At 71.1% G+C, this 57237-nt stretch carries 52 protein-coding genes and 1 pseudogene (1 of these 53 only partly in view); 24 read left to right on the forward strand and 29 right to left on the reverse strand.

Going from position 1 to position 57237, the window contains the following annotated elements:
* Positions 1–257: 257 nt before the first annotated feature.
* The 3 genes from ABZ848_RS00670 to ABZ848_RS00680 are packed head-to-tail and all read right to left on the reverse strand — an operon-like array spanning position 258 to position 3554.
* A complete protein-coding gene (locus ABZ848_RS00670; RefSeq protein WP_360822987.1) occupies positions 258–1277 on the reverse strand; it encodes a MoxR family ATPase in 1020 nt (339 codons plus the stop codon).
* 55 nt (positions 1278–1332) lie between these two features.
* Positions 1333–3219, reverse strand: a complete 1887-nt coding sequence (locus tag ABZ848_RS00675; protein ID WP_360824290.1) for a trypsin-like peptidase domain-containing protein — start codon at positions 3217–3219, stop codon at positions 1333–1335.
* A 2-nt stretch (positions 3220–3221) separates the two neighbouring features.
* Entirely contained in the window at positions 3222–3554 is a 333-nt protein-coding gene (locus ABZ848_RS00680; protein ID WP_360822990.1) for a CU044_2847 family protein, read from the reverse strand.
* Positions 3555–3808: 254 nt separating this feature from the next.
* On the opposite strand from ABZ848_RS00680, the gene ABZ848_RS00685 reads away from it, so the two are divergent.
* Positions 3809–7432 (forward strand): S8 family serine peptidase, encoded by a 3624-nt coding sequence (locus ABZ848_RS00685; RefSeq protein ID WP_360822993.1) that lies wholly within the window; start codon positions 3809–3811, stop codon positions 7430–7432.
* An 81-nt stretch (positions 7433–7513) separates the two neighbouring features.
* On the opposite strand, the gene ABZ848_RS00690 is transcribed toward ABZ848_RS00685, so the two are convergent.
* From ABZ848_RS00690 to ABZ848_RS00705, 4 genes are all read right to left on the reverse strand, one after another.
* Positions 7514–8845 carry a carboxyl transferase domain-containing protein gene (locus ABZ848_RS00690; protein ID WP_360822996.1) on the reverse strand — a complete coding sequence of 444 codons (1332 nt, stop codon included), beginning with the start codon at positions 8843–8845 and terminating at the stop codon, positions 7514–7516.
* Positions 8838–10292: an acyl-CoA synthetase gene (locus tag ABZ848_RS00695; protein ID WP_360822999.1), complete on the reverse strand. Its 1455-nt coding sequence runs from the start codon at positions 10290–10292 to the stop codon at positions 8838–8840. Before ABZ848_RS00695 ends, ABZ848_RS00690 begins: the two co-directional genes overlap by 8 nt.
* Positions 10293–10377: 85 nt before the next feature.
* Positions 10378–10641: a hypothetical protein gene (locus ABZ848_RS00700; protein ID WP_360823001.1), complete on the reverse strand. Its 264-nt coding sequence runs from the start codon at positions 10639–10641 to the stop codon at positions 10378–10380.
* 134 nt (positions 10642–10775) lie between these two features.
* Positions 10776–11903, reverse strand: coding sequence for a MerR family transcriptional regulator (locus ABZ848_RS00705; RefSeq protein ID WP_360823004.1), 1128 nt, complete (start codon positions 11901–11903; stop codon positions 10776–10778).
* Between the two features lie 133 nt (positions 11904–12036).
* Between ABZ848_RS00705 and ABZ848_RS00710 the strand changes: the two genes are divergently transcribed.
* On the forward strand, positions 12037–12930 hold the full coding sequence (locus ABZ848_RS00710; protein ID WP_360823007.1) for a hypothetical protein: 894 nt from the start codon (positions 12037–12039) through the stop codon (positions 12928–12930).
* 50 nt (positions 12931–12980) lie between these two features.
* Here the strand turns inward: ABZ848_RS00710 and ABZ848_RS00715 are convergent, their stop codons facing one another.
* The 10 genes and pseudogenes from ABZ848_RS00715 to ABZ848_RS00760 all read right to left on the reverse strand — a co-directional run bounded on the left by ABZ848_RS00715 (position 12981) and on the right by ABZ848_RS00760 (position 25318).
* Positions 12981–13583, reverse strand: coding sequence for a hypothetical protein (locus ABZ848_RS00715; protein WP_360823010.1), 603 nt, complete (start codon positions 13581–13583; stop codon positions 12981–12983).
* The gene (locus ABZ848_RS00720; protein WP_360823013.1) at positions 13546–14385 is read right to left on the reverse strand and encodes an FkbM family methyltransferase; all 840 of its coding nucleotides are present in this window, start codon (positions 14383–14385) and stop codon (positions 13546–13548) included. The genes ABZ848_RS00715 and ABZ848_RS00720 overlap by 38 nt, the downstream gene beginning before the upstream one ends.
* A 173-nt stretch (positions 14386–14558) precedes the next feature.
* A pseudogene (locus tag ABZ848_RS00725) lies at positions 14559–14777 on the reverse strand (Trm112 family protein); the annotation flags it as partial.
* Positions 14774–15691, reverse strand: a complete 918-nt coding sequence (locus ABZ848_RS00730; protein ID WP_360824293.1) for a hypothetical protein — start codon at positions 15689–15691, stop codon at positions 14774–14776. The pseudogene ABZ848_RS00725 and the gene ABZ848_RS00730, both read right to left, overlap by 4 nt.
* Before the next feature lie 23 nt (positions 15692–15714).
* A complete protein-coding gene (locus ABZ848_RS00735) occupies positions 15715–16467 on the reverse strand; it encodes a class I SAM-dependent methyltransferase (protein ID WP_360823015.1) in 753 nt (250 codons plus the stop codon).
* A complete protein-coding gene (locus ABZ848_RS00740) occupies positions 16464–17852 on the reverse strand; it encodes a condensation protein (protein WP_360823018.1) in 1389 nt (462 codons plus the stop codon). The genes ABZ848_RS00735 and ABZ848_RS00740 overlap by 4 nt, the downstream gene beginning before the upstream one ends.
* Entirely contained in the window at positions 17849–22189 is a 4341-nt protein-coding gene (locus ABZ848_RS00745) for an alpha-(1->3)-arabinofuranosyltransferase family protein (protein ID WP_360823021.1), read from the reverse strand. Before ABZ848_RS00745 ends, ABZ848_RS00740 begins: the two co-directional genes overlap by 4 nt.
* Positions 22186–22926, reverse strand: a complete 741-nt coding sequence (locus ABZ848_RS00750) for a class I SAM-dependent methyltransferase (protein ID WP_360823024.1) — start codon at positions 22924–22926, stop codon at positions 22186–22188. Before ABZ848_RS00750 ends, ABZ848_RS00745 begins: the two co-directional genes overlap by 4 nt.
* Before the next feature lie 59 nt (positions 22927–22985).
* On the reverse strand, positions 22986–24137 hold the full coding sequence (locus ABZ848_RS00755; protein ID WP_360823027.1) for a glycosyltransferase family 4 protein: 1152 nt from the start codon (positions 24135–24137) through the stop codon (positions 22986–22988).
* A 194-nt stretch (positions 24138–24331) separates the two neighbouring features.
* Positions 24332–25318, reverse strand: a complete 987-nt coding sequence (locus ABZ848_RS00760) for a DUF3068 domain-containing protein (RefSeq protein ID WP_360823029.1) — start codon at positions 25316–25318, stop codon at positions 24332–24334.
* A 164-nt stretch (positions 25319–25482) separates the two neighbouring features.
* On the opposite strand from ABZ848_RS00760, the gene ABZ848_RS00765 reads away from it, so the two are divergent.
* Both ABZ848_RS00765 and ABZ848_RS00770 read left to right on the forward strand, forming a co-directional pair.
* The gene (locus tag ABZ848_RS00765; RefSeq protein WP_242760187.1) at positions 25483–25635 is read left to right on the forward strand and encodes a hypothetical protein; all 153 of its coding nucleotides are present in this window, start codon (positions 25483–25485) and stop codon (positions 25633–25635) included.
* 3 nt (positions 25636–25638) lie between these two features.
* Positions 25639–26889, forward strand: coding sequence for a helix-turn-helix domain-containing protein (locus tag ABZ848_RS00770; RefSeq protein WP_360823032.1), 1251 nt, complete (start codon positions 25639–25641; stop codon positions 26887–26889).
* A gap of 4 nt (positions 26890–26893) precedes the next feature.
* On the opposite strand, the gene ABZ848_RS00775 is transcribed toward ABZ848_RS00770, so the two are convergent.
* A complete protein-coding gene (locus tag ABZ848_RS00775; protein WP_360823035.1) occupies positions 26894–27931 on the reverse strand; it encodes an NAD-dependent epimerase/dehydratase family protein in 1038 nt (345 codons plus the stop codon).
* Complete coding sequence (locus tag ABZ848_RS00780) at positions 27928–29940, reverse strand: TerD family protein (RefSeq protein WP_360823038.1); 2013 nt, start codon at positions 29938–29940, stop codon at positions 27928–27930. The genes ABZ848_RS00775 and ABZ848_RS00780 overlap by 4 nt, the downstream gene beginning before the upstream one ends.
* Before the next feature lie 232 nt (positions 29941–30172).
* Here ABZ848_RS00780 and ABZ848_RS00785 point away from each other — a divergent pair, with 232 nt between their 5' ends.
* A complete protein-coding gene (locus ABZ848_RS00785; RefSeq protein WP_360823041.1) occupies positions 30173–30946 on the forward strand; it encodes an IclR family transcriptional regulator in 774 nt (257 codons plus the stop codon).
* Positions 30943–31788: an SMP-30/gluconolactonase/LRE family protein gene (locus tag ABZ848_RS00790; RefSeq protein ID WP_360823044.1), complete on the forward strand. Its 846-nt coding sequence runs from the start codon at positions 30943–30945 to the stop codon at positions 31786–31788. The genes ABZ848_RS00785 and ABZ848_RS00790 overlap by 4 nt, the downstream gene beginning before the upstream one ends.
* Before the next feature lie 96 nt (positions 31789–31884).
* On the opposite strand, the gene ABZ848_RS00795 is transcribed toward ABZ848_RS00790, so the two are convergent.
* Together ABZ848_RS00795 and ABZ848_RS00800 are read right to left on the reverse strand one after the other, a co-directional pair.
* On the reverse strand, positions 31885–33105 hold the full coding sequence (locus ABZ848_RS00795) for a DUF6545 domain-containing protein (RefSeq protein WP_360824296.1): 1221 nt from the start codon (positions 33103–33105) through the stop codon (positions 31885–31887).
* A gap of 2 nt (positions 33106–33107) precedes the next feature.
* Complete coding sequence (locus ABZ848_RS00800; protein WP_360823046.1) at positions 33108–33701, reverse strand: toxin-antitoxin system, toxin component family protein; 594 nt, start codon at positions 33699–33701, stop codon at positions 33108–33110.
* 177 nt (positions 33702–33878) lie between these two features.
* Here ABZ848_RS00800 and ABZ848_RS00805 point away from each other — a divergent pair, with 177 nt between their 5' ends.
* The 5 genes from ABZ848_RS00805 (at position 33879) to ABZ848_RS00825 (ending at position 39566) form a co-directional block, all read left to right on the forward strand.
* Positions 33879–35228, forward strand: a complete 1350-nt coding sequence (locus tag ABZ848_RS00805) for an extracellular solute-binding protein (RefSeq protein WP_360823049.1) — start codon at positions 33879–33881, stop codon at positions 35226–35228.
* Positions 35225–36163 carry a sugar ABC transporter permease gene (locus ABZ848_RS00810; protein WP_360823052.1) on the forward strand — a complete coding sequence of 313 codons (939 nt, stop codon included), beginning with the start codon at positions 35225–35227 and terminating at the stop codon, positions 36161–36163. The genes ABZ848_RS00805 and ABZ848_RS00810 overlap by 4 nt, the downstream gene beginning before the upstream one ends.
* The gene (locus tag ABZ848_RS00815; protein WP_360823055.1) at positions 36160–37020 is read left to right on the forward strand and encodes a carbohydrate ABC transporter permease; all 861 of its coding nucleotides are present in this window, start codon (positions 36160–36162) and stop codon (positions 37018–37020) included. The genes ABZ848_RS00810 and ABZ848_RS00815 overlap by 4 nt, the downstream gene beginning before the upstream one ends.
* Complete coding sequence (locus ABZ848_RS00820; protein ID WP_360823058.1) at positions 37017–37988, forward strand: arabinan endo-1,5-alpha-L-arabinosidase; 972 nt, start codon at positions 37017–37019, stop codon at positions 37986–37988. Before ABZ848_RS00815 ends, ABZ848_RS00820 begins: the two co-directional genes overlap by 4 nt.
* 66 nt (positions 37989–38054) lie before the next feature.
* Positions 38055–39566 carry an alpha-N-arabinofuranosidase gene (locus ABZ848_RS00825; protein WP_360823061.1) on the forward strand — a complete coding sequence of 504 codons (1512 nt, stop codon included), beginning with the start codon at positions 38055–38057 and terminating at the stop codon, positions 39564–39566.
* A 7-nt stretch (positions 39567–39573) separates the two neighbouring features.
* Here ABZ848_RS00825 and ABZ848_RS00830 read toward each other — a convergent pair whose 3' ends face one another.
* Both ABZ848_RS00830 and ABZ848_RS00835 read right to left on the reverse strand, forming a co-directional pair.
* The gene (locus tag ABZ848_RS00830; protein WP_360823064.1) at positions 39574–40632 is read right to left on the reverse strand and encodes a hypothetical protein; all 1059 of its coding nucleotides are present in this window, start codon (positions 40630–40632) and stop codon (positions 39574–39576) included.
* Positions 40633–40850: 218 nt separating this feature from the next.
* Entirely contained in the window at positions 40851–43787 is a 2937-nt protein-coding gene (locus tag ABZ848_RS00835) for a beta-galactosidase (protein ID WP_360823067.1), read from the reverse strand.
* Between the two features lie 74 nt (positions 43788–43861).
* Between ABZ848_RS00835 and ABZ848_RS00840 the strand changes: the two genes are divergently transcribed.
* The 3 genes from ABZ848_RS00840 (at position 43862) to ABZ848_RS00850 (ending at position 46286) form a co-directional block, all read left to right on the forward strand.
* On the forward strand, positions 43862–44320 hold the full coding sequence (locus ABZ848_RS00840) for an Rrf2 family transcriptional regulator (protein ID WP_360823070.1): 459 nt from the start codon (positions 43862–43864) through the stop codon (positions 44318–44320).
* Positions 44321–44477: 157 nt separating this feature from the next.
* Positions 44478–45389, forward strand: a complete 912-nt coding sequence (locus tag ABZ848_RS00845; RefSeq protein ID WP_360823073.1) for a sulfite exporter TauE/SafE family protein — start codon at positions 44478–44480, stop codon at positions 45387–45389.
* Between the two features lie 246 nt (positions 45390–45635).
* A complete protein-coding gene (locus tag ABZ848_RS00850; RefSeq protein ID WP_360823076.1) occupies positions 45636–46286 on the forward strand; it encodes a DUF4360 domain-containing protein in 651 nt (216 codons plus the stop codon).
* Positions 46287–46340: 54 nt separating this feature from the next.
* Here ABZ848_RS00850 and ABZ848_RS00855 read toward each other — a convergent pair whose 3' ends face one another.
* Complete coding sequence (locus ABZ848_RS00855; RefSeq protein WP_360823079.1) at positions 46341–47087, reverse strand: SDR family oxidoreductase; 747 nt, start codon at positions 47085–47087, stop codon at positions 46341–46343.
* Between the two features lie 94 nt (positions 47088–47181).
* Here ABZ848_RS00855 and ABZ848_RS00860 point away from each other — a divergent pair, with 94 nt between their 5' ends.
* Positions 47182–47790, forward strand: coding sequence for a TetR/AcrR family transcriptional regulator (locus ABZ848_RS00860; protein ID WP_360823082.1), 609 nt, complete (start codon positions 47182–47184; stop codon positions 47788–47790).
* 96 nt (positions 47791–47886) lie between these two features.
* Here ABZ848_RS00860 and ABZ848_RS00865 read toward each other — a convergent pair whose 3' ends face one another.
* Together ABZ848_RS00865 and ABZ848_RS00870 are read right to left on the reverse strand one after the other, a co-directional pair.
* Positions 47887–48069 (reverse strand): DUF397 domain-containing protein, encoded by a 183-nt coding sequence (locus ABZ848_RS00865; protein ID WP_360823085.1) that lies wholly within the window; start codon positions 48067–48069, stop codon positions 47887–47889.
* The gene (locus ABZ848_RS00870; protein WP_360823088.1) at positions 48066–48851 is read right to left on the reverse strand and encodes a helix-turn-helix transcriptional regulator; all 786 of its coding nucleotides are present in this window, start codon (positions 48849–48851) and stop codon (positions 48066–48068) included. Before ABZ848_RS00870 ends, ABZ848_RS00865 begins: the two co-directional genes overlap by 4 nt.
* A 172-nt stretch (positions 48852–49023) precedes the next feature.
* Here ABZ848_RS00870 and ABZ848_RS00875 point away from each other — a divergent pair, with 172 nt between their 5' ends.
* Positions 49024–49503, forward strand: a complete 480-nt coding sequence (locus ABZ848_RS00875; protein ID WP_360823091.1) for an ATP-binding protein — start codon at positions 49024–49026, stop codon at positions 49501–49503.
* Positions 49504–49516: 13 nt separating this feature from the next.
* Here ABZ848_RS00875 and ABZ848_RS00880 read toward each other — a convergent pair whose 3' ends face one another.
* Positions 49517–50134 (reverse strand): DUF4328 domain-containing protein, encoded by a 618-nt coding sequence (locus tag ABZ848_RS00880; protein ID WP_360823093.1) that lies wholly within the window; start codon positions 50132–50134, stop codon positions 49517–49519.
* A gap of 69 nt (positions 50135–50203) precedes the next feature.
* Between ABZ848_RS00880 and ABZ848_RS00885 the strand changes: the two genes are divergently transcribed.
* Positions 50204–51517 (forward strand): DUF3500 domain-containing protein, encoded by a 1314-nt coding sequence (locus tag ABZ848_RS00885; RefSeq protein ID WP_360823096.1) that lies wholly within the window; start codon positions 50204–50206, stop codon positions 51515–51517.
* Here ABZ848_RS00885 and ABZ848_RS00890 read toward each other — a convergent pair.
* Positions 51489–52346, reverse strand: a complete 858-nt coding sequence (locus tag ABZ848_RS00890) for a helix-turn-helix transcriptional regulator (protein ID WP_360823099.1) — start codon at positions 52344–52346, stop codon at positions 51489–51491. The genes ABZ848_RS00885 and ABZ848_RS00890 overlap by 29 nt on opposite strands.
* Positions 52347–52372: 26 nt before the next feature.
* Here ABZ848_RS00890 and ABZ848_RS00895 point away from each other — a divergent pair, with 26 nt between their 5' ends.
* Both ABZ848_RS00895 and ABZ848_RS00900 read left to right on the forward strand, forming a co-directional pair.
* Entirely contained in the window at positions 52373–52957 is a 585-nt protein-coding gene (locus tag ABZ848_RS00895) for a class I SAM-dependent methyltransferase (protein ID WP_360823102.1), read from the forward strand.
* Between the two features lie 120 nt (positions 52958–53077).
* On the forward strand, positions 53078–54034 hold the full coding sequence (locus ABZ848_RS00900) for an arabinan endo-1,5-alpha-L-arabinosidase (RefSeq protein WP_360823105.1): 957 nt from the start codon (positions 53078–53080) through the stop codon (positions 54032–54034).
* Between the two features lie 8 nt (positions 54035–54042).
* Here ABZ848_RS00900 and ABZ848_RS00905 read toward each other — a convergent pair whose 3' ends face one another.
* Positions 54043–54531 carry a MarR family transcriptional regulator gene (locus ABZ848_RS00905; protein WP_360823108.1) on the reverse strand — a complete coding sequence of 163 codons (489 nt, stop codon included), beginning with the start codon at positions 54529–54531 and terminating at the stop codon, positions 54043–54045.
* Between the two features lie 139 nt (positions 54532–54670).
* Between ABZ848_RS00905 and ABZ848_RS00910 the strand changes: the two genes are divergently transcribed.
* The 5 genes from ABZ848_RS00910 to ABZ848_RS00930 all read left to right on the forward strand — a co-directional run.
* A complete protein-coding gene (locus ABZ848_RS00910; RefSeq protein WP_360823111.1) occupies positions 54671–55324 on the forward strand; it encodes a nitroreductase family protein in 654 nt (217 codons plus the stop codon).
* Between the two features lie 75 nt (positions 55325–55399).
* On the forward strand, positions 55400–55564 hold the full coding sequence (locus ABZ848_RS00915; RefSeq protein WP_360823114.1) for a hypothetical protein: 165 nt from the start codon (positions 55400–55402) through the stop codon (positions 55562–55564).
* A complete protein-coding gene (locus tag ABZ848_RS00920; protein WP_360823117.1) occupies positions 55561–55830 on the forward strand; it encodes a hypothetical protein in 270 nt (89 codons plus the stop codon). Before ABZ848_RS00915 ends, ABZ848_RS00920 begins: the two co-directional genes overlap by 4 nt.
* Positions 55827–56801, forward strand: coding sequence for a ribose-phosphate diphosphokinase (locus ABZ848_RS00925; RefSeq protein WP_360823120.1), 975 nt, complete (start codon positions 55827–55829; stop codon positions 56799–56801). The genes ABZ848_RS00920 and ABZ848_RS00925 overlap by 4 nt, the downstream gene beginning before the upstream one ends.
* 100 nt (positions 56802–56901) lie before the next feature.
* Positions 56902–57237, forward strand: partial view of a 4-hydroxybenzoate 3-monooxygenase gene (locus tag ABZ848_RS00930; RefSeq protein WP_360823123.1) — the beginning only. The gene runs 840 nt beyond the window's last position; the window shows 336 of its 1176 coding nt (coding positions 1–336); its start codon is at positions 56902–56904; its stop codon lies beyond the right edge, outside the window.

Genomic DNA, 57237 nt, shown 5'->3' on the forward strand with positions numbered 1-57237 from the left:
CGCCGGCAGGGGATGCTGCCTCCGCCCTCCGGTCGGCCGCAGAAGATCCTGCCCCCACCGACCCGTCGCCGGCAGGGGATGCTGCCTCCGCCCTCCGGTCGGCCGCAGAAGATCCTGCCCCCACCGACCCGTCGCCGGCAGGGGATGCTGCCTCCGCCCTCCCGTCGGCCGCAGAAGATCCCGCCTCCACCGACCCGCCGCCGCAGGACGCCGCCCCCGCCACCCCGCGTCGGCCCTCCGCCCCGGCGCCGTCGCCCTCAGACCCCATCGCCGTCCGCCGCCGCGCTCAGATACGGCATCAGCTGCTCCGCCAGCTCCTCCCGCGAGCCCGCCTCCAGCCCCGCCACCCCCGTCAGGTAAATGGCGTTGAGCAGTTGGTCGGTGGCCAACTCCCCCGTGCCGGAGCGTTCCAGGAACTCCTCGATCAGGGACTCGGCGCGGTCGTCGGGGGTGCCCAGGTGGGCGCGGACGATGTCCGTCAGCTGGTCGCGGCCGGGGCGGCGCAGTTTCAGGCGGACGCAGCGGCGGAGGAAGGCCGGCGGGAACTCGCGTTCGCCGTTGCTGGTGAGGACGACGAAGGGGAAGGCGCGGCAGCGGACGCGGCCCCGGGACACGGTGACCGGGGTGTCCGTGCCGTCGGCCAGCACGTCGGCCGTGCCGGTGGCGGAATGGCGGGCGGCGCGGACCAGTTCGGGGATCTCGTACTGGCCCTCCTCCAGGACGTTCAGAAGGTCGTTGGGCAGGTCGAGATCGCTCTTGTCGATCTCGTCGACGAGGAGAGCGCGGGGGCGGTCGTAAGGGAGGAGCGCGGTGCCGAGGGGGCCGAGGCGGAGATGGTCCTCGACCCCGCCGCGCAGGCTCTCGTCGGCCTCCGCGCCGGGGCGCGCCGCATACAGCCGGGAGAGCGGGTCGTACTGGTAGAGGCCGTCGGAGAGGGTGCTGCGGCTGGTGATGTTCCAGCGCAGGACGGGGCCCAGGCGCAGCTCGCGCGCCACCGCGTAGGCGAGGGAGGACTTGCCGGTGCCGGGCGGGCCGGTGACCAGGAGGGGGCGGCGCAGGCAGAGGGCCGCGTTGACGAGCTGGATGCTTTCCGGCGTGGCCACGTACGTCCTCGCGCGGTGCACACGGTCCGGGGAGACCGCCGCCGCGTCGTCCGTCTCACCGGGCGGCGGCAGCGCGGGTCCGCCGTCGAACGCACGCCAGGGCGGCGGATCGGGCAACTCCGCGATGCCGTCGTGCGGTTCGCTGTTGCCGGTGTAGACGGACCAGTGCGGCATGGGACGGGTCTCCGGTCTGCGGGCGATGCGGTCGCGGCGGGGGTGGCGGTGGCGGTCAGGCGATGGGCGAGTGCAGGTGTACGGCTCCGGTGTGCTCGTCGGTGAAACAGCGCGGGTCGTCCCACAGCAGCTGGATGTCCCGCGCCCAGTGGTCCTCCTCGGCGTCGGCCTCCTCGCGCAACGCCAGTATCGTGCGCGGGAGTTCGGCGGGCGGCACGTGTGCGACCCGGGCGTCGAGCGCGTCCAGGAACGCCGTGCCGGGGCAGTCGTCGGCGCCCGAGCACCCGGCTTCTCCTTCTGCCTCGCAGCCGCGGCGCGACCACACGATGACCGGGGCCGGTGCGGTGACGGACTCCTCGAAGTGCGGGCGGGTGCGGGCCCGCGGGGAGGCGGCGGCGAAGCCGGCCAGACAGGCGCCGGGCCGGCGCATGCGCTGGCGCAGCTTCATGGGGTTGTCGGTGCAGTCGCAGGCGACGCGCTGGATCGGTGCGGCCTCGCTGGTGCGCAGGCGGTCCCAGACACGGGTCAGGACGTGCCGTTTGGCGGCCGTACGGCGTACGTGGTCCGTGACGACGACGGGGTACGAGCAACCGAGCGGGGTGGGGTCGTCGGGGCCGCTGCCCCAGCGGTCCACCGGCAGGTCCAGCCGGTCGCGGGGCAGCGCGAAGGCGATCAGCTCGTCGGCGCCCGGGGTCAGACAGCGGAAGGCCGCCTCGACGTGGTCCTGGACGTAGGCGGGCAGCCGGTCCTCCGGAACCGTGTCCGAGGCGACGGGGTGGCGGCGGCGTCCGCTGTACGCCGACACCTCGACCCGGTAAACGTCGCTGCCCGCGCCGCTGGGCCGCACCTCCACCAGGATCGGCGCCCAGTCGGGAGCGCCGCCGCGGGCCGGGGCGTTGAGCAGAGCGTCCAGCCGGTCGGCGAACCGCGTCGGGGTCTCCGGGTCGTCGACCTCGCACAGCACGAACCAGGCCGCGGCCCACAGCGACGCGAACCCTTCGACCGGCGCGGGCGGATCAAAGGGCCCGGCGGCATCGCCGTACAGCCTCACGGGATCGCACTCCAGCCCGGCCAGCACGGCTTGTTCGACGAGGCCGCGGAGGCGGGCGTGGTCCGCATGGGGGTGAGCGGTGGCGGCGAGTCTCTGGGTGGGGCTGCTGAGATCGGGGGTCGGGCGGCTGAGGCCGGGGGCGGTGCCGGCGTGGCCCGGATCGATATCAGCGTGACCTCGGGTGGGGTTGCCTGGAGTCGGTGCGGGGCCGACGAGACTCGGTGGCGGGCCGCTGCGGCTCGAAGCGGAGTCGGTGAGTACCGGGACCGCGCCGGTGAGACCGGGGGCCGGGCCCAGGCCGGGCAGGTCGGGCCAGTAGTTCACGATGACGTCTGTGGGCATCATGCGGCCGGTGCGTACGTCGCGGGCGCGGTCGGCCGCCGTGACCATGCCGACGACCTCGCCCGTGTCGACCAGGGTGACCGCCGCGCCGCTGAACCCGGCGACCAGCGGCTGGCCGTGCCCGCGCCACGCCTCCAGCTGGATCCACTCACGGCTGATCAGGAACGGCCCCGCGGTGACGCGGTACTCGGCGAGTGTGCCCTCGTCGTACCCGGCCGGGAACCCGTACGCCACCAGCCTGCGGTCGCCGTGCGCCGCGTCGGCCGACGCGAGGGCCGCCGGGGCGATACCGACCTCCCGGTCCAGCTGGAGCACGGCCAGATCACCCCGGTCGGCGAGGCGACCGGCGGCCCAGCCCCCGTGCGCGACGACCCGCGCCGGGACCGGCTCGAACCCCGGCCGCTGCGGGAACGACACGGTCAGCTCCACCCGGTCGCTGTCCTCGACGACATGAGCGCAGGTCAGCACCTTGTCCCGAGTCACCAGAAACCCCGCGCCGGCCACCTTGCCGCCGCACTCGATACGAGCGTGCCACTCGGCGTGCCGCATGGTCAGGTGCCGGATGCGGGAGACGTGGGGGTCCACGACAGCTTGACCACGAGATGGCCCTCGGCCGTGCCCTTGGCTATGAACGCGCCCGCCTCCGCGGACATCTTCACCCCGAACTCGATCTCCACGCCGTCCGGTTTGAGGCTGCCGTCGCGGAAGACCCGCAGCGCCGCCTCGGCCGCCGCCCGCACCCCGTCCAGCGCGCCCTCGAAACTGTGGGCCGCCTGGACCGTGCCGTCCCCGCGCCGGACCAGCCGGGAGCCCGGGTTCTCGTCCGTCGCCTCGACGGCGACCACTGACCCGTCGCCCATCGTGAACTCGACCAAGCCTTCCATGACGCCCCCGTCCGCCGTGCTCACCGAGCATCCCCATTCTTCCGGACGGCGTTCGGAGTTGTCCCGGTTTCCACACCCCATGCCCGTCTCCGCCCCGGCTGGCGGGAACCCGCCACTGCACCAACCCGCCACCCCCACCCGACTCCCCCCGCCCCACCACCCCCTCGACACTCTTCGCAGCACTCGGCGGCAACCCGGCGGCACCCCACCACGCCCAACGGCGTTCAAGGGTGCTCGACACAGAAGAGGTGTGCATGAGCAGAGGACCAGTCGGACGCGGGGCGATCCTCCTGTCGGCGGGGCTCGTGCTGGCGCTGCTGCCCACGGCGCGGGCGGGCGCACGGGACGGTACCCCCGCCCCCGTGCGCGCCGCCGCGGCCACCCGCACCGCCGCGCCCACCCGCACCGTCACCCTCGTCACCGGCGACAAGGTCACCGTCACCGACCTCGGCGGTGGCAGGAAGACCGTCGCCGTGGAGCGGCCCCGCGGTGCCACCGGTGCCGTGCGGACGCAGACGGACGACGGCGGGATCAGCGTCGTACCGGACGAGGCGCTGCCCTATCTGCGGGCGGGCGCGCTCGATCAACGGCTGTTCGACGTCAGTGAGTTGATACGGCAGGGGCTGGACGACGGCAGGACCGGCGAGCTGCCGCTGATCGTCACCTACGAGAAGGGCGCCCGGGTCGCCACCCCGCGGGACGCCGAGCGGACGCGGACGCTGGAGAGCGTGCGCGGGGCCGCCGTGGACGCCGACAAGGGGCGGGACTTCTGGACGGGGTTCACCCGGCAGGCCGGTGTCCGGAAGGTGTGGCTCGACGGGCGGGTCCGCGCCGACATGGCCGAGAGCAACGCGCAGATCGGGACCCGGGCCGCCTGGGACGCGGGGCTGACCGGGAAGGGGGTGACCGTCGCCGTGCTGGACACCGGCGTCGACACCAGTCATCCCGATCTCGCCCAACGGGTCTCCCTCACCCGGAGTTTCATCGACGGTGAGGACGTCGCCGACCGCAACGGGCATGGTACGCACGTCACTTCGACCGTCGGGGGCAGTGGTGCCGCCTCCGACGGGAAGGAGAGGGGGGTTGCCCCGGACGCCACCCTCGCCGTCGGGAAAGTGCTCAGCGACCAAGGGACGGGCAGCGAGTCGCAGATCATCGCCGGCATGGAGTGGGCCGCGCGGGACGTGCACGCCAAGGTCGTCTCGATGAGCCTGGGGTCCACCGAACCCAGCGACGGGACCGATCCGATGGCCCAGGCCGTCGACACCCTGTCCAAGGAGACCGGGGCTCTTTTCGTCATCGCCGCCGGCAACACCGGCGCCCCCTCCTCCATCGGCTCACCCGGCGCCGCCGACTCCGCGCTCACCGTCGGCGCCGTCGACGCGAGCGACCAGGCCGCCTACTTCACCAGCGCCGGACCGCGCTACGGCGACAACGCCCTGAAGCCCGACATCTCCGCACCGGGCGTCGACATCCTCGCCGCGCGTTCCGGGCTCACCGGCGGCAGCGGCTACTACACATCCATGAGCGGTACGTCGATGGCGACGCCCCACGTCGCCGGGGTGGCCGCCCTGCTCGCCCAGGAACACCCCGACTGGACCGGCGCCCAGTTGAAGGACGCGCTGATGTCGAGCTCCCGGCAACTGGACGCCTCCGCCTATCAGCTGGGTGCGGGAAGGGTCAGCGTGCCGGATGCCGTCGGCGCGAACGTCACGGCCACCGGGAGTGCCGACCTCGGGTTCTACAGCTGGCCGTATGACAAGAACCAGCCGGTGACCAAGACCGTCACCTACACCAACACATCCGATACGAACCTCGAGTTGAGCCTCGCCGTGCAGGGTGCCCCGGACGGGGTCGCCACGCTCGCCGACTCCTCCCTCACCGTGCCCGCGCACGGCAGCGCGTCCACGACCGTCATGGGGGACGGCTCCAAGGCCGCCGTCGGCGACACCAGCGGGCAGATCGTGGCCAGGGACAAGGCCGGAACTCCCGTCGCCCACACCGCGTTCGGGCTGGTCAAGGAGGAGGAGCGGTACACGCTCACCGTGCACGTCAAGGGCCGGGACGGGGCCGCGACCCCCGCCGACCTCGTGGTGCAGAAGCTGGCGGCCGGCTCGGACGCGTACCCGGCGTATGTCGGCGACTCCGGCACGCTGAAGCTGCGCCTGCAGCCGGGGACGTACAGCCTCGCCTCCTTCCTCGACGTCCGCGGCAGCCACGGCGCCGACTCGCTCGGGCTCGGCTTCCTCGCCGCGCCGGAGATCTCACTCGACCGGGACCGTGAAGTCACCCTCGATGGGCGGCAGTTGAGGCAGGTCAAGGCGCAGGTGGGGCGGCGGACCGAGACGCGGCAGCTGCTCATGGAGTACGACCGGAACGCCGGCGGCACCGATCTGTTCGGGGCCGTGCAGGTGCCGGTGAAGTACGACAGCGTGTTCGCCGCACCGACGGAGAAGGTCACGCGGGGGACCTTCGAGTACCGGACCGTGTGGCGGCTCGGCAAGCCGCTGCTGGAGGTGAAGGGCGTCGGCGAGGCGGTCGTGCAGGCGGGTGGCACGCTGATCGAGGGCAGGAGCCGGCTGCCGCTCGTGGACGTGGGGGACGGGCCGTTCACCGGGGTCGCGGGCAAGGCCGTGCTCGCGCACCTCGCCGAAGGTGCCGATCCGGTCGCGCTCGCACAGGCCGCACAGGACGCCGGGGCCAAGGCGCTGTTCGTCACCGACGACGCTCCCGGGCGGCTCAACGCCTGGTGGGGCGACGACGACAACGGCGACCGGCCGCTGCAGATCGCCACGGTGAACACCGCCGACGCGGCCCGGCTGCGGGCGGCCAGGACGGTCGACATGACCGGCACGCTCAACACGCCGTACGTGTACGACCTTTCGGAGGGTCACCGCGGGGCGATCCCGCGCGGGGATCTGACGTACGCCCCGAGCGCACGCCAACTCGCCGTACTGAGCACGAAGTTCCACGCCGTGAAGCCGGTGACGGACGGCGGGGAATTCCGGTACTCGATCACCGACGCCTTCCCCGTCGGGCTCGGGTTCGCGGAACGGATCGCCTACCCGGCCAAGAGGACCGACTATGTGTCCACCGGGCCGGGGCAGTTGTGGCACGAGTCGGTGACCGTCGGGGACGGGGCGCTGGAGGAGCGCAGCGGTCTCGTGCGGTACGCCGGCGGTTCGCACCGCGAGCTGGACTGGTTCCGGCCGGTCTGGCATCCGTGGCTCGGGACCGGGCTCGGCTGGGGACAGCAACGGTCCGGAAACCAGCTGCAGTTCAACACCCCCGGCTGGGGCGACTCGGGGCCCGACCACACCGGGTTCGGGGACGTCTGGAGCACGGAGAGCGGCATGACCCAGACCACGGAGGTGTACCTGGACGGCGAGTTGATCGACCGGCGCACCGGCTCCGGCGCCTACGCCTGGGACGCGCCCGCCGACCGGCACACCTACAGGGTGGTCACCGACACCGCCCTCGACGCCGACCGCTGGAAGCTGTCCACCAGGGGCCACGCCGAGTGGACCTTCCGCTCGGCGGCCACACCCGACGACCGCTGGACCTTCCTCCCCCTGATCAACCTCGCCTTCGACGTCGACACCGACCTCGCGGGGGATGTACGGGGCGGAACGTGGGTACCCGTCGGACTGGGCGCGGAGTACGTGAAGGGCGTGCCGGACACCGGGACCATCGGGGACGCGCGGCTGCGGGTGTCGTACGACGAAGGGAAGTCGTGGCGGCCGGTGCAGCTCGTCGGCGGCCACGGCACGCTGAACGTGCCCCGTGGCGCCGCCTACATCTCGCTGCGGGCCTCGGCGAGCGACGACCGGGGCGGTTCGGTGGCGCAGGAGATCATCCGTGCGGTCGGGGTGAAGTAGGGGGGCAATGGGGGTACGAAGCGGCCGGCGTCGCCTCTCCGGAACGGGGCGGCGCCGGTCTCCCACTCCCTCACCGGGGTGTCAGACGATGCCTCTGATCACGCCCAGCTCCAGCAAGTCCTGCGGGCGGAGCCGCAGTTGGTCCGCGGTCGCCTCGACTTCCTCCGGCGGGCGTTTGAGGATGGCGGCCGCCGACTCCGGGGCGATCACCGAGAAGTAACTGTCCCTTGTGGCCCAGGTGTTGCCGGGTGCGGCCAGTGCGAGCGCGCCGCCCGAGCCGCCCTCGCCGATGACGAGGGTGGTGACCGGGGTGCGGGCGGCGGCCACGGCGGCGAAGACGTCCGCGATCGCCGCACCGGCCCCCTGCCGCTCGGCCTCCGCGTCATTGGCGGCGCCGGGGGTGTCCACCAGCGTCAGCACGGGGATGCCGAGCCGCCCCGCGAGCCGGATCAGCCGGGCGGCGGTGCGGTATCCGGCGGGGCGGGTGGCGGTGCCGGTCTGGGCGGCGTAGCCGACGGTACGGCCGTCATGGGCGCCGAAGCCGCAGAGCATGCCGGGGTCGGTGCCGCCGGCCCGGTCGCCGCTGACCGCGACGCGGTGGGTGAAGTAGGCGTCCAAGTAGGCCTGGGCGCGGGGGCGTTCGGGGGCGCGGGCGCGGTGGACGGCGGCCCAGCCGGTGGCGGGGAGGTGGTCGGGGCCGGCCCCCGGAGAAGCAGGGAGGGATACCTCCCGCGCCGGCGATGTCAGCAGCCCCAGCCACCTTCCCAGCGTCTCCCGCAGCTCCTCCGGCTGTACGACCGTGTCGACCGCCCCCGCCGCCAGCTGCGCCTCCGCCGTGTACGCCGTCGGGTCCGCGTCGGGCGGGCGGACGCGGGAGCCGGCGAAGCCGACCTGGGCGTCCGGGAGGGCGAGGATCACGTCGGCGCCCGCGCCCAGGGTGGCCCAGCCGCCGCCGGTCGTGGGGTCGCGCAGGACGGCGATCTGGGGCAGCCCGGCCTCTCTCGTCAACGCCGACTGGTGGGCCACGCGCTGGAGTTGGGTGAGGGCGAGCATGCCCTCCTGCATGCGGCTGCCACCCGTGGCGACCAACGGGACGACCGGGAGCCGGTGTTCACGGGCATAGGCGTACGCGGCCTCCAGGCGGTCGCCGGTGCGTTCGCCGAGCGAGCCGCCGAGGAAGCCGAACTCGAAGGCGATCAGGACGGCCTGCGTGCCCGTCACGGTCGCCGTGCCGCAGACCACGGACTCCGTCTCGCCCGTGCGTTCGGCGGCGCGGGCGCGCGAGGCGTCGTAACCCTGCCAGGTGAGGGGGCCGTCGGGCTTGGAGTCCCTTGCCGGGTACGGGAGTTCGGTGAAGGTGGAGTCGTCGGTGACGAGGGTGAGGATCTCGCGGGCGGAGCGGCGGTCAGTCACTGTGCAGGGCCCGCTTCATGATCTTCCCCATGTCGTTGCGGGGGAGGGCGGAGAGGTGGTGGACGACACGGGGGCGTTTGTGCGGGGCGAGGCGGCGGGCGACATGATCGGCCAACTCGTCGAGGCCGGGCGGGTATTGGGGATCCTCCGGCACCACCCAGGCCACGATCCGCTCGCCCAGGTCGGCGTCCGGCTCGCCGGTCACGGCGGCCTCCCGCACCCCAGGATGCTCCAGCAGAGCGTTCTCGATCTCACCCGCCCCGATCTTGTAACCCCCGCTCTTGATCAGGTCGGTGGCCTTGCGGCCGACGATCCGGACGTAACCGTCGGACTCGCGCACCGCCATGTCGCCGGTGCGGAACCAGCCGTCGGCGGTGAAGGCGGCCGCCGTGGCGTCGGGGCGGTTGAGGTAGCCGGTGAAGAGATTGGGGCCGCGCACCTGGATCTCGCCGACGGTCTCGGAGTCGTACGAGGTGATGGGCGATCCGTCCTCCTCGACGAGCCGGAGCTCGACGCCGAGGAGGGGCACGCCGACGGTCCCCGGGCGGGCCTCTCCATCCGCCCGCACGCTGGTGTTCATGAGCGTCTCCGTCATGCCGTACCGCTCGATGACTCGGCGGCCGGTCGCGGCGGCGATGCGTTCGTGGTCGTGGACGGGGAGGGCGGCGGACCCGGAGACGAGCAGCCGGGCCCGGCCGAGCGCCTTGCCCAACTCGGGGTCTTCCGGGAGCGCTTGGGCGATCCGGTGGTACATCGTCGGCACGCCGAAGAGCATGGTCGCGCCGTCGTTCAGCTCGCGTGTGACGCCGTCGGTGGTGAAGCGGCCGAGGTGCCGGACGGAACCGCCGCGGCGGAGGGGGCCGAGGATGCCGAGGACCAGGCCGTGCACATGGAACAGGGGCAGCCCGTGCACGAGAACGTCGTCGCCGGTCCACTGCCAGGCGTCGGCCAGGGCGTCGAGGGTGGTGGCGATGGCGCGGCGGGGGATGACGGCGCCCTTGGGCGGGCCGGTGGTGCCGGAGGTGTAGACGACGAGGGCGGGGTCTTCGTCGCCGACGGCGGAGGGGGCGACGGGGGCGCTCCCGCTGCCGCGTGCGTCGACATCGACGTCGACGCGCGGCAAGTCCCGTAGAGGCGCGGGAAGTTCATCCCCAGCCGCGGCCACGACCACTGCCGGCGCACTGTCGGACAGGATGTGCCCGAGCTCCTTCTCGCCGGACTTCGGATTGAGGGGTACGGCGGCCACGCCGGCCCGCAGGGTCGCGACGACGGCGATGGCGGTCTCCAGCGCGGGCGTGGCCCAGACGGCGACCCTCTGCGCGCCGCGCAGCCGCTCCCCGAGGGCGCCGGAGACCGCCGCGAGCTCCCGGTACGTCAGTGACCGCTCGCCGAAACGCAGGGCGAGCTGCTCACTCGGGCTCTCCAGAGCCGGAAAGAGAGAGGACACGCGGCGCACTCCTTGTCGTGGGGACCAACACCCCGTTCCTACACCAGCACCACCGAAATCACTCGCCACCGCTGCTTGATCCCGGTCACTCCGGCCGACGCCGGGTACCGACGAGCGTGGCGAGGTCCTCGGCGAGCGGGATCTCGATCGTGCGCAGGGCGGGGTGCCGCAGCCAGTGCAGCCGGGGGAGATCGGGCCTGCCGTCGTGCAGGGGCGGGTCCTCGGCGGCCGGCGTGAAGTCGTCGATCACGATCCGACCGCCGGGGGTGAGCAGGCGGTCCGGATCGGCGGGGTCGTCCGAAGACCTCGGCGGCCACGCGGGCCCGTACGGGGTCCCGTCGCCAGCCACGCGCTGACTCTGCGGTGTTGCGGGTGTCGGTCGGCAGCTCCGTAGGGGTGCTGGTTCGGTGCGGGCTGACGGTTGGCTGTGGCTGGTCGCGCAGTTCCCCGCGCCCCTGAGTGGGGTGACCAGGCGTTGGTTGGTCAGTTCGCCTCCACCACGTCCGCCACCACGCAGCTCACGTTGTCCGGGGCGCCCGTTGCGTTTGCCTCGCTGATCAGGGTGTGGGTTGCCTCCGTGGGGGTTGGGGCTGTCGTGAGGATCGTGCGGATTCGGGCGTCGGGGAGGGTTGTCGGGAGGCCGTCCGAGCAGAGGAGGTAGCGGTCGCCCGGGGCTGCGTCCTGGAGGTGGAGGTCGGGGGTGGTGGTGCCCAGGGCTTTGAGGAGCAGGGAGCGTTGGGGGTGGGAGGTCGCCTCCTCGGGGGTCAGGCGGCCCTCGTCGATCAGGGACTGGACCACCGTGTGGTCGTGCGTGATGCGGAACAGGGCGCCGTCGCGGAGGAGGTAGGCGCGGGAGTCGCCTATGTGGACCAGGGCCAGGTGGGAGCCGGTCCAGAGGAGGGCGGTGAGGGTGGTGCCGTTCTCGCTGGTCGCGCCGTTCTTGTCGGTTGTGCCGTTCGCGGCGGTGGCGGCGGAAGCCGGGTCGTGGACCGTTTCCGACGCGTTCCGTACCGCCTCCGACGCGCTTCGGACCGCTTCCTCCAGGACGTTCAGGATCTCGCCCGGCGGTACCTCCTCCGTGTCCAGGAAGCGCAGTGCCTCCACCGCCGCGCTGCTCGCCGGTGCGCCAGCCGGGCCGTAGCCGTCGGCGACCGCGAGCAGGCGGGTGCCCGCGTACGCCGTGTCCTGGTTGGTGGGGCGGACCCGGCCGCGGTCCGAGTGGGCGTGGTAGCGCAGTTCCAGCATCGTCGTGTCCCTTCGGGGTGGTGTCGACAGGTGCGTGACCAGGAACGCGGCGAGGTCCCGCCGTACCGCCGTCTCCGCCTCGACCCCCGCCCAGTACGCGCGGATCTCCACCGCCGCGTCCGCCGGTGCCAGCGCGCACACCTCGCGGATACGGCCCAGCGGCATACCCAGCCGGCGCAGCCAGGCCACCAGGCGGGCCCGTTCCAGCTGGGCGAGCGCGTAGTAGCGGTAACCGGTGTCCGGGTCGACCCGGGCGGGCCGCAGCAGGTCCAGCTCGTCGTAGAGGCGGAGGGCCTTCGGGGAAAGGCGGCACGCCTTGGCGAAGGCGCCGATGGTCAGCGTCTGCGTCTTGAATTGCGTCTCCATGGCTTTGGCGACCTCGTTTCGTTCCTCACGACGATGCTGGGGCTTCCCCGAAGGTGAAGGTCAAATGGGTTGCCGTGGTTGCGGGCGGTCCCGTTAGCCTGCGGGCGGTCACCGAAAGAGAACGGAGCCCCCCTTGTCCCGCATCGCCCTCGTCACCTACGACCCCGGGTCCGAGCCCAACCGCGACCGTGACCTGCCCGTGCTCGTGGACGCGCTGCGCGCGGACGGGGCCGAGGCGGATGCCGTGAGCTGGGACGACGGTGGGGTGGACTGGGCGTCGTACGACCTCGTCGTCATCCGTTCGACCTGGGACTACAGCTGGCGGGCGGCCGAGTTCGTGGCGTGGGCCGAGCGGTGCGGGAAGGTCACGCGGCTCGCCAATCCGGCCGAGGTCGTGCGGTGGAACACCGACAAGAGGTATCTCGGGCAGCTGGCGGAGGCAGGGGTTCCGGTCGTGCCGACGCGATATCTCGCGCCGGGGGATGCCGTCGATCTGCCCGACGGTCGTGAGTACGTGATCAAGCCGACCTCGGGGGCGGGCGCGCGGTACGCCGCCCGGTACGCGCCGGGGGAGCGGGCGGCGGCCGTACGGCATCTCGCGCGTATGCACGAGGAGGGGCTCACCGCGATGGTGCAGCCGTACCTGCACGGCATCGACGTCGCTGGTGAACGGGCGCTGCAGTTCTTCGGCGGACGGCTGCTGCACGCCAGCCGCAAGCGGGCCGTCCTCGCGCCCGGCGCCGCCTACGACGCCGACAAGGTCGCCCACCCGGACCTGGAGCCGTGGACCCCGACACCGGCCGAACTCGCCGTCGCGGAGGCCGCGTTGGCCGCCGTACCGGATGCTCCCGAGCTGCTGTACGCGCGCGTGGACCTCGTGGACGGGGAGGGCGGAGAGGACGGGGAGGGTGCGGGGCCGGTGGTCATGGAGCTTGAGCTCGTCGAGCCCAATCTCTTCCTGTTTCTGCATCCGGGGTCCGTCGAGGCCGTCGTGGCGGGGATCCGGGCGGCGGCTGCGGTGCGCTGACGCGACAGGCCCCTGATCACGGTCCCGGATCATTCCCCCCCCCAGCGCCCTCACCCCGTAACCGCCACCCGCTGCAGCAACCCCCAAGTGAACTCCGCCGCCACCTGCCTCCCCACCCCCTCCCCGTCCGGCGCCGTGAACGCCAGCCCCCACCGCGTCGGTGCGGTCCCCTCCAGCGGGCGTGCCGGGGCGAACGCGCGGGCAGCCTCGTCCACCGTGCAGGACCAGGGGGTCAGGTCGGCGAGGGTCTTCAGGTCCGGGCCCTCCGCACCCGGTGCCCTGACCAGCCACTCGTTCCACACCGCGCCGTTCGGAGCCAGGAGGATCTCGAAGCGGAGGGTCGGCCACAGGGGGACCGGCCAGAGCCAGGCCTCGCAGTCGAGGTCGCCGATGCGGCGGCGGACGGAGGACTCCGGGGTGCCCAGGATCGAGCGGTAGCGGGAGGCGGCGGCGCGGGATCTCGGAGAATGCTGCATCGCCTGCCAGCGCTTGTTGGCCTCCCGCATGTCGGCGATGGAGACGCCCAGTTCGTGCCGGGCGTCCTCCACCAGGTCCGGGTTGTGGTCGGCCATGCGGCGCAGCAGGACCAGCTGGAAGTCGAGCGGGGTGAACGGGCTAGCGGGGCGCTTGGCGGAGGGCGGCATGCGAACCATGGTCTCCCACGGCACTGACACCGGGGCGGCGGCCGTCCGGGAGGAAGAGGACCGAGTTGACGTAGCGGGGGCGGCTGCGGAAGGGGAGGACGCGGGGGAGCAGGCCCTGGGTGACCACATGCGCCGCCGCCTCCTGGTGGGCCTCCAGCGGGAACTTCGCCAGCCGCACCCAGGTCGTGCCGGGCAGTACCCAGCCCTCGTATCCCAGCAGCGACAGATAGGTCACGACCGGTGCGATCGGCTGGATGCGGGACTCCAGTTCCACGAAGAGCGCCGGGCGGTCCCGGGCGAGCAGCCCGGTCGCCCCGCGCAGGACGGCCAGTTCACTGCCGTCCACGTCGATCTTGATGAAACCGACCTCGCGCAGGCGGAGTTCGTCGAGCGTGACGCACGGGACGTCCAGCGCGTGGGCATGGATGTCGCGGCGGACCAGGGAGGACACGCCCCGGTCGCCCGCGTCGTCGGCCGGCAGCCACAGGCGGGCGATGCCCGGCCGGTCCGACGCGGCGGCCTGGACGACCCGGACGTTCGGCGGGGCGGCCGCGGTCAGCAGCCGGGCCAGGTGCGGGACCGGCTCCACGGTCACCACGCGCCGGGCCCGCCGCGACAGCCGCCGGGTCCAGGGGCCGTACCAGCCGCCCACGTCCACGGCCGTCCCGCAACCGGCCGGGCACAGTTCGTCCAGCCGGGCCAACTCCGGCTCGAAGCGCGGATAGACGGCCCGCGCGGCAGCCGCGACCAGACGGATGGGCAGCAGCGGGGCCAGCCGGGCGGCGAGTGTGCGCGGCGGAGTCCCGCTCACGGGGCCACCCCGGGCGCCTGGGGCCCGCGACGGTCGCCACCGCGGCCGTCGCCACCGCCGGGGCCGGCGGCACCGACACCGCCGCGGCCGCCTCCGCCGACACCGCCCCCTCCATCGCCCCCGACGCCACCGCGACCGTCTCCGCCAGTCCCGCCCCCGATGCCACCGCCCCCGGCAAGCCGCTTCAACAGCTCCTCGTGTTCGTCGTCCGACACCTGCTCCCCGGACGAGGGCAGCAGCTGCGGGATGCCGTCGACGATCGGGTAACGGCGGTGCAGGCGCGGGTTGTAGAGGGCCTCCGGAGCCGCCAGCCCGTCCGGCTCGAGAAGGTGCAGCGGGCCCTTGTCGAGCGGGCACGCCAGGATCCGCAGCAGCGGGTCGTCGGGGTTCATGGTGGGGTCAACTCCTTGGCACCGATGGGGGGTTGCGCGGGCGCGGTGTCGTGCTTGGGCATGGTCAGCAGTACGGACACGGCGAGCGCCGTGCCGCCGAGCCGCAGGGCGAGTCGCAGCGGGTCGTGCGGCAGCGCCTCGCCGAACGAGAGCGTGCCGAGCACCGCCGTGTACAGACAGGTCACCGTCGTGCACACCGGCACGATCAGCGAGGCCCGGCAGCGCTGCAGCGCCGCCTGCGACATGACGAGGCCGAACGCCCCGGTGAACATGAGCAGATACGGGTACGGCGACTTGAGCAGGTGGACGACGGCACCGCCGAGCCCGCTGGTCGTCAGGTAGCTCGACACCCCCTTGATCGCCAGCGAGCTGACCCCGTACAGCAGGCCCACCGCCACCCCGTACTCCACGCCCGTGGTCGGCGCGCGGTGCCGGTGGCGCGAGCGGCGCTCGGCGGCCCCGTACAGCCACACCCCGGCGGCCAGCGAGGGCACGCACACCAGCAGGATCAGCTGGTACGGCGCACTCCGGCTGACCGTGTCCGCGCCTGAACCGTCGTCCTTCAGTGACAGTACGACCATCAGCAGCGCCGCCAGGATCGCCCCGAGCGCGTACCGTTCCCGCCCGGTCGTCTCCTCGCCGAGCAGCCGCGCGGAGAGCAGCACCAGGAGCACCAGGCCGGAGACGAAGATGCCCTGGGCTGCGGCGATCGGCAGCGTCCGGTAGACGGCGAGCTGCGCGCCGAAGCCGGCGGCGAGGGAGAGCGAGCCGCCGATCCACAGCGGGCTGCCGAGCACCAGCCGTAGCAGCCGGGCGGGTTGACGGATCGTCACCTCCGGAAGCGAGCCGAGGGCCCGTTTCTCCAGGACGAATCCGAGGCTGTACAGGGTGTTCGCCATCAGCGCCGCGGCCACTCCCCACCACATGTCCCCGCCCCCTAGGTCTTCTTGCGCGCGTGCAGCAGCAGAATCGACGCTAGGGACGGTCTGGAGCACAGCAGCCGGTCCAGCGGCCGCAGCGGACGCGGTACGCCGTGGAAGGGGGCCCCGGCGACACGTACGACCTCGAAGCCCGACGCGGCGACGAACTCCCGTAGCGCACGGGCGGTGTAGAGCCGCAGATGCCCGACGACCTCCGACCCGGGACGCCCGTGGATCCCCCGCAGGCTAACCTCGGAGAACACGGGCTGCACCCCCGCCGCCAGCAGCGCGCGGTTGTACCAGGCGGCCAAGTTCGGTGTGGACAGCATGAGATGACCGCCGGGCCGCAGCACACGGCGGAGCTCGTCCATGGCCGCGTCCGGGTCGACGAGGTGCTCGATCACCTCGCTGAACAGCACGGCGTCCGCGCATCCGCTCCTGAACGGCAGCCCCCCGCCGGTGAGTTCACCGCGGATCGTGTACGTCAGATGCGCACGGGCCCGCTGGAGGGCGTCCTGGGACCAGTCGACGCCTACCACACGATGGCCGGTGAGCAGCGGGGCGGCCACCGCGGCGGCGGTGCCGTCGCCGCAGCCGACGTCGAGGACGGTCCGCGAACCGCCGGCGCCGGCCGGGCCGAGGGCGGCGGCCAGCATCCGGGCCTGCCGGAGGCTGCGCGGGGCGCCGGAGGCGACGGGCACGGACGGGTCCTCGTAGAAGTCGCGGAGGTCCTTGGGCCGGCGCTGCGGATGGGGTGCCGTGGTGGTCACGGGGTCACCTCCGTCGTATGCAGATAGTGCTCGAACAGGTCCCGCAGATGCGCCCCGTCGCCGTGGCTGAGCAGGGAGCGGGACCAGCGCAGGGCGAGGTGGAGGCGGCCCGCGGTGGAGGCGGTGGTGACGGTGAGGCCGCGGGGCATCCGGGCGGGCGCGGAGAACCAGACGGCGTGCGCCCGGCCGGCGTCCTCGCCGAAGTCCAGGGAGTAGGGGATACGGCCGATGTTGCTGAGCAGGGTCGTCGAGGTCCAGGGCGCGGCGGCCCTGCGCAGCCCTCTGGTGAGCGCGGCCCGCCAGGCGACGGGTGTGACGGGGGCGGTCAACAGGGCAGCCCCGTGCCCGAGTTGGGGCCGGGGAAGGGACTTGAGGGCGCGGGTGCGGAGTGCGGTGCGCTGGAGGAGGGCGGGCATGTCGGCGGTGGCGTGCGCGTCCAACTCCTCCGGCGCGAAGGGCACTTCGACCAGCCGTGTGCCGTTGCCGATGGGCATGGTGGCGTCCCGCGGCCGGTCGTCGACGGGCATCGTGATGCGCAGGGGGCGGGGGTGTGCACCGTGCTCCCTGTTCCAGTGGGTGATGGTGAGGGCCGTGGCGATCATGAGCTGGTCGTTCACGGTGTAGGGGGAGCCCTTGGGGCGGTGCGGGAGCGGGAGCTCGGTGACGAGCATGCCGTTGCCGGGGGAGGGCTCGGGGGTGCCGGGGGCGACCCGGGCGGGCGGGGACCAGTTGGAGGGGGTCTCGCCGGGGTTCTGGGGAGCGTCGGGGGTGGTGCGGGTCGGGGGCGCGGCGGGGGAGTTGTCCCGGCCGCCGTATATCTCGGCGGCGGTGGCGAGGACGCGGAGACAGGCGGGGCCGTCGAGGGCGGTGTGGTTGATGGTGAGGAAGAGGACGGTGCCTTTGTGCTGCCGACCGGCTGCATGCGGCTGGGTCGGTACCCCGACGGCATCCGTCGCCTCACTTCCCTCGACCGGTCCCGCCCCTTCCACCACCTCCAACCGGACCGGAGGAGAAAGGGACAACGGCGGCGCGGTCGTCAGCGCCCGTGTCCGCGCGTCCCGCAGCGCACACCGCCCCGCCTCCGGAAAACTCACCACCTCCACGTCCGGCTCCGCCGTCAACTCCCACTCGTAGCGCAGCCGGTACCACCGCCCCGGGGCCTCCCGCATCAGGATCCGCGGATGCCTGCGCAGCGCCTCCGTGAAGGCCGACCGCAGCCGCTCCCGGTCCAGCCGCCCCGGCAGATGGACCTCGATGTGCACGGTCTCCGGTTCCTCCTCCTGGAGACAGTGCCGCGCCACCTCGTCCACCACCGGGAAGGGGATGCGCCCCGGCGGTACGGGCCCGTCGGTGCCGTTGCGGGCCGGGTGATCCAGTGCGGTCATGCGTGCTCGCCCCCCTTGTGGAGCTGTTGGGTCGGCGCCTCCGAAGAAGCCGGGGGCGGCGGTGGCGGCGGCTGGGTCACGGGCGCCGGCTCGCGCATCGGCGGGGGCACAGCCCTGGACCCCGGCCCTGCGTCCGGCTCCCGCATCGGCGGGAGTACGGCCGTGGACTCCGGCCCTGCGTCCGGCTCGCGCACCGGCGGGAGTACGGCCGTCGAACCCGGACCCTCGTCCGGCTCCCGCACACTCACCACCCCCGCGAACAACCCGATCAGCGCGAGCAGTTGAGCCGCGTGTCCGAACGCCCCCTCGCCCGCGCCCACCGGCTCCCCGGCCCCGGTCGCGGCGGCGATCCCCGCCCCCACCAGCGCGACGAACGCGAGCGGCACCAGCAGTGCGTGCCGCCGGTACGCGAGCAGCGCCAGTGCGGGCACCAGCAGTGCGAACCACCCGGCGATCAGGACACCCACCACCGTCAGCACGACCGTCCCGAGCCACAGCCCCGGCAGCGGCGGCACCGGCTGCGGCGGGTCGGGATTCTCGGCCCGCCGGCGCCACACGACCAGCCCGATCAGCGCCGCGAGCCCCACCGCACCGCCGATCAGCCCGCCCTCGTACGTCGTGGCGGGCTCGTACGACAGCTTGACCGTGCCGCCCGCCCCGGCCGGGATCCGCCAGCCCTGCTGCCAGCCGTCGAGCCGGACCGAGGTCAGCTCCTTGCCGTTCAGGGTGGCCTTCCAGCCGTCGTTGTAGTTCTCGTACGTCGTGAGGTACATGGCGTCACCGGAGCCGACGCTCACCTCGCGCCGGTCACCGAGCCAGTCCCGTATGGTCAGTTGACGTTCCACGGCGGCCGCCTCGGTGACCGTGCCGCGCGTCAGGGTCACGCCGGTCAGCGCGAGCGGCCCGGCATCCCCGGCCTCGACACGGTGCGTTCCCGCGCTCAGCTCCAACTCACCGTCATCACGCCCTTGCTGACACAGGGTCACATCCACCTGGCGCCGCTCGGTCAGGTCCCCGACCGTCCCCTTCGCACTGGTCTGGTACAGCTCGCCGTCCACCGCCACGTCCGGCCCCTGCCCGCACGGCAGCGAGAAGGTCCGCCCGGACCTCGGCTGCGGGGTGCGGTACTGGTCGAGCGCCGGGATGTACGCCTCGCTGAAGCCGACCGGCAGTCGCAGGTCCTCGTCGGCGACCGGGTTGTAGAGGGTCGTCGCGGCCGTCTTGCTGACCGTGATGTCCAGTCGGTCGGTGGTGATCGGGTCGAAGCGGACCACACCGTTCTCGTCGACGCCGGCGACCGTCGCGCCGTCGGGCGAGGTGATCTGCACCTCGGTCGCCCGGGTGGACAGCCCGCCCGCCGGGGCCAACACCACTTCCCCGATGGGCTGTTTGCCGTTCCAGCGCAGATGGATCGTCGGCCGGTCGCCCGCGATCCACGCCGTCGTCAGATCACCGTCGGTGAGGTTGCGCGCCGACAGGCCCGCGCCGAGGGCCGCCGTCGAGTCGGCGGTGGCGACGATGCGGTTCTGCTGGTCGGGGGCGACCTGGTAGAGCAGCTTGTCGAGCTCCTCGCCGTTGACCGGCACCGCGTTCGCCTTCACTTCGTACGTCCCCGCCGTGGCCGTGGTGAAGCTCCGGTGCAGGCCCGCCTCCGTGCCGGTCGCGGAGAGGCCGGTGGGGTCGGCGGCGCGGTGCAGGGAGATCAGCGTGGCGGAGGCGTCGGAGTCGTCGGCGTCCGTGGGGAGCCGCAGCATCCGCGTGACCTGGACGTGCGGGAGGTCGATCTCCGAGAACCCGGCCCCGGTCAGCCCCGCGTGCCGCGCGACGGAGTCGACGATCGTCAGCTTCATCCAACTGGTCGAGCCTGCCGGGGCCTTGATGCTCTGCACGGACCCGTCCGGCCGCAGGAAACTGGTCCGCGCCCCCTTCTCGGTCTCCACCCGCACCTTCGTCGCCGCCGACCGCACGCTCTCCTGCGGCAGCGGGCTCACCTTGAACGACGAGGGCATGTCGTACGACCCGCTGAACCCGATCCGCACCCACTGCCCGTCCGCCGACCCGGGCGCACCCTCCGTCCAGGCGGTCTCCGGGTTCCCGTCGAAGGCGTTCACGGGGTCGAACTGCGGCAGATGGAAGAGCCAGTTCCCGTACGAGGAGGCAGTCACGGAATCCGCGCCGCGCAACTGCGCCACGGTCTGATGGCCGAGCCCCTCGGTCGGCAGGATCTGGTGCGGCTTCTTCCCCGCGTCCTGGGTGGCATCCGGCGCGTTCTTCTCCGAACTCGTATACGTGTATGAGGTGTTGGCGGTGACGAGCCCGAACCGCGTGTCCGCGCGCCGCAGCCCGTCACCCACCACCTGGAGGGACGGCGAGCCGAGCCCGGGATGGTTGTCCCCGGTCAGCACGGTCGCCCGGCCGCGCAGCTCCGTGGCCAGCGGCAGCAGGGACTCCGGCCCGCCGGAGACGACGGCGGTGTCGGACACGGGCAGCAGCCGGGCCTGCCCCGGCCGTGGGACGTCCTCGCCGGACGGCTCGTAGATCTCCACCGCCCGCTGCCGCGGATACAGCCCCTCCACCTCCAGCGGCGCGTCATGGGCGATCACCCCGCCGGTCATGACCGGCCCGAAGCCGGTCACCCGCTGGTACCCGGACTGCTCCAGCGTCCGCTTCACGGTGCTGGTGGGCACGGAGTCGGCCTGGCCGGGATCCAGGTCGTTGCGCACGACGACGTAATAGATCCCCGCCCGGCTCAAGTAGTCGGCCAGCCCCGGAACTTCACTCCCGGAGGCCAGCGCGTCCTCGACGGCGTCCATCGCGCGCCGGTTGCCGGGGGTGCCGAACGGCACGAAGTCCCGTTGCGCCCAACGGGACTTGGCGAGCACATCAAGGGGCTGGTCGATGGGGGAGCCCCAGCTGTAGATCCCGTGCGCGGTCGCCGGGACCACCAGGGCACGCGAGTCGGGCGAGTACTTCTCCAGCCAACTGGCCGTGGTCTTCCAGTACTTGGGCAGCTCCTGGAAGGACCCCGGATTGAGGATCGACCCGTTGAGATACGGCCACATCAGCCCCGGCAGGATCAGCACCGCCACGACCAGCGGAGCGAACCGCCGCCCCCGCACCGGCCGGGCACCCCGCGCATCCGTGGCGATCCCCACCACATGGGCGAGCCCCAGCACCAGCGCGAGCGCCAGTCCCGTCTGGAACTTGTAGATGTTCCGGAAGGGAACGAGGCCGCCGTTCAGCCAGTCCTGCACGACTCCGTGGAAGGGCGCCCCGAACGCACCCCCGTACCCGGCGAGCAGCACCAGCACGCAGGAGATGACCGTCAGTACCAGCCACCGCCGCTCGGGCATGTCCCGTCTGGCGAGCCCGGCGAGGCCGAGCCCGGCGGCCAGCGCCGAACAGACGATCACGACGACGGACGCGGCGACCGTCCACCCGGCCGGCAGCCAGGCCTCGCCGAAGTGCAGATACGCGACCCAGTTCCCGGCCCCGCGCAGGGCCTCGGTGGCGGACATGGTGGCCGTGGTGGTCTGCGACGACTCCACATAGGGCAGGAAGTTCTCCCCGTAGACCCCCAGCATGACCAGCGGAATCCACCACCAGGCCGTGGCCACGACCACGCCCGGCACCCACCACGAGATCAGCTTCCGCTGCCGTGGCCCGGGCGGCCGGGACAGCAGATACAGCCCCACCGGGAGCAGCGAGGCAAGCGTGGAGGCCCCGTTGACCCCGCCCATGAAGGGCACGACCAGCGCCGACCGCAGCGCGGCGACCCGGGCGCTGTACCGCTCGTCGATCAACGGCAACAGCACCCACGGCAGAAAGGCGCCGGGGAGCATGGCAGCGGACGTGGACCCGACCACGATCGTGAAGACCGGCCACAGCGCATAGGCGACCCCGGCCAGCAACCGCGACCCGCCACTCCCGATCCGCAGCCGCTCGGCCAGCCGCAGGGCACCCCAGAAGGCCACCGCGACGATGAGCGACATCCACAGCCGCTCGGCCAGCCACACCGGCAGTTGCAGGGCGTGGGCCAGCCAGTAGAACGGCAGCATCGGCCACAGATAACCGGCGTACTGGTCCTGAATGCCGCCGAAGCCGCCCTGGTCGTGCCAAAGCTGCCCGAGATCCGAGAAGAAGGCCCCCGGATCGACCGTCACACCCAGCTTCGTGTCGAAGGTCTGCCGCCCCGGGTGCACCACCAGGAACAGGACGAACACCACGGCCCAGAACCCCACCAGCCAGCGCCGCGACCGCGGGCCCTCCGGCGGACCCGAGGTGGCCGCGGTGGTGGGGACGGCAGCCGGAGGAGGAGCCTGGACCGTGGTCGTCATGGTGGACACCGCCGGAGAATGAGGAGGAGGTTCCAGGTGGCCAACTCCCTTATGCCGGGCGCCTTCACGACGGTCTCGGCGAGGAAGGGCCAGTAGCGGGAGCGCGCCGAGACGACCGTGACGTCGTCCCGGGCGCGCACCTGCCGCAGGGTGGTGCCGATGTGCACGGCGAAGAGGTTCTCGCCGAGGGTGTGCTTCGCCGGTCTTCCAGTACGACGCCGGTAGCGGGCCCGAGCCCGCTCGGCCCCGAAGTAGTGCCAGGGCGCCCACTCGTGCCCGCCCCAGGGGGACAGCCAGTTGGTGAACGACACGTAGATCAGCCCACCGGGCCGCGTCACCCGGGCAAGCTCACTGAGAAACGTCTCGGGATCGGCAACGTGCTCCAACACATTGGACGAGAAGGTGACATCGGCGACCCCGTCGGAGAGGGGCAGCAGATATCCGTCCGCGATCACGGCGGAGTCGGGAGGCTTCTCGCCGAGTTCCGTCACATCGGGCTCGAAGAGATACGCGTGCGCACCCCGCCGCCGAAACTCCTCGGTGAAGTACCCGCTGCCCCCACCGACGTCGACGACGGTACGCCCGGCGACGGGACCGTCGTAGGCCTCGACCTGGTCGGCGGCATCGCGGGCGAGCAGCTGATAGCAGCTCTCGGGATCCTCCTGCTCGTGCCGAAAGGCACGGAAGAGGGCGAGCGAGCGCTGAAAGGAGGGATCTTTGAAACGCGGTTGGGCCACAGCGCCCCGCCAGGGGCGCGGGGAACTGCGCGACCAGCCACGACGGCGCCGCACCCGCGTCACGGCCCCCAGCCCCTCACCGCCTCCGCAGCCACCGCCCGGAACTGTCTGACCGTACGGTGCCAGCGATAACGAGCCGCCCGATCCCGAGCCGCCTTCCCCATCGCCTCCCGCCGAGCCCCCGACAGGGCCAACGTGCACCACGCAGCCGCGAACGAGGACTCCCCGTGCGCCAGCACACCGGTCTCCCCATCCACCACGGAATCCCGAAGCCCAGGCACATCAAAGGCAATCGTCGGCGTCTCACGGGCGGCCGCCTCCGTCACGACCAGCCCCCACCCCTCCACAGCCGAGGGATGCAGCAACAGCCAAGCGGCGCACAACAACCGGTGCTTCTCCGCCTCGGACACATGCCCCGCGAACTCCACCCCAGGACCGGCGAGTTGCTCCAGCCGCTCCCGCTCGGGCCCGTCGCCCACGATCACCAACCGCCCGCCGGTGACCGGCCGCACCCGCTCCCAGAGTCTCAGCAGCAGATCGATCCGCTTGTACTCGACAAGTCTCCCGACCGCAACGAACAACGGCTCGGCGGCCCGGTCACCCCGCGGCCCCGGCTCCTCGACACCGTTGTGCACCACACGGATACGGCTCCGCTCCACGCCGAGCTCCCGAAGGGCGTGCGCCGTGGACGGCGAGACCGCGACCAGCAGACTCCGGTGCTGCGCACCGGTCAGCGCCCACTGCTCGAGTCTTCGTCCGATCCGCGCTGCCGGCAGCAACGGCCCGCCGAACCGCATCTTCCACAGATCGGAGTGGACATGGTTGACCAGGCACAACGTGGGGCCGTGGTGCCAGAGGGGCGCGAGATACGGCATCCCGTTGCACACCTCGACCAGCAGATCGGTCTCCCCGACCTGCCGTGCGAACGCGGAACGGGCCCGCAGGTAGTGGGCGAACTCGCCGCCGGCCGACACGACCCGGTAGTCCCGGAACGCTGCCGGTCCGCCGCAGATCAGCGTCACCTGGTGGCCGAGAGCGGTGAGCCCCTCGGCCAGCCGGTCGACCAGCAGCTCCGAGCCGCCGGCCGCCGGATTGTCCAGATCCCGGTGGGCGAGGAAAACGATTCGGCGCGGTTGTGGGGGAAGCGCCGAGGGGTGCTGCGGCGCCCAGGGATGACCGGCGCGCAGCGGGGATGGCACGTGCTGGGGCATGGGTGCTCCAACTCGTCTCAGGGTGCGGAACTCAGTGACTGGTTTCCGGACTTGCTGTGGGGGGACTGAGCTCTTCATGGGTGAGGGGTGTGGACAGCTTGTGCTCGGGTGGGGTTGGACAGTTTTCGCCCAGCCGTTCGTCACGGCTACTCACCGAGGTGACAATTTGCGGCTTTATTAGAACTGACGTCATGTCACATTGTGAGCTGGACCTCGGATGATCGGGGCGTTTCCGGCGTATCGTGGCGCTTACGTCCTCGTACCACCAAAACCCCACCCACTATCGCCAGTACGAATCCGGCCACAGCGGCACCAATCGGCAGCGTTTCCCCCACCATGCGCAGCTGTCCGCTCTCCTTCTTGGCGAGCTTCACCTGGTCCTTCTGCGTCGCGGTTGTGAACGCCAGCTTCCGGCTGTCCAGGAGCAGTACCGCGTCGTACTTGTGCCCCGGTGCGCGCAGCGTGCGGCGCGGGCCGACCTGGGCGTAGATCACGCGGCCGGTGCGCTGGTCGGCGACCAGGCGGATGCCGTGGTTGGAGTACCACTCCTCGGCCAGGACCTGCGGGCTCTTCGGCTGGTCGACCAGGCTGCCCGGCACCTGCCGGGTGCCGATCTTCGTCGGCGGGACCGTGCCGGTGAAGGCGAGGCCGGTGTAGCCCTGGACCTTCTGCTTGCCCGCGTAGTGCAGCGTGACCACGTCGCCGAGCGAGTTGTCCCACCACTGGTACGAGCGTTTGTGCACGTCGAAGGGGAACTTCAGGTACGCGTCGCCCTCGAAGTACGGGTTCTCCCCGCAGCAGTGCACCGGCTTGTTGGTCCTGCGGTCGGTGACCCACCGGTTGAGGAAGAACTCCAGCGCGTCGTGCGGATCGGCGGCCGGCAGCGACTTGTCCGTGTCGACCGTCGTCGTCACGTCCCACACCGCGTCCCCGCTCTTCTCGCTGTCCGCGACATTGCCGCGGACCTGCTGGGTGACGGTGATCCGCTTGTCGGTGACGGTCGCCAGCTCGTCGGTGTCGAAGTAGGAACCCGTGCCCTGGTAGACGGCTGTGGTGTCGATGTCGATGGGATTCACGGCCGCCCGTGGCTCGACGTACCAGACCAGCATCGGCGCCAGGACCAGCAGAAACGTGCCGAGTCCCAGCAGGATCAGGGAGAGGGGTGAGGCTGTACGGCGCATCCGGGCACTCCAGGGGGGAGGGATGACGGAGTTCGGGCCGCTCTGTGGGCGGGAACCGTAGGCGCCTCTTGACGGGGTGTCAATGCTTGTCGAGACTGGGCCGGACAGGCCGGGGTGGGACACCGGGGTGGGGACGACCTCCGTACAGAGAGGCTGACCCTGCGATGTCCAGACTGCTCAGCGCCGCGCTCACCGTCGTTGCCGCGGCCGCCCTCGCCGTGGGCGCCGCCCTCGGCATCGTCGCGCTGCTCGACGCCACCCCCGACCAGCCCAACACCCCCTTGATCACGTACGAGCAAGCGGGACAGGGGAGTTGACCGGTGGGGCCGGCCCGCTCACCCGCCACCACCACCCGCTCGGCCTGGCACGACGTCCCCCGCCTCCAGGTCCGCCGGTTCGCCGCCATCGCGATGGCGGAGGCACCCGCGCTGGCAGAGGAGATCCTGCGCGAGATCCGCCGTGAGTACCCGCATCTGCCGCTCGTCCTCGACGAGTCCGGCGAGCCGATGGCCCTGGTCGGCATCCGCCGCGCCATCGAGGTCTTCGTCCAGCACCTGGAGACCTCGGAGGGCCGCCCCTCGGTCCCGCCGGGCGTCTTCCAGGAGTTCGGCCGCGGCGAGGGCCTGCACGGCCGCTCCCTGGACTCGCTCCAGGCGATCTACCGCATGGGCGTACGACTGGCCTGGCGCCGCTTCGCCGAGATCGGCCAGCGCGTGGAGATCCCGCCACCGGCGATGTACGAACTGGTCGACGCGGGTTACGAGTACCTCGACGGCCTTGTCGACCAGTCGGTGCGGGGTTACGCCGAGGCGGCGGCGCGGCAGGCCGGCGAGCGGCTGAGGTTACAGCGCCGGCTGATGGAACTGCTGCTGGCCGAACACCACCGGGGCGACCCGGCCGACGCGCTCACCGAACGGGCCGCGCGGGTCGGCTGGCCGCTGCCCCGCAAGGTCGCCGTGGGCGTCCTGCTCCGCCCGGCCCGGGAGGCGGTCGCACCGGCTGTCGGCCAGGGCATCCTCCTCGACATGGAGTACGAGCAGCCGCGCATGGTCGTCCCCGAACCGGACGCGGCCGGCCGCCCCGAGCTCCTCCACCGCGCCCTGACCGGCTGGTCCGGCGCGATCGGCCCGCCGGTCCCGCTGGCCGACGCGGCGAAGTCGCTGCGCTGGGCCGAGGCGGCCGTACACCTGATGGAACGGGGTCTGCTGCCGGCCGGGGACGTCCTGTACTGCACGGAGCACACCGAGGCCCTGGTCCTGCTGCAGCCGGAGGAGCTGATCGACGACCTGGCCCTGCGCTGTCTGGCACCCCTCGCGCACTGCGGCCCGACGCACGGGCGCCGGCTTGCGGAAACGCTACTGGCGTGGCTGGAGACACGGGGCGGCGCTCCGGAGGTGGCCGCCCGGCTGGGCGTGCACCCCCAGACGGTCCGCTACCGCCTGCGCCAGATCCGCGAACTGTGGGGCGACGAGATCGACGACCCCGACCGCCGCTTCGAGCTCGAACTGGTGCTGCGGGCCCAGCGGTTGAGGGGGACGCTGGGGGAGACGAGGCGGGGTCAGAGGCCGTGACGGCTCACTTCCCGTGCTGCCGACGCCACGCCTCGTAATGGTCGAGAACGGTCTCCTCGATGGGCCGGTAGCGGACCCCCAACTCCCGTACACTCCGCGCGTTGTCGACCTCGAACCGGATGCCGAGATGCTTGCGGATGTAGTCCTGGCTGAGCCCGAAGAGCGGGCCGAGCACCCGAACGGGCCAGTGGGGCAACCGACTTCGCGGAATCAGCCGCTCCTTGGGATAGCGCGCCCGGATGATGGCGGCCATGTCGTGGAAGGAGGACATCTTCTCGGCGGCGAGGATGTAACGCCCGTGGGCGTCGTCCTTCTCGGCGGCGGCGATGTGGGCGTCGGCGACGTCCCGCACGTCGACCGTGGTGAAGCTGAAGTCGGGGGCGCCGTAGAAGAAGTACCCCTTGAAGAGCTCGTCGAGGAGGAAGAGACTGCCGGACTCGGAGGCGGGTGTCAGGGACGGCCCGAGCACGAGCCCAGGATTGACGGCGACCATCCGCCACCGCTCCTGCCCCTTCGCGGCCTCCCAAGCGGCTTGCTCGGCAACGGTCTTGGCGTAGTGATACGGATTGTTCTCCACAGTGCTGGTGGTGTTGAAGCAGCTCTCCCTCAACACCCGCCCGTCCATGTCGAGTACGTCGGCGTAGTCCCCGAAGATCGCCCCGACGGTGGACGTGAACACGAGCCGGCGCACGGTCGGGGTGCGCTCGATACTCCCGACGACATTCCGCGTCCCGACGAGAGCGGGCTCGACGACGTCCCGCTGCCCGTCCTTGATCTTCTCCGGCATGAGAAAGGGCGAGGCGACATGAAAGACGACCTCGCACTCCTTCATGGCCTCGTCGAAGGCCCCGTCGCGCAACAAGTCGGCCTCGAACAGCGCGAGTTGCCCGGGGAAGCGGTCCTGAAGCTCCTTGAGAGGCCGCACCTTGACGTCATTCCCGACGCTCCGCACGGTGGCCCGCACGTGATACCCACGCTCCAGCAACCGCCCCACCAGATGACAACCGACAAAACCACTGCCTCCGGTCACGAGGACGTTCACGCGCGCTCCTTCGTCATCACACGTTGAGGAGTCGCATTGTCCAGGTGGACCACCACCGTCGTATAGAACCGGTTCACGGCGTCGTCCACGCTGCGGATGAAGCCGGACTCGGCGTTGCCGCGGCCGCTGCCCATGCTCTTGAGGAGGGAGAGGCGGAAGCCGGTGATGCGGGTGGTGGTGTTCTTCGGGAGCATGTCGGCCGGTTCGGGGCGCAGGCGTTCCAAGGTGCCTCGGGGGCCGCCCGGTTCGCCTTCGACCAGGGTCTCGATGTGCAGATCCGCCGGTGCGTCCTCCAGCCGGCGGACCAGGCGCTTGGCCCAGGTGAGGGGATAGCCCTGCTCGGGCGCCGGGATCTCCACGGACGTGCGCAGCTTGCCGGTGCGCAGGTCGGCGGTGACTCCGAGCAGGCCCGGGGCGCCCTCGACGCGCAGCTCCGCCCGGAGGCGTCCGTCCGTGCAGAGCCGGTCGGCGAGGAGCGCGCGGCGGGCCCCGGGGTCCGTCCCGCGCTTCGCCCGCTGGACCGGGAGCACCTTCTGCCCGAGCTCGCCGCCGAGCCCGAGGCACACCTGGCGGATGAGCCGCTCCCAGCTCTCGACCACCTCCAGCGCCCGCGGATCGCCCTGGCACAGGGTCTCGTCGTCGATGCCGTTGCGTACCGGCACCCAGGCCGAGCCCATGTTCTGGAAGCCGTGGCAGCCGGAGTTCTCGTGCTGGAGATAGTGCAGCAGCTCCTGGAGCAGCCAGGCGTGGGCGGCGTTCCCGACGCCCTCGTGCCGGATCAGCATCTGCGCCTGGTGGGCGACTTCGGCCCAGGACAGGTGCCGCAGCGCCGCCTTGTGCTTGCGCCGCCCGTCGATCTTGACGTCGACGAGCGGGCTGCCCTCCAGGGCGACGTCGTTCGACAGCGTGATGACGGCCTCGTAGCCACGGCGTGCGGCGATGTCCATGTACGCCTGCACCTGGTCCGGCTTGAGGGCGTTGCCGTTGGTCTTCGTCTCGACCAGGGCCGTCCACAGCTTCCCGGCCCGCTCGACACGGACGACCCCGTCGGGGCGCCGGGGTGTGTCACCGTGCGGCAGCGACACCTCGGTGAAGGTCTCCATCCGCCCCGCCGGTGCCCCGAACCCGGCGGTGAGCCGCCTGCCGAACTCCGGCACCTGCGCCATCACCGACAGCAGCACCGAGGTCGCCCGCATCTCGCGGTCCCGGTCGCTCTTCAGCACCGAGACCGGGAAGAGCCTGGACTCCCGCCACGACTCGTTCTCGGCCAGGGACTTCCGGGCGGCCTTGGGCAGGGTGACCTTCTTCTTCGCCGTACGGGGCCGGGCGGCGGGCTTCTTCGCGGCGGCCTCGGCCCCGGTCCGGTCCTCGGGCGTGCGCGGACTCGGAATGGCTTCGAGCGCCGCCTGCGGCAGGGACTCGACGGGCGCGGGCGTCTCCGTCTCCCCGCCGTCCGCCTCAGGGTCGTCATCGACATCGACCCCGAAATCCGTGGCCAGCCCCGCGAGCCCGGACTCGTACCCCTGCCCCACCGCCCGGAACTTCCACTCCTCCCCCCTGCGGTACAGCTCGCCGAAGATGATCGCGCTGACCTCGCCCGCGTCCTCGATGGCGAAGCGCAGCAGGTGTTCTCCCGCCGCGTCGGCCAGCGTCACCCGCAGGTCCTCCAGCTCGCCGAAGCGTGCCCCCTCGTACCGGCTCGCGGCGACGACGATCCGTTCGACCTCCGCCGGGACCGCCGTCAGGTCGAAGCCGATGCGGTCCTCGTTGCCGTCCTCCGTCGGTGTCTTGCCGAGCAGCTGCACGCTGCCGTCCGCCGCCACCGGGTTGTTGTAGAAGTAGAAGTCCGCGTCGCTGCGCACCTTGCCGTCGGTGTTCAGAAGTAAGACGGACACATCCGCGTCGCCCTCGCCGCTGGGGCTGACCCAGCCCAGGCCGACGATCACGGAACCTGCGTTCTCGCTCAGGGCCGACAGCGAGACGTTCGAGCCCTTGGTCATTTCATGCATGAGACCCCCCATCACCGCCGGGTGCCGTGACCCCTCCCGTCCCGGCCGCCCGGTGTGCGACATGATGTGACGTGTCGCACATGAGCGACAGTAGTACCACAGGGCGTGGGAGGCGGTCTGCGCAGAACCATTGCCCGGGCAAACTGGCTGTCGCTAGCCTGTGTTCGTCATGCCGATCGTCTGTTGAAATTTCGAACGCAGACGCCCAGATAATCAAGGGAGGGGGCCGGTTGTGGGACGCCTCGTACCTGCCGTGACCCGGGCTCTCGACATTCTCGAGCTCTTCCTCGACGGGGACGGGACGCTCTCCGCCCCCGACATAGTGCGCAAGCTGCAGCTGCCGCGCACCACCGTGCACGAGCTGGTCACCACGCTCGCCGCCCGGTCGTACATCGTCCAGGTCCCGGGCCAGCCGGGACGGTACCGGCTGGGCGTACGGCCGTACCAGCTCGGCAGCCGTTACGCCGAGCAGCTGGACCTCGCCGCCGAGGGCCAGCAGGTCGCCCGTTCCGTCGCCGAGACCTGCGACGAGACCGTGCACGTGGCGATCCTCGAAGGCGCCGACGTCATCTACATCGCCAAGGTCGACTCGACCCACGCGGTACGGATGGTGTCGGCCGCCGGCCGCCGGCTGCCCGCCCACTGCACGTCCGTCGGCAAGATGCTGCTGGCCTCCCTTCCGGAGCCGGAGCTCAGCTCGCGCATCCCGGACGATGCCGACCTGGTCGCGATGACACCGAACAGCATCACCGACCCGGCCGCCCTGCGCGAGGCCCTCGCCGAGATCCGCCTGCGCGGCCTGGCGGTCGAGAGCCGGGAGTCCAACCCGGACGTGAGCTGTGTGGCGGCCCCCGTGCGGGACCGCACCGGCCAGGTCGTCGCCGCCCTCTCCATCTCCGTCCCCATGATCCGCTGGAGCGACGAGCGCCGCGCCGAGCTGGAGCAGCTCGCCGCCAAGGGCGCCGTGGAACTCTCGGAACGCCTCGGCCACCGGACCGTCGCATGACGGCCTACGAGGTGGCGGTGCGCGCCGAGGCCGCCCTCGGCGAGGGCCCGACCTGGGACGCGGACGCCGGCCGCCTGATCTGGATCGACATCCTCGGCAGCCGCGTGTACACGTACGACCCGGTCTCGGGCCGGCGCACGCTCCGGGTCACCGACCAGCACGTCGGCGCCGCCAAGCCGCGCGCCGGCGGCGGCCTGGTCCTCAACCTCCGCGACGGCGTCGCCCTCGTCGACCCCGACGACACCTTCCACTGGCTCCACCACGAGCCGGTCCCCGGCCGCCGCGCCAACGACGCCGCCGTCGCCCCCGACGGCTCCCTCTGGGCCGGCACCATGCGCTACGACGAGGCCCCCGGCGGCGGCACCCTCACCCGCATCACGGGCGACGGCACGGCCGAACTCGTCCTCGACGACGTCGCCGTCAGCAACGGCACGGGCTGGAGCCCCGACGGCACCCTGATGTACTACGTCGACTCCCCGACGCGCCAGATCGACGTCTTCCACCACGAGAACGGCCGCGTCTCGGACCGCCGCCGCTTCGCCCAGATCGAGGCCGACGCGGGCTTCCCCGACGGCCTCACGGTGGACGCCGACGGCTGCGTCTGGGTGGCCCTCTGGGACGGCGGCGCGGTGCGCCGCTACACCCCCGACGGTGAACTGGACAGGGAGATCACGCTCCCCACACCCCTGGTAACGGCGTGCGCCTTCGGCGGCCCAGATCTGACGGACCTGTACATCACAACGGCCAGGGTGGGCCTGACGGCCCCGCACCCGGTGGCGGGCTCCCTCCTGGTAGTCCCAGGAGCAGGAAAGGGCCTGCCACAGCCGCCGTTCACGGGTTAAGACGCGGAACACCCGCGCCCCTCCAGGGGCGCGGGGCTGTATCGATATGCGGCTCCGCCGCGTGGGCGCGCCAAGCCACATCAGACCCGCGGCCGCTCAAGAACCGGTCGCGGCACCCCGGAACGCGCCTACCCCCGCCCGAACCGCCGCCAACTCCTCAGTCCGCCGCAACGCATCGGACACCGCCCCGATCTCCCGCAACAAGTCCGTCGTGTCCGGCTCCGGCCCACCCTCAAAGCCGCCCCCCGCCACCGCGTCCTGCACAGCCACAGCCCACGCCAACGCCATCGCCCGCTCCGGCGCATGCCCGAGGCCCACCGCGACTTCGTACAATCGCTGCCGCCGCCCCTCGTCCACATGCCGCGCCAGCGGCAGCAGCACATCCCGGATGAACGTCTCCCGCCGGATCAGCCGCAACTCCGGCGTGGCCCGCAGCACGAACGACACACCACCCCCGTTGACGGAACGCATCAGCAGATACAACGGCCGCAGCCGCCGATACGCCAGCCGGATCCGCCACCGGTCGTGCAGGTACTGCCCGGCGTGCGGAAGGATGAAGCCGACCGCGATCATGATGGCCGACAGACACGCCAGCGGCGGTGCCACGCCCGTGCTCAGCCAGTCCAGGTCGTGCCCGGTCCACCGAGCCACCACGGCCGGCAACTTGACGGCGTAGAAGGACAGTTGGGCCGCGTATCCGATGCCGAGGAACTTCAGCCCCCAGCGCAGCCACGCGTCCAGCCCGTCCGTGCGCATCCAGTTCCAGATCAGCGCCGAGGTGACCACCGTCGCCACGGCCTGCGCGACCAGATACAGCACGATCATCTCGCGCATGTACGGCGTGTTGGCGTAGTACGTGTCGAGGTCCCGCAGCCGTTCCACCGGCGCGTCGGCGAGCGCGAACAGCACCCACAGCGCGGCGATGACCGTGAGGGACCCGGCCACCACCCACCGCACGGCGCGGACCGTCGCGGCGGAGCGGTCGGCGAGCCCGTTGCGCCAGGCGATGATCAGCAGCAGGCACGAGCCGCAGAACGCCGTCAGCAGTGAATACACCCACGGCGCCGAGATGTTGGGCACACCCGTGATCCGGTTGACCCGCGCGATCGTCGACGGCGCCACGAACACGAACACCGCGCAGGCGACGAGCAGTACGCCGCCCACGGCCCGCAGCAGCGGGTCGCTCCACAGCCGCACGATGGTCGGCAGCTTGATCGCCAGCGCGGCGATCAGCACCCCGGCCGGGATCCACCAGAACGACGGATAGAACTCGTTGACGAACCCCGCGGGAGACCAGGCGAGTTGGCCGAGACCCACACTCACCGCGCCGAACTCCCGCGCCCGCGATACCCCAGCGACCGGCTCAACGGCGTAAGCGGCGCCTCCTCGTCCCGCCCGCTCAGTAGCGGCCGGAACGCCGCCGCGAGCCGGTGGCCGAAGTCGTCGGCCTCCGCCTCGTCCGCCACCCGCGAGCCGTCGCGCGCGGCCACCGACAACGCCATGTCGGTCCACGCCCTCCGGTCCGCCAGCGCCGCCCCGGCCACGTGATGGTGGCTGTGCCCGGCGTGCAGATGCCACAACTCATGGCCCAGGATGACCAGTTGCTGCACCGCCTCGGCCCGCTCCTCGACGATGACCAGGTCGAAGTCCTGGAACTCCACCCAGAGCCCGGTCACTTCGATCTCGTCCGGGAACCGCTCGAACCGCAGCTCCACCGCCCGCCCGCCGCGCCGTACGCTCATCTCCTCGCACAACGCCCGGCACAGCTCCCGCGCGTCGGCCGGCGGCCGCGGTCTGGCCCGCACGGCGGCGACGAGCCCGGCCGTCAGCTCCCGCATCCCGGAGACTCTCCGCGAGCGTCGCAGCGCCCCGGCGACCCGGGCCGCCTTCCTCCGCGCGCCCGCGATGTCCATCGTTCCCCCTTCCGCCGCCGCACAGCAGGCTGCCCGAGACTACGCCGTCGTTCAACCGAGAACGACCTCCCTGGCTGGAAAGTCCTGCGCAAACCATTGACTAGCAAGCGCTTCCTATTTACGGTCCCGTTCGAAGTTACGGGCACGATTCGGTATACCGAACAGATAGGGCAGGGCATGGGACGACCTGACCTGAATCGCAGGCATGTGCTGGGCGGGCTCAGCGGGCTCCTCGTCGCCGGCAGCCTCGGCTTCGCCGCGCTCGGCACCGGCGCCGACGCACTCGCCGCCTCCGGCCGCACCCGCGTGCGGTACTGGAACCTCTTCAGCGGCGGCGACGGATCGAACATGATCGCGATGCTGGACGCCTTCCGCAAGGAGCACCCCGACATCGCGGTGAAGGACTCCACCCTCCAGTGGGGCAGCCCCTTCTACACCAAGCTCGCCATGGCCGCGGCCGGCGACCGCGCCCCCGAACTCGGTGTGATGCACATGGGCCGGGTCGCCGGCTTCTCCCCGGGCCGCCTGCTGGACCCGTGGGACGTCGACCTGCTCGCCAAGTACGGGGTACGGGAGTCGGACTACAACCCCGCGCTGTGGCAGCGCGGCGTCATCGACGGCAAGCTCTACGCGCTCCCGCTCGACATCCACGTACAACTCTGCTTCTACCGCAAGGACGTGCTGAAGAAGGCCGGTCTGCTCGGCGACGACGGACGGATGATCCCGGTGACCTCGACCACCGAGTGGTTCGACGTCCTGAAGAAGGCCAAGCAGGCCCAGAAGAAAGGGCTGCAGACCATCGGGCTGTGGACCAACGACCAGAACTTCCAGTGGTGGTTCTTCGTCGCCTTCTACACCCAGCTCGGCGGCCAGTGGTTCGACGACGCCCGCACCGAGGTCCTCTTCGACACCGACAAGGCCACCCAGGTACTGGAGTTCTTCCGGCAGCACGTCACCGACGGGTACGTCATCCCGGGCGCGCCCACCGGCGAGCAGTTCATCAACGGCGCCCCCTTCACCTGGGAGGGCAACTGGTCGGTGCCGGTCTTCTCCGCCGCCAAGCTCGACTACGGCGCCACCCCGCTGCCGCCCGTCTTCGGCAGGCAGGCCACCCACGCCGAGTCGCACTCCTTCGTCCTGCCGCACCAGGCAGGCCGCGGCGGCGCCACCAACGAGGCCGCGCACGAACTGGCCGCGTACGTCGTCCGGCACGCCCTCCAGTGGGCCGCCGGCGGCCACATCCCCGCCTACACGCCGACCCTGTCCACGGCCGCGTACAGGAAGCTCCAGCCGCAGAACGAGTACGTCTCCGCCATGGACCACCAGGCCACCGAGCCGAAGGTGTGGTTCGCGGGCTCCACCGGCATCCTCGCGCAGGACCTCGGCCCGCTGGTCGTCTCCTCGACCATGGGCTCCGCCAAGCCCGCCTCGGTCGCCCAGAAGATGAGGAACCAGCTCACCAAGCTCCTCGCCTCGAAGAACCCCATGGACGGCAGGACCGCCGCGCAGGGAGGTGCGGTCGCATGACGACCAGTGCAGAGAGCGTCCTCGTACCCGCGCGGGCCCGGACCGCCACGGCCACCGCGACCGTCCGCCGCAAGCAGGGCTTCCAGCACGGGGGTTGGTTCGTCGCCCCGTTCCTGCTGCTGTTCGCGCTGTTCGTGATCTGGCCGCTGCTCCGCGGCCTCTACCTCAGCTTCACCGACGCCAACATCTCCGGCGAGGGCGCGAGTTTCATCGGCCTCGACAACTACCGCGAGGCGCTGCACGACCCGATGATGTGGGACGCGCTCGGCCACAGCGCCTACTTCACGCTCCTCGTCGTCCCCTGCATCACCGTCCTGGCCTTCCTCCTCGCGATGCTCGCCCACAACATCGAGCGCGGGAAGTGGCTGTGGCGCCTGTGCTTCTTCGCGCCCTTCCTCCTCCCGTCGACCGTCGCGGGCAACATGTGGCAGTGGCTGTTCACCCAGGGCATCGGCCTGTTCAACGAGACCCTCGGCATCCAGACGCCCTGGCTGACCGACAAGTCGTACGCCATGCTCGCCATCGTCATCGAGACCCTGTGGTGGACGGTCGGCTTCAGCTTCCTGCTCTACCTCGCCGCCCTCCAGGGCATCCCCGCCCACCTCTACGAGGCCGCCAAGCTCGACGGCGCGAACGCCTGGCACCGCATGGTCCATATCACCCTGCCGATGCTGCGCAACATCACCGGCCTGGTGATCGCCCTCCAGGTCCTCGCCTCGCTCCAGCTCTTCGACCAGGCCGTCGTGATGTTCGACTTCGGCACCGGACCGGAGAACAGCACCCGGCCGTTCGTGCAGTACACCCTCGAACAGGGCTTCACCAGCTACCGCGTGGGCTACGCCTCCGCGATGTCCATCATCTTCTTCGTGATCATCGCAGTCGTCGCCCTGGCGCGGATGTGGCTGCTGCGCAACCGTGAGGAGGGCGCCCGATGACCACCGCCGTACAGGTCCCCAAGCGATCCCGCAGGCCCTGGACCCCGAGTCAGATCGTCCTCACGCTGCTCGGCGTGGCCGTCTCGGCTGTCTTCGTGGCGCCGATCGCCGCGGCCCTGTTCACCTCCCTCAAGTCCGAGGCGGAGGCGGCCGAGATCCCGCCGCACTGGCTGCCGAGGACATGGACGACCCAGGCGTGGCGGGCGTTGTGGTCGACCGGCAACATCGGCAACTGGTTCATCAACTCACTCGTGGTCTCGGTCCTGGTGACCGCGATCGTGCTGACGGTCGCGGCCCTCGCCGGTTACGGCTTCGCCCGCACGGAGTTCCGCGGCAAGGGAGTGCTGATGGGGGTGGTGATGTCGGGCCTGATGGTCTCGCCGGCCGTCCTCGGCGTCCCCCTGTTCACCACCGTCCAGCAGATGGGCATGGTCGACACCTACTGGGGCATGATCCTGCCCCAGTGCGCGCCCGCCGCGATGGTCTACATCCTCTACAAGTTCTTCCAGGGCGTCCCGCGCGAGCTGGAGGAGGCCGCCTTCATCGACGGCGCGGGCCGCTGGCGGGTCTTCTTCACGATCGTGCTCCCGCTCTCCCGCCCGTCCCTCGCGGCGGTAGGCATCTTCACCTTCATCGCCTCGTGGAACAACTTCCTGTGGCCGTACATGGTGACCAACAACCCCGACCTGATGACCATGCCGAACGGCATCGCGACGGTCATGAACTCCTACGGCATCCAGTGGGCCCAGCTGATGGCCGGCGGCCTGATGGCGGGCCTCCCGCTGATCGTCGTGTTCGTCTTCTTCCAGCGCCAGATCGTGGCGGGTGTCGCACACACCGGATTGGCGGGACAGTGAGAACAGGCAGAGCGGTTACGGCCGTCGTGGTCGCGGCCTTCCTGGCCTTCCTCCCCAACGCGGCGCAGGCGGAGGCGAGTTACCCCGACCCCCTCCCCATCACCGGCCAGCAGATCATCCACGACCCGACCGTCATCCACCTCAAGTCCGGCGGATACGTGGCCTATTCGACCGGCGGCGTCATCGGCGCCCGCACGTCCAAGGACCTCCACCAGTGGGACGACGCGGGCAACGCCTTCGCCGCGCCGCCGAGTTGGTGGTACGAGTACAACGACACCGGCGACCCCTGGGCACCGGACATCTCCTACCGCGACGGCCGCTACTGGCTGTACTACGCCGTCTCGTCCTGGGGCACCAACCACTCCGCGATCGGCGTGGCGACCTCCCCGACCGGCCTCCCCGGCACCTGGACCGACCACGGCAGGGCGTTCACCTCCGAGACCACGGACACCTGGAACGCCATCGACCCGGCGATCATCCGCGCCGACGGCCGGCTCTGGATGACCTTCGGCTCGTACTGGACGGGCATCCGCATGGTCGAACTCGACCGAAGGACCGGCAAGGCGATCGAGGGAGCGCCGGTAGCCCACCTGGCGACCCGCCCGGACGCCCCGTACGCGGTCGAAGGCCCGTACGTGGTCAAACACGGCCACTACTACTACCTCTTCGCCTCCTACGACGCCTGTTGTGCGGGGGTGAACTCCACGTACAAGATCAGGGTGGGCCGCTCGACAACGGTGACGGGCCCGTACATCGACAGCACGGGCAAGCAGATGCTGGAGGGCGGCGGCGACCTGCTCCTGGCCGGCCACGGCAGGTACATCGGTACGGGAGGAGAGTCGGTCTTCCGCGACAAGGGCCAGGACTGGCTGGCGTACCACTACTACGACGCAGACGACAACGGCACCCCGAAGCTGGGGCTCAACAGGCTGATCTGGACAAAAGACGGCTGGCCGAGTGTCTTTTAGGGGCGCGGGGAACTGCGCGACCAGCCCCCACCCACCCGCAGACAACACTGAACCCGAAAGGCCAAGATGAGCACCGCCCGCTTCACGCTCGACCCCGCTTTCACCGTCGGCCCGGTCAACCCCCGTCTCTTCGGCAGCTTCGTAGAACACCTCGGCCGCTGCGTCTACACCGGCATCTTCGAACCCGGCCACCCCACCGCCGACGACAAGGGCCTCCGCCAGGACGTCCTCGACCTGGTCAGGGAACTCGGCGTCACCGCCATCCGCTACCCCGGCGGCAACTTCGTGTCGGGGTACAAGTGGGAGGACTCCGTCGGCCCCGCCGCGGAGCGCCCCCGCCGGCTCGACCTCGCCTGGCGCTCCACCGAGACCAACCGCTTCGGCCTCTCGGAGTACATCGACTTCCTCCGCAAGGTCGGCCCCCAGGCCGAACCCATGATGGCCATCAACCTCGGCACGCGCGGAGTCGCCGAGGCCCTCGAACTCCAGGAGTACGCCAACCACCCCGAGGGCACCGCCCTGTCCGACCTCCGCGTGGCCCACGGCGACAAGGACCCCTTCGGCATCAAGCTGTGGTGCCTCGGCAACGAGATGGACGGCCCCTGGCAGACCGGCCACAAGACCGCACAGGAGTACGGCCGGATCGCCGCCGAGACCGCCCGCGCGATGCGCCAGATCGACCCGGGCGTGGAACTCGTCGCCTGCGGCTCCTCCAGCCAGGCCATGCCGACGTTCGCCGCGTGGGAGGCGACGGTCCTGGAGGAGGCGTACGACCTCGTCGACCACATCTCCCTGCACGCCTACTACCAGCCCGAGAACGGCGACATCGACTCCTTCCTGGCCTCCGCCGTCGACATGGAGTCCTTCATCGAGAACGTGGTCGCCACCGCCGACCACATCGGCGCGAAGCTGAAGTCCAAGAAGAAGATCAACCTCTCCTTCGACGAGTGGAACGTCTGGTACATCTCGGAGTGGCACGAGATCGAGAACTCCGGCGCCCGGGACTGGGCGGAGGCCCCCCGCCTCCTGGAGGACAACTACAGCGTCATGGACGCGGTCGTCTTCGGCTCGCTCCTCATCGCGCTGCTGCGGCACGCGGACCGCGTCACCGTGGCCTGTCTCGCCCAGCTCGTCAACGTCATCGCCCCGATCATGACCGAGCCCGGCGGCCCCGCCTGGCGCCAGACGACCTTCTTCCCCTTCGCCCAGGCCTCCCGGTACGGCCGCGGCCAGGTCCTCGACGTCCGGGTGGACTCACCGACGTACGAGACGAAGAAGTACGGCGAGGCCGACCTGCTGCACGCCACCGCGGTGCGCGCGGAGGACGGCACCGTCACCGTCTTCGCGGTCAACCGCAGCCGGACCGAGTCGCTCCCGCTCGAAGTCGCCCTGAACGGCCTGGACTTGACGTCCGTCGTCGAGCACAGCGCCCTCGCCGACGCCGATCCGGACGCCCGGAACACCCTCGACGACCCCGAGCGGGTCGCTCCGCACGCCGTCGAGGGCACCGCGCTCACGGACGGCACCCTCACCGCCGTACTCGAACCGCTGTCGTGGAACGTGATCCGGCTGGCCTAGCGGGTCATCACTGCTCGATGTGCACCTGCGCGGGCGGATACGGGGACGAGGACGTGGTGCCCACGGCCCAGTAGCCGCCCGTGCCGGGGATCGCGGCAAGTGCCGTGGTGAGTACGGGAGTTGTGGCTGTCGCGCCTCGTTCGCTCACCCAGGTGCCGTCCTCCCACCGGAGGTGGTGGGCGCGGGTCTGGTCCCAGAAGTCCCAGCCCGCGATGCGGTCGGGGCCGCCCTGGCCGTCGTCGGCGATCGAGGTGAGCATTCCGACGGTGAACGGGGCGGTGACGGTGTTCCAGGCCTCGCCGTCCCAGTGGCGGAGGGTGACACTCGGGGGTTTGCCGGGCGGGCCGCCGACTCCGAAGTCGTAGCCGGTGAGCCAGATGTCGTCGGCGGCGACCGGGAGGAGGTCGGTGACGGTGAGGCGGAAGCCGGTGGGGACGGGCAGTTCGGTCCAACTCTCGCCGTCCCAGCGGGCGATGAGCGCGCTGTCGTAGACCCAGACCTCGCCGGAGCGGGTCACGCGGACGCCCGAGGGGGCCGCGGTGGGGGCGCTCGGGGGTGCCGGCTGCCAGGTCAGCTCCGTGCCGTGGCCGTGCAGCAGGACCGAGCCGTCGGAGTTGCGGCCGGAGAGCCAGAGGCCGCCGTCCGGGGCGACGGCGACACCGGTCAGCGAGGTGCCGCTCGCGCCCCGGCCGGGGAAGTCGGCCTCCCGCCAGGTGGTGCCGTCCCAGGAGAGCAGGTGGGCCGTGCCGTACCGGTCGGCGCCGACGGTCCAGGCGCCGGTGGCGGAGGCGGCGACGGAGCGGAGGTAGCCGTTGCTGAACTGGATGTGGTCGTCGATGTCCGGCTGGGTCCAGCTCCGGCCGTCCCACAGCAGGGCGAGCGGGTAGCCGCGGGTGTTGCCGTTGCGGCCCTCCTCGCCGACCGCCCAGGCGAGGTCGGGGGAGGCCGCCGCGACGCCGAGCAGCTGGGCGGCGGACAGACACTCCGGGGCCGCCACGGCCTGCCACTCGTGTGGCACCCCGGCGGTGGCCGACCGCACGCCCCCGCCGGCGGCCCCCGCGCTCACACCCGTCCCGGTACCCGTCCCCGTACCCTCTCTCGCGTTCGCGCGCGCACTCGCCGAGGCCAGGCCCAACCCGGCCCCGGAACCGACTAATCCGCTGATGAAACGCCGTCTTCGCACGGGATTCCCTCCCCCTTGAGCGGTCCGCGGAGGCACCACCGTGAACCAGCCCGCCGGAGAAGGCAATGCGCGCGGACGGCCATTTCAGGACAGGCTGCGGGTCATACGGCGGTGACCGGCACCCCTCCCGCCGCCGCACCCAGCAGCGTCAGCCGCACGTCCGACGGCCCGGCCGGTGTGGTCCCGTCGGACAGGACCGCCAGGGCGAGTGTGTTGGTGCCACGTGTGCGGAGGATCCCGTTCGGGAGCACGAAGGTGTGCTGCGGACCCACGTCGTTGATGTACTGGCCCATGTTCCAGCCGTTCAGGAAGATCTGGACGCGGTACGCACGCGCCGGGTCGTCGTCGAGGACGAGCCCGATCGAGGCGTCGATCCCGGAGTCGACGGCGAGCTTGAAACCGGTCCGGTACCAGGTCACCCCCTGCCGCAGGTCCGCCCGCGGCAGTTCGGCCTCCGGCCAGTCGCCGTCGGCGTGGTCCGGCAGGTGCCAGCCGTGCCGCTCCCCGTACAGCCCGCCGTTGTTCTGCGGCCCGCGCACCGGGTCGGGCGCCGCCTCGCCCTGGATCCGCCAGCCGAGCTTCGGCGCGGCCCCCGCGAAGGTGACCGCCGTCAGCCCACGTGCCACCTTGTGCGTGTCCTGCGCCTTGCCGTCCTGGTCGTGCTGCATCCGCCGGACCAGCACGGACAGCACATGCGCCCCGTCCTTCCGCAGCTCCTCCGGTACGTCGAACACCGCCGTGGCGGCCCAACTCCCTTGCCGCACACTGCCGTTGTCCGGCACGGGCATCCGGTGCGCGCCCAGCGCCCGCCCGTCCAGCCAGGCCATCAGCATCCCCTGGGTGCCCGTGCTGTAGGCGAGGGAGACGGACTCGGCCCCGCGCGCGTCGGTGAAGTGCCCGCGGTACCAGACGTCGCCGTAGTGGAAGCCGTAGTCGTCGGCGAAGAGGACGGGCTGCCCCTCGGGAACAGGCGTGGTGCTGTACGTGGTGGTCCTGTCGGCGGGCTTCCAGTCGGAGTCGTCGAAGCCGAGCGCGGCCTCGGGGTTCTCCGTCTTCCGCCGCCACCCGGCACGCAGCGCGGGCAGGGTTACGGTGCCGACCCCGGCCAGGGGCTGGGCGGCCCGCAGGCTCCCGGACGCGGACGTCCGTACCTTCAACTCCACGCCGTTCCAGGTCACTTCACGCAGTCCGCGCGGCCCCCACACCTCCAGCTCGGAGGCCCGCACGGTGTCGCCGGTGAGCCGCACCGCCGTACCGCTGACGTTGGCGGTCCGCAGCAGGGCGGGCCCGTACACCAGCACCGAGCCGGACGGCGTCTCGTGCGGCCACAGCCGTACGGACGTCTCGTCGTCGGCGAGGAGGAGCAGCAGCGGGGTGCCGACACCGCCGCCGGACACCAACACCCGTGTCAGCCCGTCGAGTTCGGCATCGATCCGCAGCAGCCCGTCCTCGTACGACCAGTCGGCGTCCCCCTCCACCACCGTGACCGTCGGCCGCATCGCGCACTCCAGCGCGGTCACCGTCGTCTCGCCGGAACGTCCGGTGAGCACAGCGATCTCCTGGCGCCCGGCGGTGAGCGCCAGCATGGGCTGCGCGTTGGAGTACCGCACCTTGCGCTTGCCCAACTTGATGCCGGCGGCGAGCAGTCGCGCGTCCCGCGCCGGGACGGTGACGGGCGCGTCGATGCCGGGCACGGCCGAAGTGACCGTCTGCTTCCCGTCGTTGCGCACGACGTAGACCTGGGCGCCGGTGTCCGGATTGGCCAGGTGGTACACCTTCAGGCCGTCCGCCTCGACGTCCTCGGCGCGGTCGAGCTTGGCGAAGTCCGGGACGTGCCGCAGCAGTTGGCCGATCTGGTGCATGGGGATCAGCTTGGATGTGGCCTGCCTTCCCTCGTCGATGGCGGCGCCGTAGTCGTACGAGGTGTAGACGACCGGTGCGGGCAGCCAGCCCCAGGAGGTGCCGCCGAAGGTCATGTAGACGCTGTGCAGGGTGATGCCGTTGGCGAAGTTGGTGAGATAGAAGCGCCGTTCGTACGCGGCGTCCCGCAGCCGCCGTGACTCGGCGTACCCCTTCCCCTTGAACCAGACGCCACCCCACGGATCGAACCATCCGCCCCCGAACTCCGGTACGAGACCCGGGGTTTGCGGGCTCGCGGTCGCCCCGCCCTTCATCCCGCCGACCCCGAAGTGCCCCCAGTCGGGCGGGGCGAGCGTCGGGGACGGATACCCGTCGAAGCCGTACAGCCAACGCCCCTGCTCTCCACCGGTGTCGAAGGACCCGGGGATCCAGTACCCGTTCCTGCCCTTGTCGTTGTGGAACAGCGGCACGTCGATTCCGTCGGCGCGGACCTTCCGGTACAGGTGGGCCATGTAGTCGCGCCCGGCGGGCTCGGTGACGTGGGCGTCGTACTCGTTCTCGATCTGGTAGAGCAGGATCGTGCCCCCGCCCTTGCTGTACAGGTGCCGGCCGGCGATGGCGTTCACCTGGTCGAGCCACTCGTCGACGTACTTCAGATAGGTGGGGTCCGAGGTCCGCGCCGTGCCCTCGGTGGCCGTCAGCCAGCCGGGGAAGCCGCCGCCGTCGATCTCGGCGTTGATGTAGGGGCCGGGGCGCAGGATGACGTAGATCCCGGTCTCGCTCGCCATTCGCAGGAACAGGTCCAGATCCCGGATGCCGGTGAAGTCGTAGTGCCCCGGCGCGGGGGAGTGGTAGTTCCACGACACGTAGATGCTGACGGCGTTGTACCCATGGGCGCGCATCTTCTGGAGCACGTCCCGCCACAGGGACGGACTCGGCAGCCGGAAGGGATGCATCTCGCCGGACCACACCACCAGCCGTCGGCCGTCGACGATCAGCGAGTACCGGTCGAAGCCGATCGTGTGCGGCTTCCCGTCCGCGGCCGGCGGCGCGGGCGCGGGCCCCGTCGGCACGGTCGGCGCGGCATAGGCGCAGCTCGCCGCTCCGCTGCCGCCGAGCGCCAGCCCGAGCGCCGTGGTTCCGGCGAGGGCGCTGAAGGTACGTCTGCTGAGCCCCAAGGGACCCTCCCGTCGTGCCGGTCGGCGGCGCGTGCGAGGTCATTGTGTACAGGGCTACCCGCCACAATGGTGCTATGAGGATCTCGGCACGGGCGGATTACGCGGTACGGGCGGTTCTTGAGCTCGCCGTTCGGCAGGACGGCGGACCGGTGAAGGCGGAGGCCATCGCCGCCGAGCAGGACATCCCGCACAAGTTCCTGGAGGGGATCCTCGGCGATCTGCGGCGCGGCGGGATCGTCGACAGCCGGCGCGGCGGGGGCGGCGGCTACCGGCTGGCGCGGGAGGCCGCGAAGATCACCGTCGCGGACGTCATCCGCGCGGTGGACGGCCCGATCGTGTCGGTACGGGGCGAACGGCCGACGGGCCTCGAGTACACGGGGTCGGCACAGCCGCTGCTGCCGCTGTGGATCGCCCTGCGGGCCAACGTCCGCCGCATCCTGGAGGGCGTCACCATCGCGGACATCGCGACGGACGCACTGCCGGAGCCGGTGAAGGAACTGGCGGCGGAACCGGCGGCGTGGGAGAACCCCTAGCAGCCGCTGCTCTGAGCACCCGCTGCTCTGAGCACCCCGCTGTGAGCGATCTTCATCCTCGTCTCAGGCTGTCCTCAGTTTGACGCCCTAACGTCGCCTCCCGTTCATCCCTACCTCTCCGGTGGGAAAACCAGGAAACACGGACGGGACCCCACACATGCGCACGCTGATCCTGCTAGCCCTCGCGGGCCTCGGTGCCCAGCTCGTGGACGGCAGCCTCGGCATGGCCTACGGCGTGACCTCCACCACGCTGCTGCTCGCGATGGGCACCAACCCGGCCGCCGCCTCGGCCACGGTGCACCTCTCCGAGATCGGTACGACCCTGATGTCCGGCGCCTCGCACTGGCGTTTCGGGAACGTCGACTGGAAGGTCGTCGCCAGGATCGGCGTGCCCGGGGCGGTCGGTTCCTTCCTCGGCGCGACGGTCCTCAGCAAGCTCTCCACCGAGGTCGCCGAGCCCGTGATGTCGCTGATCCTGCTGGGGCTCGGCGTGTACGTCATGTCCCGGTTCACCCTGCGCGGCCTGCCCAAGGACCGGCTCGGCCAGCCGCTGCGGAAGCGGTTCCTGGCGCCGCTGGGCCTGGTCGCCGGGTTCCTGGACGCGACCGGCGGTGGCGGCTGGGGCCCGGTCGGTACGCCCGCGCTGCTGGCCAGCGGTCGTATGGAACCCCGTAAGGTCATCGGATCCATCGACACCAGCGAGTTCCTCGTCGCGGTCGCCGCCAGCCTGGGCTTTCTCTTCTCCCTCGGCTCGCAGGGGCTGAAGTGGAGCTGGGTGCTCGCCTTCCTGCTCGGCGGGCTGGTCGCCGCGCCGATCGCGGCCTGGCTGGTGCGGCTCGTGCCGCCGCGGGTGCTGGGCTCGGCGGTCGGCGGGATCATCATCGTCACGAACGTCCGTACGCTGCTCAAGAGCGACTGGATCGGGGCGTCGAGCGCGCTGAGCACGCCGGTGTACGTCCTGCTCTACGCGGTGTGGGCCGCCGCCCTGGCGTACTCGATCCGCGCCTACCGTCAGGAGCGGGCCGCGGAGGCCGAGTCCGCCGAGGAGCGGCAGCCCGTCGGCGTCTGATCAGCCGTTCCGACGCCGACCGTGAGGATCGATATCCCGTCAACGGCCGCTTGTTCCAACAGAGTTCCGACACGCGCTCAGTATGTGAAATCCGCACCTGTGAATGGCTTGAGTTCGCCCTGACCGCCCGATGTGCGTCTCCCTACGATGCGGAGCGCCTCCGGCCTTCACAGGAACCCCACTGTTTCTTCAAAGGTTCCTCGGGCCCGGGGTGTGCCACCCCCCACTCACAGAACCGGAGAGACCATGATCCGTGGACTCCTGCTGAGCGGCGGCGTCGCCGCTCTGCTCACCACCGCACTGCCTGCGCAGGCCTCGTCCCCCGTGTTCGACAACCCGCCCCCCGACAAGATCGTCATCGACGTGGCGACGGTCAACGGCTCCGGCTGCCCCCAGGGCACCGCGGCGGTCGCCGTCTCGCCCGACAACACGGCCTTCACGGTGACGTACAGCCAGTACCTCGCCCAGGCCGGCGGCAACTCCGATCCGACGGCGTTCCGCAAGAACTGCCAGCTCAACCTGATCGTGCACGTCCCCCAGGGCTTCACCTACGCCATCGCCAGCGCCGACTACCGCGGCTTCCTCTCGCTCCAGCCGGGGGCGAGCGCCACGCAGAAGGCCTCGTACTACTTCCAGGGCTCTTCGACGACCGTGCCCAAGAGCCACCCGTTCAGCGGCGCGTACAACGACGACTGGCAGGCCACGGACTCCACGGACTGGGCCCAACTGGTCTGGGCGCCCTGCGGAGTTCAGCGCAACTTCAACATCAACACCGAGCTGAGAGTGAACGCGGGTACGGCGAACCCCGGCAAGGTCAGCTTCATGACCATGGACTCGACGGACGGTGACATCAGCACGGTGTACCACCTGGCCTGGAAGGACTGCCCGGCTTCCTGAGGCAGGCGCGAGGGGGTGGTCCGCGGCGCGGCGTACGCGGGCCACCCCTGCGGGTCAGAACTGGTTCTCGCCGCCGTTGACGTGCAGGGTGATGCCGAGCACGAAGCTGCTGTCCGCGGAGGCGAGGAAGGCCACCGCGGCGGCGACCTCCTCCGGGCGCCCCCAGCGGCCGATCGGCACTCCTGCCGCGATGTCCGCCTTGACGGCGGCCGCGTTCTCCTCGCCGATGGCGATGTCGACTCCCGGGGTGTCGATCGCGCCCGGCGCGACCGTGTTGACCCGGATGCCCCTGCCCTTCAGCTCGTTGGCCCAGGTCCGTGCGAGGGACCGCATCGCGGCCTTCGACGCCGCGTACAGGCCGAAGCCCTCCCGGCCGTCGCCCGCCCGGATGGAGTCGTTGAAGATCACGGAGGCGCCGTCGTTGAGCAGCGGCAGTGCCTTCTGCACGGTGAGCAGTGTGCCCCGGACGTTGATGTCAAACATCTGGTCGAACTGATCCTGGGTGGCCTGCGCCAGCGGTGCGAGCGCGCCCATGCCCGCGTTGGCGAAGAGCACGTCCAGGCCCCGGCCGCGGTCACGGACCGCGTCGTACAGCCGGTCCAGGTCGGCCGGCTCGGATATGTCGCCCGGCACCGCGGTGACCGCGGAACCGATCGACTCGACGGCCTGGTCGAGCGCGTCCTTGCGCCGGCCGGTGATGAACACATGGGCACCCTCGGATGCCAGCCGCGCGGCGGTGGCCAGGCCGATTCCTGTGCTGCCGCCCGTGACGACGGCGGTCTTGCCTTCCAGCTGTCCCATTGCTTGAACTCCCGAAACTTAGATACCGATCGGTGCAGAATGGAACCGTAGCACTTCTGCACCGATCGGTATCGAGGAGTCGTAGGATGGCGTCATGGAGACCACCCGGAAAGCGCCGATCGGCCGGCCGAGAGGCTTCGACGCCGACGAGGCGCTGGAGCGGGCGATGCTGGTCTTCTGGGAGCAGGGCTACGAAGGCGCCAGCCTGACCGACCTGACCAGCGCCATGGGCATCACCCGCAAGAGCATGTACGCGGCCTTCGGCAACAAGGAGGAGCTGTTCCGCAAGGCCCTGGAGCGCTACACCGAAGGCCCGGCCGCCTATGCGGCCCGCGCGCTGGAGAAGCCGAGCGCCCGGGAGGTGGCCACGGCGTTCCTGGCCGGCTCGGTCAGCACGACCACCCGCCCCGACTGCCCCGCCGGATGCCTGGGAGTGCAGGGCTCACTGGCCGCCGGGGACTCCGGACGGGCCGCCCAGGACATCCTGATCGCCTGGCGCGACGACGCCCGTGCTCGCCTCCGCGACCGGTTCCAGCGGGCCGTCGACGAGGGTGATCTGCCCCCGGACGCGGACCCGGACCTGCTCGCCCGATACCTCATGACCGTGGGGAACGGCATCGCCGTCCAGGCCGCCGGCGGCGCCACCCGCTGCGAACTCCAGCAGGTCGCCGACGCGGCGCTGCGGAACTGGCCACCCGTCTGACAGTAGGCGCCCGTGGGAGCGTGTCGCCCTCCGCTACACCGGGTGACTTCGAGGTTCGTCAGGAGGAGCAGGGCCCGCAGTCCGTGGGCAAAGCGTCTACCGGCCAAGGGTGTCGACGAAGGCCGACCAGCTGGTGGGGGAGAGGGTGAGCTGAGCACCCTGCTGGTCCTTGGAGTCGCGCACGTGGATGGTGGCGGGAGTGACGGCGACCTCGACGCAGTCGCCGTCGCCGCTGCTGCTGTAGCTCGACTTGAACCAGGTCAGTTCGCCGGTGCTCATAGCGCTCCTCGCATCCGTTCCAACAGGCTCACGGAGTCTTCGAGCGTGAGAGCCTGCGAACGCATCCTGGCATACCGCCTCTGGAGCACGCTGATCTCTTTCGGGCCGCCGACGAACAGACCGCCTCGCTGGCCTTCGTTGTACGCGAACCACTGGTTCTCCGGCGTCTCCAGTAACTGCATGGGACCGGCCAGCCCTGCGTGCGTCCCGTGCGCCAGCGGCATGATCTGGATCTCGACATTCCGCAACTGCCCGATCTCCAGGACGTGATCGATGAGTTCGCGTGTGACGTCGACGCCCCCGGTCCGCCGCAGGAACAGGTGCTCCTCCAGGATGAAGCTGAACGCGGTGTTGGGCCGTTCCCGCAACAGCCTCTGTCGCTCGGCCCGGGCGGTCCACCGCTCCTCGATCTGGGCGTCGTCCAGAGGCGGCAACTGGCCCTCGAACAAAGCCCGCCCATACGCCTCCGTCTGCAACAACCCCGGAATCAACCGGCATTCGTACGTGTACAGCGTGATCGCCGTCGCCTCCAGCCGCGCCCACTTCCGGAACCACGCGGCCAACCCCGGCTGTCGAACCACCGTCGGCAAAGCCTTGCGCAGCGCCCCCGTGTTGCCCGTGACCTCCTCCGCCCGGTCCACGTACACCGTGTCCGGCATCCGGCGCCCCAACTCCACCGACGCCACCGTGTGCTTGGAGAAGCGCACCAGGTCGGCGTACTCCTCCCGGCTCAGCCCCGCATGCTCCCGCAGCGCCTGATGCACCGCCCCGAACGTCCGCATGCTGTCCGAGGACTCCGGCTCACCGCCACCACCATCGACCACAGTCGGTCACCTCCCGCGCCCATGGTCACGGGCAGTCACATGTACTGTCCAGACCGTGACCGCGTACTCTCCCGCAGAGTACGCGCGCCGGACCTGGTGAAGTGCGGTCCCCGCCCGCCAGATTGGGGCCATGACCGCACCCCTCACCCCCCAACTCCCGATTACCGTACGTACGTTCAGTCAGCGCCTCAGCCCCACCCCGCGCGGTGCCCGCCTCGCCCGGCACCTCGCCCTGAACCAGCTGCACACCTGGGGCATCCCGACCGAAAGCGACCCGGCGCACGCCGTCGCCGTGATCGTCGCCGAACTCGCCGCCAACGCCGTCACCCACGGCCGCGTCCCCGGGCGGGACTTCGAGCTGCGGCTCTCGCTCGTCACCGGCAGCGTCCGTATCGAGGTCACCGACACCCGCGCCGAGCGGAGACCGCCCGCGCCCGGCGCCGTACCGACTCCGCATCCCCTCGACGAGGGCGGCCGCGGGCTCGTTCTCGTCGATGCGGTCGCCGACCGGTGGGAGGTGCTGGAGCGCGAGTCGCCCGGGAAGACCGTGCGGGCGGAGGTCGATCTGCCCGGATGGCGGGCCGTGGTCAAGAGGGCGGCCGGGACCTGAGAGCCGCCGCCGTTCAGACCGCCGGCGTCCCCTGCGGAGCACCTCGTACGGCCTCCAGCGCCTCGCCCTGCACGGACGTGATCCGCTGGATCAGCCAGAGGATCAGGGCCGCCGCCGTGATGTTCAGTACCTGCGAAGTCGCCAGCAGCGGAAGCGAGTCGGAGTTCCTGCCGACCACCCCGATCGCGATGTGCACCGCCCACGCCACCCACCACGCGTTCACCAGGGACTCGCCGCGGCGATCGCCGGTGGGGGCACTCGCGCGCAGCGTGCCGAGGAGCAGGCCGCGCGGGACCCAGAAGTTGACCACCGGGATGAGCCAGCCGGCGACGGCCCACACGTCGTTGCCCAGGTCCGTGCCGGGGGAGAGGGCCCGGGCGTTGCGGCGGGCGCGGTGCTGCCAGGTCAGGAACAGGGCGGCCGCCGCCGTCGTGGCGTACACGGACACCATGGAGGCGAAGCCCGAGGTGCTCGACGGCGTTCCGGCGGGGTCGACGTGGTGCGCCCTGACGGTCACGCCCCGGTACACCTCCACGGCCGCCGCCAGCGCTATCGCACCCTGCGCGAAGCGGGCCAGCAGCCAGGGGGCCTCGCCCGCACGTCCGTCGGGTCTCTCTGATGACATGGTCATGCCGTGGAGCATATGTGCTCACAGGTAGGACCCAGGAACGCTTCAGGTACGTCATGGAGTTTGGTCTCCATGCACGGACACCGACCCCGCACCCCCGAAGCCGAACGCAGCCGCCGCTGGTTCATGAACAAGGCGCTGCTCGCCGGCGGCGTCGCCGCGATGGCGACCATGACCGGCTGCTCCAACGACTCCGACTCCGCCGGTACGGCGAGCGGTTCGGCCGAAGCCGGGGGGCCCGGCGGCATGCCGTCCGGCGGTCCCAGCGGTATGCCCTCCGGCGGGCCCGGTGGGGGCGGCGGCGGTGGCATGGGGCCCGGTGCCAGTGAGGTCAAGTACGCCGACTTCAAAGGTGTGACCACGGACGGCAAGGTCGTCGACGACCTGTACTCGATCCACTCCACCGATGTCTCCACCGACAAGCTCGTCAAGGCCGCGCAGGCCTTCCTCGACGGGCTCTCCAGCAAGGAGCGCAAGTCCTGCGTCTTCGACGTGGACGACGACGAGTGGCTGAAGTGGAGCAACGTCGACGGGTACGAGCGCCAGGGCGTCCGGATGGGCGACATCACCGAGAAGAAGCGGGAGTTGGGCTACGCGCTGCTCGGCGCCGCCCTCTCCGCCGACGGGCTCACCCAGACCCGCAACATCATGAAGCTCAACGCGTATCTCGGCGACTACAGCGGCGGGAACAAGCCGACCCTGACCGAGGGCGCTTACTTCTTCACCTTCATGGGGACCCCGTCCACGACCAAGCCGTGGGGTTTTCAGTACGAGGGCCACCACGTCGCCATCAACTACTTCGTCCTCGGCGACCAGGTCGTCATGACACCCACCTTCATGGGCTCCGAGCCGACCTCCGCCACCTACAAGGGGGAGAAGATCACCCTCTTCAGGAAGGAGACCAAGGCCGGGCTGACGCTCCTGCGGTCGCTGACCTCCGCCCAGCAGAAGAAGGTCCTCTCCTCCGAGACCAAGGCGGGCGACAACTTCAAGGCCGGCGCCGGACAGGACAACGCCCAGATCGCCTACCAGGGCCTGGCCGCCAAGGGCTGGACCAGCGCCCAGCGCGACAACCTCCTCGACCTGGTGCGCGTGTACGTCGGCAACATGGACGACGGCCACGCCGAGGTGAGGATGACGGAGGTCGAGGACCACCTCGACGACACGTACTTCTACTGGATCGGCGAGACCAAGGACACCTCGGCCTTCTACTACCGCGTGCACAGCCCGGTCGTCCTGATCGAGTACGACGCCCAGTCCCCGATCGCCTACGAGACCCAGAACCACACGCCCAGCCAGCACCACATCCACACCATCATCCGGACCCCCAACGGCGGCGACTACGGCGTGGACCTGCTCAAGCTGCACCTGGAGAACGACCACTGACGGACTGCGGCCGGGCCGCCGCCCGCTCCTGCCGGAAGGCGCTCGGGGTCTCCCCCGTATAGGCCTGGAAGGCCCTGCTGAACGCGCTCGCGCTGTCGAAGCCCACGGCGAGGGCGGTCGCCAGCACGGTGCTGCCGGGCTCGACCAGCAGGGTCATGGCGTGCAACAGGCGGCTGTGCAGCAGGTATTGACGCCATGTCATGCCGGTGGCGGCCTGGAAGCGGCGGCGCAGGGTGCGTTCGGAGACGGCGACGGCCCGGCAGACCCGGTCGAGGGAGGCCGTCGCCAGGTGTGCGTCGGTGTGCCGCATGACCTCGGTGACCAGGGGGTCCGTGCTGGTCGGGAGGTGGAACGGGAGCTCCTCGTCGAGGCGCTCGCGCACCAGGTGGGACAGCGCCTCGAAGTAGGAGTCGGCGACCGCGTCACCGCCCGTGCGGCCGATCGGCCAGCGCGCGGCGTAGATGAGCATCGCGCGCAGGATCGGGTCCACGGGCAGTACGCGGACCCGGCCGCCGGTGTCCCGCAGCAGCACGGGATCGAAGAAGACCGAGACCGTCCTCGCCCCGATGAACGAGCTCTGGTGGGCGAGACCGGCCGGTATCCACACCGCCTGCCGGGACGGCAGCCGATGGCGTGCCGTCGCGGTCTCGACGCCGACGATCCCCTCGGAGGCGTACTCCAGCTGGTGCTGGTCGTGCCGGTGCCACGGGGTCGTCCCGTCGCCCTCGAAGGAGAAGGTCCCGGCCGCCACGCCCGTCGAACGCAGGCCCGCCCAGCGGGAGTTGGCCGCCGGGGGCATGGATGTGGCCGTTCGTGCGGAGCCGGTCATCGTCCGGAGTATGTACCAATGAGGGCATGACGTCCATGAATCAGGGCCATCTGACCTTCCTCGCCTCCCCGGAGTGGGCCGAGACGCTGCGCACCAGGCTGCTGCCCTGGCTGCGGGAGGCGGCCGAACTCGGCGACGACGTACTGGAGGTGGGCCCCGGCCCCGGCCTCACCACCGACCTCCTCCTCGGACTGACCGACCACGTCACGGCGGTCGAAATCGACGCCGACCTCGCCCGCGAGCTCGCCGCCCGCCTCGACGGCCCCCGCGTCACGGTCGTCCACGGCGACGCCACGGCCGTGGACCTGCCGGCCGACCGCTTCTCCGCGGCGACCTGCTTCACGATGCTGCACCACGTCGAATCGCCGGAAGCCCAGGACCGGTTGTTCGCCCGGGTGTGTCAACTCCTGCGCCCTGGCGGGGTGTTCGTGGGCGCGGACTCCGTCGCCAGCGACGAGATGCGCGAGTTCCACGTCGACGACACCTATGTCCCGGTCGACCCCGGCACCCTCGAACTCCGGCTCACCGCCGCCGGGTTCACCGACATCAACGTCGTCAGCCCGCCCGGCGAGGGGCACTTCCGGTTCACCGCGCGCAGGCCGAACGCCTGAGGCTGCGCGGACCGTTGACGCGCAAGTTGTTCGATTCTACGGTCTCGCCCGAAACTCTGATCGGCGATCGGTATATCGAACACCCGCATCCGGCATCCCCCCACCTGGAGGAGCGTCAACGTGAACCGCACGTCACTTCTCGCGATCCCCGCCGCCGTCCTGCTCGCCCTGATCCCCGGCACGGCCTCGGCCTACCCCAACCCGGGCACGGTCACCGGCAGCGTCGTCGTCCACGACCCGACGATGATCCGCACCTCGGCCGGCCGCTACCTGCTCTACTCCACGGGTGGCGGCCTGGCCTATAAGACCTCCACCGACCGCACCGCGTTCACCGCCGGCGGCGACGCCTTCCCGGCCAAGCCGAGCTGGTGGTCGTCGTACGCGACGGAGGCCTGGGCGCCGGACATCTCGTACCACGGCGGCAAGTACCTGATGTACTACGCGGTTTCGACCTTCGGCTCCAACAAGTCGGCCATCGGGCTTGCCGGTTCGCCGACCGGCCTGCCCGGCTCCTGGACCGACTACGGCGTCGTCTACACCTCCACCACCTCCAGCGACTACAACGCCATCGACCCGAACCTCTTCGTCGACGACGACGGCAAGTGGTGGCTGTCGTTCGGGAGTTGGTGGACCGGCATCAAGATGATCCAGATCGACCCGAGCAGCGGGAAGCAGCTCGCCTCCAACACCACCCGGTACTCGATCGCGTCCCGCCCCACCGGGACCAAGGCGGTCGAGGCGCCGTACATCGTCAAGCGGGGCGGCTACTACTACCTCTTCGCCTCGTACGACGTCTGCTGCCAGGGCACCAGCTCCACGTACAAGGTGAAGGTCGGCCGCGCCACCAGCGTCACCGGCCCGTACTACGACAAGAGCGGCGTCGCGATGACCAACAACGGCGGCACGCCCGTCCTGGAGTCGCACGGCAGCGTGATCGGGCCCGGCGGGCAGTCCGTCATGAACGACTCCGACGGCGATCTGATCGTCTACCACTACTACGACGGCAACGACAACGGCACTCCCAAGCTCGGCATCAACCTGCTGAGCTGGAGCACCGGTTGGCCCGTCGCGTACTGACGCTTCGTTCAGCGGGTGTCGCCGAGCGAGACCAGCAGCGTGCGCAGGATGCGGGCGAGGTCCTCGCGGTCGTCCTCCTGGAGGCCCGCGAGGATCTTCCGCTGGTTCTGGACGTGCCCCTCCACGGTCCGGTCGACCAGCTCCCGGCCCACGTCGGTGAGCGCGATGTGCAGGCTGCGCCGGTCGCCGGGCACCGTCTCCCGGGTGACGAGGCCGCGGGCGACGAGCCGGTCGATGCGGTTGGTGAGCGCGGCCGAGCCGATCATGACGCTGGAGGCCAGGGCCTTGGCCGTCAGCGGTCTGCCGCTGCGCCGGAGCGTGGCGAGGACGTCGAACTCCCAGGTCTCCATGTCGTACTGGGCGAAGTAGTCCTTCAAGTGGCCGTTGACCAGCCGTGAGAGCCGCAGGATGCGACCGATGGTGCCCATCGCGTCGAGGTCGAGGTCGCCGCGCTGGGCGGCCCACTGGTCCAGGAACTCGTCGACGGCATCCCGCATGGGGTCACCTCCCCTTCACTGTTGTTCACCGTTGCTTCAACCAGATTAATTCGACAACGAACTGTTTGACTCAAGCGTAGTTCACGTCGTAGCTTCTCGATGTCAGATAGTTCGACGTCGAAAGACAGGGGACGTGTCCGTGGAGTCGTCGACCGACCACACCACCGTGTCCAGGATCATCCGCGCCCGCCGCAGCATCCGCCACTACCTGCCGGACCCGGTCCCGGCGGCGCTGCTGCACGAGCTGGTCGGTCTCGCGCTGGAAGCGCCGTCGAGCTTCAACCTGCAGGCCCGGTCCGTCGTGGCCGTCACCGAGGAGGCCGGCCGCAAGGCGCTGACCGAGGCCACGGGCGGCCAGCCGCATCCGCAGGAGGCGCCGGTGACACTCGTGTTCGTCGCCGAGTCCGGCGCCTGGCGGGGGGACCGTACCGACGTGTGGGAGACCGCACGGCGCACCGGCGCCTGGTCGGAGCGGTTCGCGGCGGCCTCGCCCGAGGACGCGCGCCTCTTCCACGAGGACCTGCGCGAGCGCGGCCTGGAGCGGGAGTACGCGATCAAGGACGCCATGATCGCGGCCTCGTTCCTGATGATCGCCGCCCAGGCGGCCGGCCTGGCCACCAGCCCGATGAACGGCTGGGACGAGCGCGAGGTCAAGAAGGCCATCGGAGTGCCCGACCGCGACGACCTCCACATCGCCCTGCTCGTCCCGCTCGGCCACCCGGCCGAGACCCGGCTCCACCCCGGACGCCGGGACCGCTCGCTGACCCTGTTCAGCGAGGTCTACGGCCGCTGACGGGGCCGTCCGCCGGGGGCGGACCGTGGCCCGTGGACACGTAACACCACAACACAACCAGGGGGGTTGGTCCTTGTGACCACTGTGAACAAGCTCGTCCAGGTGGCCGGTGTCATCGACGCCGCCGAAGCCGACCTGATCATCGAGGAGGGCGCGGACTGGCTCGGCTTCGCGCTGCGGCTGCCGTCCGGCAAGGACGACATCCCCTGGAGGTCTGCGAGATCGTCTCGCGCCCCGTGACCCGGGCCGTGCGCGACCTGTGGCGGGGCAACCTGGTGGTGAACCCGCACGCCACGCCGGACTCCTTCCCCGCCTCCGTGGACAGCGCCCGGCAGATCCTGGACGAGGGCCTGGCCGACGCCGTCTCGCTCGGCGCCCTGTTCCTCGCCAACCCCGACCTGCCCGCGCGGATCGAGGCCGGGGGCCCCTTCAACACCCCCGACGAGTCGACGTACTACGGCGGCGACCACCGCGGCTACACCGACTACCCGGCGCTCGGCCGGTGACCGCTGTGGTCCGTGGCGCCCGGCGGGAGCTGCTGCTGTTCTCCGGCCGGGCCCACCCGGAACTCGCCGCGCGGATCGCCCGGGAACTCGGCACCCGCCTGGTGCCGAGTCAGGCACGGGACTTCGCCAACGGCGAGATCTACGTCCGCTTCGAGCAGTCGGTGCGCGGCGCGGACTGCTTCGTGGTGCAGTCCCACACGGCGCCCATCAACACATGGATCATGGAACAGCTCATCATGATCGACGCGTTGAAGCGCGCCTCGGCCCGCAGCGTGACCGTCGTCGCCCCGTTCTACGGCTACTCGCGCCAGGACAAGAAGCACAAGGGCCGCGAGCCGATCTCGGCCCGGCTGGTCGCGGACCTGCTGACCACGGCCGGCGCCGACCGGGTCATCACGATCGACCTGCACACCGACCAGATCGTGGGCTTCTTCGACGGCCCGGTGGACCACCTGTTCGCGCTGCCCACGCTCGCCGACCACATCGCGGCGGGCACCGACCGGCAGCGGCTGACGGTGGTCTCACCGGACGCCGGCCGGGTCCGGGTGGCCGACCGCTGGTGCGACCGGCTCGGGGCGCCGCTGGCGATCGTGCACAAGAAGCGCGACAAGGACATCGCCCACCAGGTCAGCGTCCACGAGGTGGTGGGCGAGGTCCAGGGGCGGGTGTGTGTGCTGGTCGACGACATGGTCGACACCGCGGGCACGATCTGCGCGGCCGCCGACGCCCTGTACGCGAACGGCGCCGAGGACGTCATCGTCGCCGCCACGCACGGCATCCTGTCCGGACCGGCGGTGGACCGGCTGAAGAACTCCCGGGTCAGCCGGTTCGTCTTCACCGACACCCTGCCGACAGCCGCCGCGACCGGACTGGACAAGGTCGAGGTGCTCTCGGTCGCCCCGCTGATCGCCCACGCGATCCGGGAGATCTTCGAGAACGGCTCGGTGACCAGCCTGCTCGACGAGCTCTGAGAACCACCCGTATGGCCCAATCATCCCGATCTGTGTAGGTGCGGTGAAGATCCGGGTGATATGAAACCCCTTGGCCGAAAGCAAAACGTCAGAGGCGGGCATGGGGAAACGGTTCGACCTGGGGGAACTCGTCGGTGTGGTGATCGTCGGGGCCGGTCCGGCAGGGCTGGTTCTGGGCAATCTCCTGCTGGACCGGGGTGTCGACTGCGTCATTCTGGAACGGCGTGCGCGCGAGGCGGTGGAAGGGCGGGCCAGGGCCGGTTTCCTGGCCGCCCACTCCGTGCGCGTACTCACCGAGAACGGTCTGGCGAACGGGCTGCGGGCCCGCGGCCGTACCCACGCCACCTGCCTCTTCCGCAGCGACCGGGGGGAGTTCACCCTCGACTACGGGCGGCTGGGGCGCGGCGAGGTGCACACCGTGTACCCGCAGCAGGAC

This window comes from Streptomyces sp. NPDC047081, assembly GCF_040643775.1.
GTDB lineage: Bacteria > Actinomycetota > Actinomycetes > Streptomycetales > Streptomycetaceae > Streptomyces.

Coding starts and splice junctions, on each gene's coding strand:
- ABZ848_RS00670 (WP_360822987.1), bottom strand. CDS start 1,277: ATGCCGCACTGGTCCGTCTACACCGGCAACAGCGAACCGCACGACGGC.
- ABZ848_RS00675 (WP_360824290.1), bottom strand. CDS start 3,219: ATGCGGCACGCCGAGTGGCACGCTCGTATCGAGTGCGGCGGCAAGGTG.
- ABZ848_RS00680 (WP_360822990.1), bottom strand. CDS start 3,554: ATGGAAGGCTTGGTCGAGTTCACGATGGGCGACGGGTCAGTGGTCGCC.
- ABZ848_RS00685 (WP_360822993.1), top strand. CDS start 3,809: ATGAGCAGAGGACCAGTCGGACGCGGGGCGATCCTCCTGTCGGCGGGG.
- ABZ848_RS00705 (WP_360823004.1), bottom strand. CDS start 11,903: ATGGAGACGCAATTCAAGACGCAGACGCTGACCATCGGCGCCTTCGCC.
- ABZ848_RS00715 (WP_360823010.1), bottom strand. CDS start 13,583: ATGGTTCGCATGCCGCCCTCCGCCAAGCGCCCCGCTAGCCCGTTCACC.
- ABZ848_RS00740 (WP_360823018.1), bottom strand. CDS start 17,852: ATGACCGCACTGGATCACCCGGCCCGCAACGGCACCGACGGGCCCGTA.
- ABZ848_RS00745 (WP_360823021.1), bottom strand. CDS start 22,189: ATGACGACCACGGTCCAGGCTCCTCCTCCGGCTGCCGTCCCCACCACC.
- ABZ848_RS00755 (WP_360823027.1), bottom strand. CDS start 24,137: ATGCCCCAGCACGTGCCATCCCCGCTGCGCGCCGGTCATCCCTGGGCG.
- ABZ848_RS00760 (WP_360823029.1), bottom strand. CDS start 25,318: ATGCGCCGTACAGCCTCACCCCTCTCCCTGATCCTGCTGGGACTCGGC.
- ABZ848_RS00765 (WP_242760187.1), top strand. CDS start 25,483: ATGTCCAGACTGCTCAGCGCCGCGCTCACCGTCGTTGCCGCGGCCGCC.
- ABZ848_RS00780 (WP_360823038.1), bottom strand. CDS start 29,940: ATGCATGAAATGACCAAGGGCTCGAACGTCTCGCTGTCGGCCCTGAGC.
- ABZ848_RS00790 (WP_360823044.1), top strand. CDS start 30,943: ATGACGGCCTACGAGGTGGCGGTGCGCGCCGAGGCCGCCCTCGGCGAG.
- ABZ848_RS00800 (WP_360823046.1), bottom strand. CDS start 33,701: ATGGACATCGCGGGCGCGCGGAGGAAGGCGGCCCGGGTCGCCGGGGCG.
- ABZ848_RS00805 (WP_360823049.1), top strand. CDS start 33,879: ATGGGACGACCTGACCTGAATCGCAGGCATGTGCTGGGCGGGCTCAGC.
- ABZ848_RS00810 (WP_360823052.1), top strand. CDS start 35,225: ATGACGACCAGTGCAGAGAGCGTCCTCGTACCCGCGCGGGCCCGGACC.
- ABZ848_RS00815 (WP_360823055.1), top strand. CDS start 36,160: ATGACCACCGCCGTACAGGTCCCCAAGCGATCCCGCAGGCCCTGGACC.
- ABZ848_RS00825 (WP_360823061.1), top strand. CDS start 38,055: ATGAGCACCGCCCGCTTCACGCTCGACCCCGCTTTCACCGTCGGCCCG.
- ABZ848_RS00840 (WP_360823070.1), top strand. CDS start 43,862: ATGAGGATCTCGGCACGGGCGGATTACGCGGTACGGGCGGTTCTTGAG.
- ABZ848_RS00845 (WP_360823073.1), top strand. CDS start 44,478: ATGCGCACGCTGATCCTGCTAGCCCTCGCGGGCCTCGGTGCCCAGCTC.
- ABZ848_RS00850 (WP_360823076.1), top strand. CDS start 45,636: ATGATCCGTGGACTCCTGCTGAGCGGCGGCGTCGCCGCTCTGCTCACC.
- ABZ848_RS00855 (WP_360823079.1), bottom strand. CDS start 47,087: ATGGGACAGCTGGAAGGCAAGACCGCCGTCGTCACGGGCGGCAGCACA.
- ABZ848_RS00860 (WP_360823082.1), top strand. CDS start 47,182: ATGGAGACCACCCGGAAAGCGCCGATCGGCCGGCCGAGAGGCTTCGAC.
- ABZ848_RS00865 (WP_360823085.1), bottom strand. CDS start 48,069: ATGAGCACCGGCGAACTGACCTGGTTCAAGTCGAGCTACAGCAGCAGC.
- ABZ848_RS00870 (WP_360823088.1), bottom strand. CDS start 48,851: ATGCGGACGTTCGGGGCGGTGCATCAGGCGCTGCGGGAGCATGCGGGG.
- ABZ848_RS00875 (WP_360823091.1), top strand. CDS start 49,024: ATGACCGCACCCCTCACCCCCCAACTCCCGATTACCGTACGTACGTTC.
- ABZ848_RS00880 (WP_360823093.1), bottom strand. CDS start 50,134: ATGACCATGTCATCAGAGAGACCCGACGGACGTGCGGGCGAGGCCCCC.
- ABZ848_RS00885 (WP_360823096.1), top strand. CDS start 50,204: ATGCACGGACACCGACCCCGCACCCCCGAAGCCGAACGCAGCCGCCGC.
- ABZ848_RS00890 (WP_360823099.1), bottom strand. CDS start 52,346: ATGACCGGCTCCGCACGAACGGCCACATCCATGCCCCCGGCGGCCAAC.
- ABZ848_RS00895 (WP_360823102.1), top strand. CDS start 52,373: ATGACGTCCATGAATCAGGGCCATCTGACCTTCCTCGCCTCCCCGGAG.
- ABZ848_RS00905 (WP_360823108.1), bottom strand. CDS start 54,531: ATGCGGGATGCCGTCGACGAGTTCCTGGACCAGTGGGCCGCCCAGCGC.